The following is a 55,636-nucleotide window of genomic DNA, read 5'->3' as shown; positions in this document are numbered from 1 at the left end:
GGAGACCTCGACGTGCAGCGCGTTGTAGATGTCCGGCATCGCGTCGACGGGGAACTCCACGTCGACGACCGGGCCGATGACCCGCGCGACGCGGCCCGTCGCCGTGGCCGTCTGAGCAGTGGTGGTCATTAGTTGTCACTCCCCGCGGTCGCGTCGGCCAGGGCGCTGGCGCCACCGACGATCTCGCTGATTTCCTGGGTGATTTCGGCCTGGCGGGCCGCATTGGCAAGACGGGAGAGCGTCTCGATGAGCTCGCCCGCGTTGTCGGTGGCCGACTTCATCGCGCGCCGCGTGGCGGCGTGCTTGGAAGCGGCCGACTGAAGCAGCGCGTTGTAGATACGGCTTTCGACGTACCGGGGCAGCAGGGCGTCGAGGACGTCCTCCGCCGACGGCTCGAAGTCGTACAGCGGGAGGATCTCGCCCTTCGGCGCGGACTCCTCGGCCACCTCTTCGAGGCTGAGCGGCAGCAGACGGGCGTCGAGCGCCGTCTGCGTCATCATCGAGACGAACTCGGTGAAGACGATGTGGATCTCGTCCACGCCGCCCTCGGCCGTGTCCTTCTCGATGGCCTCGATCAGCGGCGCCGCGACCTTCTTGGCGTCCGCGTACGTCGGCTCGTCGGTGAAGCCCGTCCACGACTCCGCGACCGTGCGCTCACGGAAGTTGTAGTGGGCGACACCGCGCCGGCCGACGATGTATGTGTCGACCTGCTTGCCCTCGGCCTGAAGGCGTGCCGTCAGCTGCTCCGCGGCCTTGATGGCGTTGGAGTTGAAGGCACCGGCCAGACCGCGGTCGCTCGTCAGGAGCAGCACCGCGGACCGCACGACCGTGTCGGCCTGCGTGGTCAGCGGGTGCTTCGTGTTCGAGCCGGTACCGACCGCCGTGACCGCGCGGGTGAGCTCGGTCGCGTAGGGCGTGGAGGCCGCCACCTTGCGCTGCGCCTTGACGACGCGCGAGGCGGCGATCATCTCCATCGCCTTGGTGATCTTCTTGGTCGCGGTGACGGATCGGATGCGACGCTTGTAGACCCGGAGCTGGGCTCCCATGAGTCAGGTCCCTTCCTTACGTCACTTGGAGACGCTGACGGCCGCGTCCTCGCCGAGCAGCTTGCCGTCCGAGGTCTCGAACTGCTTCTTGAACTCCGCGACGGCGTCGTCGATCGCCTGGATGGTGTCGTCCGACATCTTCGCGCCCTCCTTGATGGAGGTCATGAGGCCCTGCTCCTTGCGGTGCAGGTACTCCAGCAGCTCCTTCTCGAAGCGGCGGATGTCGGCGACCGGGACCTCGTCCATCTTGCCGTTGGTGCCGGCCCAGATCGAGACGACCTGGTCCTCGGTGGCCATCGGCTGGTACTGGGCCTGCTTCAGCAGCTCGACCATGCGCGAACCGCGCTCCAGCTGCGCCTTCGACGCGGCGTCCAGGTCGGAACCGAAGGCGGCGAACGCCTCCAGCTCACGGAACTGGGCGAGGTCGACGCGCAGACGGCCGGAGACCTGGCGCATCGCCTTGTGCTGCGCGGAACCACCGACTCGGGAGACGGAGATACCGACGTTCAGCGCGGGGCGCTGACCGGCGTTGAACAGGTCCGACTCCAGGAAGCACTGGCCGTCGGTGATGGAGATGACGTTGGTCGGGATGAACGCCGAGACGTCGTTGGCCTTGGTCTCGACGATCGGCAGACCGGTCATCGAACCGGCACCCATGTCGTCGGAGAGCTTGGCGCAGCGCTCCAGGAGACGGGAGTGCAGGTAGAAGACGTCACCCGGGTAGGCCTCGCGGCCCGGCGGGCGGCGCAGCAGCAGGGAGACGGCACGGTAGGCGTCGGCCTGCTTCGACAGGTCGTCGAAGATGATCAGGACGTGCTTGCCCTCGTACATCCACTTCTGGCCGATGGCCGAGCCGGTGTACGGGGCGAGGTACTTGAAGCCGGCCGGGTCGGACGCCGGGGCCGCGACGATGGTCGTGTACTCCAGCGCGCCGTTCTCCTCCAGCGCGCGGCGGACCGACGCGATGGTGGAGCCCTTCTGGCCGATGGCGACGTAGATGCAGCGGACCTGCTTGTTCGGGTCGCCGGTGCGCCAGTTGTCGCGCTGGTTGATGATCGTGTCGACGGCCAGCGCGGTCTTGCCGGTCTGGCGGTCGCCGATGATCAGCTGACGCTGGCCACGGCCGATCGGGGTCATCGCGTCGACGGCCTTGTAGCCCGTCTCCATCGGCTCGTGCACCGACTTGCGCTGCATGACCGTGGGGGCCTGCAGTTCGAGGGCGCGGCGGCCGTCGGTCTCGATCTCGCCGAGGCCGTCGATCGGGTTGCCGAGCGGGTCGACGACGCGGCCGAGGTAGCCCTCGCCGACGGCCACGGAGAGCACCTCGCCGGTACGGGTGACCGGCTGACCCTCCTCGATGCCGCTGAACTCACCGAGGACGATGGCACCGATCTCGCGCTCCTCGAGGTTGAGGGCGAGGCCGAGGGTGCCGTCCTCGAACTTCAGCAGTTCGTTGGCCATGGCCGAGGGGAGGCCCTCGACCTTCGCGATGCCGTCGCCGGCAAGGGTGACCGTACCGACCTCCTCGCGCGAGGCCGCGTCCGGCTTGTACGACTGGACGAAGGTCTCCAGTGCGTCCCGGATCTCCTCCGGCCGGATCGTGAGCTCCGCCATCTGGGTTCCCTGCTCTCCTTGTTGGGCCCGAAGTTTCACTTGGGGGGATGGGGGACTCCCCCCAAAAAGAGGTGAATCCTCTGCACGGCCCAACCAGGGCCGTTATCAGTACGTTCTGGCTATGAAGTTGCTGCGGTGCTGCTAGCTCGCCATGCGGCGGGCGGCGTCCTCGATGCGGTCCGCGATGGAGCCGTTGATGACCTCGTCGCCGACCTGCACCCGGATCCCGCCGAGGACCTCGGGGTCCACGTCGAGGTTGAGGTGCATCGTGCGGCCGTAGAGCTTCGCCAGGGCGGCGCCCAGGCGCTGCTTCTGCGTGTCGCTCAGCGGAACCGCCGAGGTGACGACGGCCACGATGCGGTCCCGGCGCTCGGCGGCGAGCTTGGACAGGGAGTCCAGGCCCGCTTCCAGGCTACGACCACGCGGCGCGGTCACCAGACGCGTCACCAGCCGGCCGGTGGCCGCGTCGGCCCGGCCGCCGAGCAGGCTGCGCAGCAGCTCGCCCTTGGCCGAGACGGTGGCCTTCCGGTCCGTCAGCGCGGCGCGCAGCTCGGTGTTCGAGGAGACGATCCGCCCGAAGCGGAACAGCTCGTCCTCGACGTCGTCGAGCGTGCCGGCCTGCTGTGCGGCGGTGAGGTCGGCGGTGTCGGACAGCTCCTCCAGCGCGTCCACCAGGTCGCGCGACTGCGACCAGCGGGAGCGCACCATGCCGGCCACCAGGTCGGCGGCGGGGCCGCTGATCTGGGCGCCGAGCAGGCGCTGGGCCAGGTCGGCCTTGGCCTCGCCGGCCTGCGCCGGGTCGGTCAGGACCCGACGCAGCGACACCTCGCGGTCGAGCAGCGCGGTGACGGCCGCCAGCTCGTCGGCGAGCTGCGCCGCGTCCACGGACGTGTTGTCCGTCAGCGCGTCGAGACGCTCACGTGCGGCTGCCAGGGCCTCGCGGCTCGCTCCGTTCATCGCGTGGCCTCGGCCTTCTCCTCGAGCTCGTCGAGGAAGCGGTCGATGACGCGGCTCTGCCGGGCGTGGTCCTCGAGGGACTCACCGACGAGCTTGCCGGCCAGTTCGGTGGCGAGCTTGCCGACGTCCTGGCGCAGCGCGGACGCGGCGGCCTTGCGGTCGGCCTCGATCTGGGAGTGACCGGCGGTGATGATTTCCTCACGCTGCCGCTGGCCCTCGGCCCGCATCTCGGCGATGAGCGCGGCACCCTGCTCCTGCGCCTCCTGGCGCAGGCGCGCGGCTTCGTGCCGTGCCTCGGCGAGCTGGGCCTTGTACTGCTCAAGGACGCTCTGGGCCTCGGTCTGCGCGGCCTCGGCCTTCTCGATACCGCCCTCGATCTGCTCCCGACGCTCGTCCAGAACCTTGTTGATGTTCGGGAGGAGCTTCCAGGCAAGGAAGCCGAAGACGATGACGAAGGCGATGAGGCCGATGACGAGCTCGGGGATCGGCGGGACGAGGGGGTTCTCGGTCTCCCCCTCAGCCGCCAGGATGAGCAGCTGGCTCATGTCTTTGCCTTTCGTCTGGGTTGCTGGTCGTCAGCCTGAAGTGATCAGGAGCCGTAGACGAACGGCATAACCAGACCGATCAGGGCCAGCGCCTCACAGAAGGCGAAGCCGAGGATCTGGTTGGCGCGGATCAGACCGGCGGCCTCGGGCTGGCGGGCGAGGGCCTGGGTGCCGTTGCCGAAGATGATGCCGACACCGACGCCGGGGCCGATGGCGGCGAGACCGTAGCCGATGGAGCCGAGGGCCTTGAGGTCACCGGTGACAGCGGCGAGAGTCTGGGACATGCCAGTTCTTCCTTCTCTTTCAAGGACCGGTGGGGGTTGGCCACCGGACGTCTTCAGGGGCTGGTGAGTGGCGGGTGCTCAGTGGTGCTCGGCGAGCGCGCCCTGGATGAAGCTGCAGGTCAGGAGCACGAAGACGTACGCCTGAAGGGCCTGGACGAAGAGCTCGAAGGCCGTCATGACGATGACCATGATGAACGAGACGCCGGCGTAGGCGATGCCGATGCCGTTCAGCAGGTACCAGCTGGCGATCGTGAAGAGCAGCAGCAGGGTGTGGCCCGCGAACATGTTCGCGAAGAGTCGGACGGCGTGCGTGAACGGCCGGACGATCAGGTTGGAGAAGAACTCGATCGTCATCGACAGCGGGAGCACCGCGCCGAGCGACTTGTCGTAGCCGGTGAAGTTCTTGAAGGCGCCGACGAAGCCGTGCCGCTTGAAGGTCAGCCCGACCCAGATCACGTAGACGATGCCGGCGAGGACCGCCGGGTACGAGATGATCGACGTCACCGGGAACTGGGCGAGCGGGACGATCGACCAGAGGTTCATCATCCAGATGAAGAAGAACAGCGAGACGACGAGCGGTACGTACTTCTCGCCTTCCTTCTTGCCGATGGTCTCGTAGACGACACCGCGGCGGATGAAGTCGTACCCCGCCTCGGCGACCATCTGGAGCTTGCCCGGGACGACCTTCGGCTTGCGGAAGGCGGCCCAGAAGAAGCCGACGACGATGATCGAGCCGAGCAGGGCCAGCAGCATCGTCTTGTTGAAGTACACGTTGCTGTCGCCGTCGCCCCAAAGGGGCTCGAACAGGAACGAGTGCAGGCCGGGAGCCGGGAAGCCACAGCCGTCGAAGATGTGGCAGTCGGTCTCGAAGGCGAGCACCTGCGTCGGGTCAGCACTCACCGCGGGCTCCTTCAGCGTGGCGCATGGGTACGGCAACCTCGTTGTGTCGGCGCGGCGTACGGCCGCGGTTCGGCACGGGACTGGTGTTACGGATGGTGGGGCGGCTTGGGGGCATCTCGCCTCGCGATCGAACAGGCGTCAGCTCGGATGCCCGCGCCCGCGATGCCGCAGTTGGCACCGGACGATAGCAGGAGATCTCAGGCGTCTTTATCCCGGCCCTACCCCTCACGACGAGTGCCCCGATTTTTCGGGTTCGACGTAGAGGATCTTGGCCTTCATGTGCGCCCGCGTCTGGGCGGCGATCCAGGCCAGCGTGCCGGCGAGCAGCGTGAACGCGAAGGCCTTGGGGTTGAACAGCGTGGTGTGCTTGAACGCGGCCATGAAGATGAAGAGCAGCAGGATCTGCGCCGCGTAGAGCATCAGGCCCATCGCCTGGAACAGGTGCGGAAGCGATTTGGCGGTGCGCTGCAGAACGTAGAGACCGATGCCCATGAAGAGCATCACGATGACCGTCGCGACGACGGCCCCGATCGCACCCTTTCCGCCCGCGACCACGCCGCTGACGACGGCTGCGATCGCGCCGACGGCAGCCGTGGGCACAGCGGCCTGGGCCAGGATCCGGACGTCGTTGGACGGCATGGCGGCAACTCCGCTTTCAAAGGGGGCAGGGGTGTCGTCATGGACGAGCGTAGACCCCGTCGGAGGCGGTCGAGACCTCCCGCCGAGGGGCCGTCGCACACGGTCCATCGGCTCCATCCGGGGTTCTCGTGAACCGTATCACAAACTATTTGATGAGGTCTTTACCTGGTAGGTGTGCTCGCTGTCACACGTGAGAGTGAGAGTGCGCGTCTGAGCGAGAACCGTGCCGACTTGTCTGATATTGCGGTGCTTCGCTACCCCAATACTTGGCAATGCTCTCGTCAGATTCTTACCTTGTCGCTCTCACCTTTGAGGGAAGCGCGAACGGGGTCCGACGGCCGTAGCGCCGTTGACACCCGACACCCCGGCCGCCACCGGAGTGCGCGGCTCCGCCTCGACCGACGCGGCGGCCGGCACGGGCTCGGCGGCCCGCCTGCGCCGCCGGTAGCGCGGCGGCACGAACGCCTGGGCCCACAGCGGCGCACGCGGTGTGAAGCGCGGCAGCAGAAGCAGCACCAGTCCCACCGCGCTCAGGAACACCACGCCCAGCACGATCCACATGGACGCCGAGTTCACCGAGTACGCCAGCGCCCCGAAGGCGATCAGCGCCGACCAGAAGTACATGATCAGCACGGCGCGGATGTGCGAGTGACCGATCTCCAGCAGCCGGTGGTGCAGATGCCCGCGGTCGGCGGCGAACGGCGACTGGCCCCGCCAGGTGCGCCGCACGATGGCCAGGATCAGGTCGGCGGCCGGCACGGCGATGATCGTCAGCGGCAGCAGCAGCGGGATGTAGACGGGCACCGTCTGGTGCACCGTGTCCCGCTCCGAACCGGAGAACAGGTTCATCACGTCCGGATCGACCTGGCCCGTGACGGAGATCGCGCCCGCCGCCAGCACCAGACCGATCAGCATCGAGCCCGAGTCGCCCATGAAGATCCGCGCCGGGTGCATGTTGTGCGGCAGGAAGCCCAGGCACATGCCCATCAGGATCGCGGAGAACAGCGTCGCCGGGGCGGCCGCCTCGATGCCGTACGAGTACCAGATCCGGTAGGCGTACATGAAGAACGCCGCCGCGGCGATGCACACCATGCCGGCCGCAAGTCCGTCCAGGCCGTCGACGAAGTTCACCGCGTTGATGGTGATCACCACCAGGGCGACCGTCAGCAGCGTGCCCTGCCACTGGGTCAGCGCGACCGTGCCGACGCCCGGGATGGGCAGCCACAGGATCGTCAGACCCTGCATGACCATCACGCCCGCGGCGATCATCTGCGCGCCCAGCTTGATCAGGGCGTCGATCTCGAACTTGTCGTCCAGGACGCCGATCAGCCAGATCAGCGCGGCCCCGGAGAGCAGAGCACGCGGCTCGTTCGACTTCTCGAAGACCTCGTTGAGGTTCGTCAGATGGTCGGCGACCAGCAGGCCCGCGCACAGGCCGAAGAACATGGCGATACCGCCGAGCCGCGGAGTGGGTTCCCGGTGCACGTCACGTGCCCGGATCTCCGGCATCGCCCCGGCCACGATCGCGAACTTCCGTACCGGCCCTGTCAGCAGATACGTCACCGCGGCCGTGATGCAGAGCGTCAGCAGGTATTCACGCACGGGCTTCCCCACAGGTCTCGCTGGCCATCTCAGCCCCACACCCTAGCGACGGCCGCATATGGTTGGGGACTTCCGGGTAGCCACGATGGTTGCATGTACGGCTGTGCGTCCTGTCGTACGGGGGCGCGCCTACCCCGGTTCACCCTGGATACGGCGGAAATGCCGCCGTCAGTTCGCGCACGTCCTCGCGGGCCCGCTTGGCCTCGGTCTCCTCGCGCAGCACCGCCGCCATCAGCGCCGCGATCCGCGTCATCTCCGCCTCGCCCATGCCCTGGGTGGTGACCGCCGCGGTGCCCAGGCGCAGGCCGCGGGCGTCGGCGTGGGGCAGGGCGCAGCAGTCCAGCACGACCCCGGCGGCCGCCAGCCGGCCGCGTGCGGTGCGCCCGTCGACGCCGAGCGGGGCCGGGTCGACGGTGATCAGATGCGTGTCGGTGCCGCCCGTGGTGACGACCAGCCCCTCGGCGGCCAGAGCGTCCGCGAGAACCCTCGCATTGGCGACCACCTGATGGGCGTACACCCGGAACTCCGGTGTTGCCGCCTCGCCGAACGCGACCGCCTTCGCGGCGATGGTGTGCATCTGCGCGCCGCCCTGGGTGAACGGGAAGACCGCCCGGTCGACGCGCTCGGCCAGCTCGCCCCCGCACAGGATCATCCCGCCGCGGGGCCCGCGCAGCACCTTGTGGGTCGTCGCGCAGACGACATCGGCGTACGGCACCGGGCTGGGCGCCGCGCCGCCCGCGACCAGGCCGATGGGGTGGGCGGCGTCCGCGATGAGATACGCCCCGACCTCGTCGGCGACCTCGCGGAAGAACGCGTAGTCGATGTGCCGGGGGTAGGCGATCGAGCCGCACACGATCGCCTTCGGGCGGTGCGTGCGGGCCAGGGTGCGCACCTGCTCGTGGTCGATGAGGCCGGTCTCCGCGTCCACCCCGTAGGGGACGAAGTCGAACCAGCGGCCGGAGAAGTTCGCGGGCGAGCCGTGGGTGAGATGGCCGCCGTAGGACAGTCCGAGGGCCAGGACGGTGTCGCCGGGGCGCAGCAGGGCGGCGTAGGCGGCCAGGACGGCCGAGGAGCCGGAGTGGGGCTGCACATTGGCGTGCTCGGCCGCGAAGAGGGCCGTGGCGCGGTCGGCGGCGATGCGCTCGGCGACGTCGACGATCTCGCAGCCGCCGTGGTGGCGGGCGCCCGGATAGCCTTCCGCGTACTTGTTGGCGAGGGGTGAGCCGAGGGCCGCGAGGACGGCCTGCGAGGTGAAGTTCTCGGCCGCGATCAGCTGGAGCGTCCGGGCCTGCCGCACCCGCTCCCCGAGAAGGATCTCGGCGAGCTCGGGGTCCTGCCGTCGCAGGACGTCGGCCTCAAGGGCATGGCTGACCGTCATGGTGCACTCCGGGACGGGTCGACGCTGACGTACGTCCAATGTAGGCCGGTAAGGACCGGTCCGCCCCGGTTTCCGGCGTTCACCCCGTCCGGGCGGGCACTCCGGTCAGCGCGGTGACGACGGGGTCCAGCGCCTGGTGTATCTCCTCGCCGATGGAACGGAAGAACGTCAGGGGCGCCCCGTACGGGTCGTACACCTCGTCCGCCTCCGCGGTGGGCGCCAGCAGCCAGCCCCGCAGCGCCGCGGCGGCCCGCACCAGCGCACGCGCGCGCAGGACGACGCCCTCCTCCAGCGGCGGCAGCGTGGCCGGATCTATCGCCCGCACCAGCCGGGTGAACTCCTTCAGCGTGAAGGTGCGCAGGCCCGCCGAGTGCCCCATGGAGATCACCTGGGCGCGATGGTCCCGGGTGGCCGTGAGCACCAGGTCGGCCATGATGACGTGCTCGTCGAGCAGCTCACGGCCCACGAACCCGGTGGCGTCGGCCCCGAAGTCGGCCAGCACGGTCTCCGCGTGGGACTCCATGGGCGCGCCCTCGTGCCCCCAGGTGCCCGCGCTCTCCACGATCAGCCCGCCGCCGAGCACGCCGAGCCGCTCGGCCACGAAATGGCGGGTCAGCCGCTCGGTGATGGGCGAGCGGCACACATTGCCGGTGCTGACGTGGAGGATGCGGAAGCAGTCACGCGGAAGACCGACGAAGGTCGTCGTGATCTCCGCGGCACGTTCCCCGTTGCCTATGCCACGCCCCGGTTCAGGGGCTGTCAATTGGCCACCTCAAGGTCGGGTACGACCTTGCGCAGCTCGTCGGCCGAGATCGCCCCCTCGCGCAGCAGCACGGGGACCTCACGGCTGACGTCGACGATCGACGACGGGACGTTGCCGGGGGTCGGGCCGCCGTCGAGGTAGACGGAGACGGAGTCGCCGAGCATGCCCTGCGCCTCGTCGCAGTTCTCCGGCGCCGGGTGGCCGGTGAGGTTGGCGGAGGAGACCGCCATGGGGCCGACCTCGGTGAGCAGCTCGATGGCGACCGGGTGCAGCGGCATGCGCACGGCGACCGTGCCCCGGGTGTCCCCGAGGTCCCACTGGAGGGACGGCTGGTGCTTGGCGACCAGGGTCAGGGCGCCCGGCCAGAAGGCGTCGACCAGTTCCCAGGCCAGCTCGGAGAAGTCGGTGACCAGGCCGTGCAGCGTGTTGGGCGAGCCGATCAGGACGGGCGTGGGCATGTTGCGGCCCCGGCCCTTGGCGTCCAGCAGATCGCCGACCGCCTCCTTGGAGAAGGCGTCCGCGCCGATGCCGTAGACGGTGTCCGTGGGCAGCACCACGAGCTCGCCCCGGCGGACGGCGGACGCGGCCTCGCGCAGACCGGTCACTCGGTCGGTCGCGTCGTTGGTGTCGTATCGCCGAGCCATAACTAGCGGGCCTCCTCGTACACGTACTGCGGGAATGACGTCGGGGTGGTCACGGCAGCGCCTTGCGGGCGGTCGCGAAACGCGGCCGGTTGTTGAGGTCGGGGTGGTCGGCCGCGTCGGCCCAGCCCCGCTCCTCGGTGAAGATCCACGGCACCTGACCGCCCTGGGTGTCGGCGTGCTCGATGACGACGACACCGCCGGGGCGCAGCAGCCGGTGTGCGGTCCGCTCCAGACCGCGGATGAGGTCGAGACCGTCCTCGCCCGAGAACAGGGCGAGTTCGGGGTCGTAGTCCCGCGCCTCGGGAGCGACGTACTCCCATTCGGTGAGCGGGATGTACGGCGGGTTGGAGATGACCAGGTCGACCTGGCCGTCGAGGTCGGGGAAGGCGTCCAGGGCGTTGCCCTGGCGCAGGTCCACCCTGGATCCGGCCACGTTCTTGCGGGTCCACACCAGGGCGTCCTCGGACAGCTCCACGGCGTGCACGCGCGAGCGCGGGACCTCCTGGGCGAGGGCGAGCGCGATCGCGCCGGAGCCGGTGCACAGGTCGACGATGCACGGCTCCACGACGTCCATGGCGCGCACGGCGTCTATGGCCCAGCCGACGACCGACTCGGTCTCGGGGCGGGGCACGAAGACACCGGGGCCGACCTGGAGCTCCAGATAGCGGAAGTAGGCCCGCCCGGTGATGTGCTGGAGCGGCTCGCGCTGCTCGCGCCGGGCGATGACCTCCCAGTACCGGGCGTCGAAGTCGGAGTCCTTCACGGAGTGCAGCGCGCCCCGCTTCACGCCGTGCACGAACGCGGCGAGCTCCTCCGCGTCGTTGCGCGGCGAGGGCACGCCGGCGTCGGCCAGCCGCTGGGTGGCCTGGGCCACCTCGGCGAGCAGCAGACTCCGGGGGCTTGGGGGCCGTCCCCCAAATGATGGCTGCACGCAGTCCTCCGTCCGGTACTCGTACGTGCCTTACGCGGCTGCGAGCTTGGCGGCCGAGTCCGCGTCGACGCAGGCCTGGATCACCGCGTCGAGGTCGCCGTCCAGGACCTGGTCCAGGTTGTACGCCTTGAAGCCGACGCGGTGGTCCGAGATGCGGTTCTCCGGGAAGTTGTACGTGCGGATCTTCTCGGAGCGGTCGACGGTGCGGACCTGGCTGCGGCGGGCGTCGGCGGCCTCCCTCTCCGCCTCCTCCTGCGCCGCTGCGAGCAGCCTGGAGCGCAGGATACGCATCGCCTGCTCCTTGTTCTGCAGCTGGCTCTTCTCGTTCTGGCAGGAGGCGACGACTCCGGTCGGGAGGTGCGTGATGCGCACGGCGGAGTCGGTGGTGTTGACGGACTGGCCGCCGGGCCCGGAGGAGCGGTAGACGTCGATACGGAGGTCGTTCGGGTTGATCTCGACGTCGACCTCCTCCGCCTCGGGCGTGACGAGGACACCGGCGGCGGAGGTGTGGATCCGGCCCTGGGACTCGGTCGCCGGCACGCGCTGCACGCGGTGCACACCGCCCTCGTACTTCAGCCGCGCCCAGACGCCCTGCCCGGGCTCGGTGGCGCCCTGGCCGCCCTTGGTCTTCACCGCGACCTGGACGTCCTTGTAGCCGCCCAGCTCGGACTCGGTGGCGTCGATGATCTCGGTCTTCCAGCCGACGCGCTCGGCGTAGCGCAGATACATGCGCAGCAGGTCGCCGGCGAACAGCGCGGACTCGTCGCCGCCCGCGCCCGCCTTGATCTCCAGAATGACGTCCTTGTCGTCACTCGGGTCACGCGGGACGAGCAGCAGGCGGAGCTTCTCGGTGAGCTCCTCGCGCTGCTTCTCCAGCACCTTGACCTCGGCGGCGAAGTCGGGGTCGTCGGCGGCGAATTCCTTCGCCGTCTCGATGTCGTCGCCGGTCTGCTTCCAGGAGCGGTACGTGGCGACGATCGGGGTGAGCTCGGCGTAGCGCTTGTTCAGCTTGCGCGCGTTGGCCTGGTCGGCGTGCACCGACGGGTCGGCGAGCTTCGTCTCCAGGTCGGCGTGCTCACCGACGAGTTCCTCGACGGCCTCGAACATCTTGGGGCTCCTGTGTACTGCGGGTGACGGGAAGGGCGGGCGACCAAAAACGCCGGTCCAGGGCACACCCCTGGGCGGGGGCGCGACCGTGGACCGGCGAAAAGGGGCTCGCTACTTCTTGGAGCCGGCAGCCTTGCCGAAGCGGGCCTCGAAGCGGGCCACACGGCCACCGGTGTCGAGGATCTTCTGCTTGCCCGTGTAGAACGGGTGGCACTCGGAGCACACGTCGGCACGGATGGTGCCGGACTCGATGGTGCTGCGGGTGGTGAACGACGCGCCACAGGTGCAGCTGACCTGCGTCTCGACGTACTCGGGGTGGATCTCGCGCTTCAAGGTGTCTCCTAGTGTTCGGGAGGGCGCCGGGTCGCCGTCGCGGGCTGCGAGAGCGTGAACCGGAGCCGACGTACCAGTCTGCCAGGACTGGGGCCATCCCCCAAAACCGGGGGTGGCTGTCGTCTATTCCCGCCACCCCTCAGGGGGTGCTCACCACACCCTTGGCGGTACCGGTCGCCGTTCCCTCCGTCGCCGCCCTGGGGATCGGCCGGTCGTTCTTGAGGGCCGTCCAGACCTGCTGGGCCTTCGCCTCGGCCACCAGGACCCGGTTGGGGTCGGCCGGGTCGTACTGGACCGGCATCGTGACCATGGTCATGTTCGTGGCGCTGATGCTCTTCAGGCCGTTCGCGAAGGACATCAGGGACTTGACCGAGCCGAGGTCGGAGTCGGTCGTCACGGCCTTCGTGGCGGTGTCGGCGAGGTCCAGCAGCCGCTTGGGGTTGCCGAACAGGCCGACGTGCTTGACCTGGTCGAGCAGCGCCTTGACGAACGCCTGCTGGAGCTGGATGCGGCCGAGGTCGGAGCCGTCGCCCACGCCGTGCCGGGTGCGGACCAGACCGAGGGCCTGCTCGCCGTTGAGCGTGTGCGTGCCGGCCTTGAGGTCGAGGTGGCTGTCGGAGTCCTTGATGTCCTTCGTGGTCGTCACCCGGACACCGCCCAGCTCGTCGACCAGCTTCTCGAAGCCCGAGAAATCGACTTCCAGATAGTGGTCCATACGGATGCCGGTGATCGATTCGACCGTCTTCACCGCGCAGGCCGCGCCGCCCGTCGAATAGGCCGAGTTGAACATCACCCCGTGCGCCGCGTCGTGCGTGACGCCCTTGGCGTCGGTGCAGGACGGGCGGTCGACGAGGGTGTCGCGCGGGATCGAGACCACGCCGGCCCGCTGGTGGCCCTCGTAGACGTGGATGATCATCGCGGTGTCGGAGCGGGCGCTGCCGTCGTCCGTGCCGCCGCCGAGCTTCTTGTTGGTCCCGGAGCGGCTGTCCGAGCCCAGGACCAGGATGTTCTCGGAGCCGTTGTCGATCTTCGTCGGGCGGTCCGTGCCGAGCGCCTGGTCGATGTCGACGCTCTTGATGTTGCCGTTGAGCTTGAAGTAGACGTACCCGACGCCGGCGCCGCCGAGGGCGACGATGCCCGCCGCGGCACAGGCCACGATCAGCAGCCCCTTGCGTCTGCCACGGGGCTTACGGTGGCGCGGACCATCCGTGCTGCCGCTCCCACCCGGTATGCCGGGCTCCGGCGTGCTCTCGGCGGACATGTGCTCCTCTGTTCCGTGTCATCCCCACCATCGTCACTCCGCCAGGTCAGACGGCGAAACTCGGGACAGGGTTGCACAACGCTCTGTGCCCGGCCTGCGGCAGGCCGGGCACAGAGCGTCACCAGGTGGGCGGGTCGCACCCCGCTCACCTGCGAGGTCAGCCGAAGAGGTCGTACTGCTGGAAACCGGTTCCGAGCGAGACCCTTGTGGCAAAGGTCGCACTCGTGTTGGCTCCGGTGCCCTTCAGCAGATACAGGGCGCCGGCGGGCGTACGGGCCACCAGGTCGGCGTGGCTGTCGCTGTTGAGGTCGCCGACCGTCGCGAACGCGTTGTACGTGGTGTTCGTCCACGTGGCGACCTTGAGCGCGGGCTGCCACAGGGCCGTGCTGAGCACGCCCTTGCTCCGGTAGAGGTACACGGCGCCGGTGCTCTTGTTGCGGGCGAGCAGGTCGGCGTTGCCGTCGCCGTTGAAGTCGCCGTGGCCGCGGACCATGTTGAAGTTGTTGAAGCCGGCGCCGACCTTCAGCGGTGCGCCGAAGCTGCCGTCGCCCTTGCCCGGGTACAGCCACAGCACGCCGGTGGAGTCCACGGCGAGCAGGTCGGGCAGGTAGTCGCCGGTCGTGTCACCGGGGGCGACGATGGCGAGGCGGGTCTTCCAGTTGTCGCCGATGAGCTTGGTCGCCCACGTCTGGGTGGCCGGCACCCAGTGCTTCCAGAAGACGTCGCCGTCCGAGGCCCGGCGCAGCAGGAAGTCCTGCTCGCCGTCCCGGTCCAGGTCGGTCTGGAGGATGACGTTGTACGCGCTGAAGGAGCCCCAGGACACGCGCGCGGCGAGCGAGGTGCCCTTGGAGTCGATCTCGTAGCCCGTCTTCGTGGAGGCGTTGCGTACGAAGAGGTCGGCGAGGTGGTCGTAGCTGAGGTTGGTGTCCTCCACGCGCGGGTAGGTCGCGCCGACGTACGTCGAGACCTTGGTGAACACGCTGTACGAGCCGCTCTCGACGCAGTCCTTCATGCCCCAGGAGACGACACCCACGATCCGGGGCGCACCGGCCGCGTCGGTGACGACGAGCGGGCCGCCGGAGTCGCCGTTGCAGGCGGACGTGGTGCCCGTGTCGCTGCCCGACGCCGGGTCGCCCGCGCACACGTTGTGGCCCTTGATGAAGTCGGCTTGGTAGTAGCCCGCGCAGGTCGCGTCCGACTGGATCGGCAGCGTCGCCGTCTTCAGGACCTCGGAGATGTCCTGCGTGGTGGAGGAGGTGCGGCCCCAGCCGTAGAGCGTGGCCTTGGTGCCGGCGGCGTACGAGGCCGTGTCGGTGGCCGTCGTCATCCGGATCGGCGTGGCCTTGACCGGGTTGTCCAGGGTCAGCACCGCGATGTCGTTGTCGATCAGCGTGGGGCTGTACGACCCGTGGTTCCACTGGCGCAGGACGCCGGTGATGGTGCCGCCGTGCAGATCGGTGATGTTGCCGGCGCTGTCGACGGTCGGCAGCTGTGAGGTGCCGGTGACGACCATGCCGTGGACGGCCCAGCTGTAGTTCTTGCCGTACTCGTCCTTGAGGCAGTGCGCGGCGGTGAGGACCTTCGTCGGGGCCACGACCGAGCCGCCGCAGAAGAAGCTGACGTCGTCGCCCGTGGTGGAGGTGCCGCGGTTGTCGTAGTACCAGAGCTGGGCCATCCACGGGGCCGTGGTGATGGTCGTCTCGGTGCCACCGATGATCTTCGGGTCGACGGTCCTGGCACGGCTGGTGCTCGCGCTCAGGGACGTCTTCGTCGAACCCGGGTCGGCGGTCTTGCTGCTGGCCACGGCATGGCCGAGACCCTTCAGGAGCTCCTCGGACGACGGACCGCTGTGGCTGCGCGTCGGCAGCGTGTCAGCGGCCTGGGCCGACGAGTTCAGCAGCATCGCACCGGCGACAGCGGCGGCCAGCCCGGCCGCGGCGACGGGGAGCGCGATCCGCATCCGCCGTCTGTGCCGCCCGCCCCCGGACGTGGGTGTACCCACTCAAGTCCCCCCTAGGGATATGAATTTCAGCTCTGGGGATCAAGGTCGAAAAGTTGACCGAAGAGCGAGATCGTACCCCGCCCCCAAACCCAAAGAAGGGCCGCCCCCCTTGGAACGGGGGGCGGCCCTTGCGCTCCAAAGGGGCGCGGGGAACTGCGCGACCAGCCACAGACAACCGGCAGCCGACAGATCACCTCAGCTCATCGGCTCAACCAGCGGAGCGCTCAGTCTCCGTTGCCAGGCGTAGGCGTGGTCTTCTGAATCTGCATCAGGAACTCGACGTTCGACTTCGTCTGCTTCATCTTGTCCAGCAGCAGCTCGATGGCCTGCTGCTGGTCCAGCGCGTGCAGAACGCGCCGCAGCTTCCAGACGATGCCGAGCTCCTCGGCCCCGAGCAGGATCTCCTCCTTACGGGTACCGGACGCGTCCACGTCGACGGCCGGGAAGATCCGCTTGTCGGCGAGCTTCCGGTCGAGCTTGAGCTCCATGTTGCCGGTGCCCTTGAACTCCTCGAAGATCACCTCGTCCATGCGGGACCCGGTGTCCACCAGGGCGGTGGCGAGGATGGTCAGCGAGCCGCCGTCCTCGATGTTGCGGGCCGCACCGAAGAAGCGCTTCGGCGGGTACAGGGCGGTCGAGTCGACACCACCGGACAGGATGCGGCCGGAGGCGGGCGCGGCCAGGTTGTACGCACGGCCCAGACGCGTGATGGAGTCCAGCAGGACAACGACATCGTGGCCCAGCTCGACGAGCCGCTTGGCGCGCTCGATGGCGAGCTCGGCGACCGTGGTGTGGTCCTCGGCCGGACGGTCGAAGGTCGAGGAGATGACCTCGCCCTTGACCGACCGCTGCATGTCGGTGACCTCTTCCGGACGCTCGTCGACCAGGACGACCATCAGGTGGCACTCGGGGTTGTTGTGCGTGATCGCGTTGGCGATCGCCTGCATGATCATGGTCTTGCCGGTCTTCGGCGGGGCCACGATCAGACCGCGCTGGCCCTTACCGATCGGCGACACGAGGTCGATGATCCGGGTGGTGAGGACGCCGGGGTCCGTCTCCAGGCGGAGGCGGTCCTGCGGGTAGAGCGGGGTCAGCTTGTTGAACTCCGGGCGGCCGCGGCCGTGTTCGGGCGCCATGCCGTTGACGGAGTCCAGGCGGACGAGGGCGTTGAACTTCTCGCGCCGCTCGCCTTCCTTGGGCTGGCGGACCGCACCGGTGACGTGGTCGCCCTTGCGCAGGCCGTTCTTGCGGACCTGGGCGAGGGAGACGTACACGTCGTTCGGGCCCGGCAGGTAGCCGGAGGTGCGGATGAACGCGTAGTTGTCGAGGATGTCGAGGATGCCCGCGACGGGGATCAGGACGTCGTCCTCGGCGATCTGCGGCTCGCTGCCGCCGATCTCGTCACGGCCCCGGCGGCCACGGCGGTCGCGGTAGCGGCCGCGACGGCCACGGCGGCCGCCCTCGAAGTCGTCGTCGTCCTGCGGGCCGGCGTTGCGGTCCTGACGGCCGCCGCCCTGCTGCTGCCCCTGCTGCTGGCGCTGACCCTGCTGGTCGTCGCTCTTGCCACGGCGGTCGCGGTCACGGTCGCGGCCGCGCTCACGGCGGTCGCGGCGGCGGCCCTCGGCGTCGCCGTCGGCCTGCGGCTGCTGGCCCGGCGCCTCGGTCTTCGTCTCGGCCTTGGCCTCGGCGGTGATGGTCTCGGTGGCCGTGCCCGCGGGGGCGCCCGCCTCGGCGGTGGCGCGGCGACGGCCGCGACGCTCGGCGGGAGCGTCCGCGCCGGCCGGCTGGCCGGGGATCTCGATCTGCTGCTGGGCCACGGCCTTCTCGGCCGGCGCCTCGGCCGGGGCGGCCTCCGCCTTCTTCTCGGCGGCGTCCTCGCCCGTACGGCTCTTGGAGGTGGCCCGGCGCTTCGGCTTGGTCTCGGTGGCGGCGTCGGCGGCCTTCGCGGCCGGGGCTCCACCTCCGGCCTGCGCCTCCTTGATGACCTCGATCAGCTGGCTCTTGCGCATACGCGCGGTGCCCCTGATACCGAGGCCGGATGCGACCTGCTGCAGCTCGGCCAGCACCATGCCTTCGAGGCCGGTACCGCGGCGCCGCCGGGAGCCGGCACCGGTGGCAGGCGCGGAGGCGTCCGTGGCGGGCGCGGCAGCGGTCTCCTCGACACGTGCGCCCATCAGATCGGTGGTGTCGCTCACGAAGGGTCCTTCCCTGGAGCGGACGTCGGCCTGTCTGGCTCGGCGACCGGTTGTGCTGTCCGGATCCTGTCCTTGCTGTGCGGACGGAGCCGGGGCGGTGGTCCGCCAAAGCGGCGGAAGAGATTTCTGGTGATGGCGCTTCCCCGACGAGCCCTGGCACCCGGTGTCAGTGTCACGTGGCGTGGTCGCACCGATTCCGGAGCGTGCCCTGCGGACCGCTCAGCGTCGATGTACGGCGTACTGCCCAGGTACGACGTACGGAACGCAGTGCGGCTTGGGGAGCTCCCGGAAGAATGTCTGTCCCGGACGGGGACACGAGGCACCTCGCCATGGTGAGGTCGGGTGCAGACTTGAGGTTAACACTACCGGATCCAACAAACATTCCCCCTCTCGAAATCCGGCGACCGTGGCTTTTCCGATGTCGCCGGAGGTTCAGACGTCGCCGGAGGGGGCGAGCGGCAGCACGCTCGCTCCCTGCGGGTCCAGGCTGAGGCGGTTGGCCGCCCAGTCCTGGCCGGCCAGCTTCTCGACCTTGTCGGCCGTGTCGGCGTCGGCCAGCGCCATCACGGTGGGTCCGGCGCCGGAGATCACCGCGGGGATCCCGTCGGCGCGCAGCCGCTCCACCAGCGCGGCGCTCTCCGGCATGGCCGGGGCGCGGTACTCCTGGTGGAGGCGGTCCTCGGTGGCGGGCAGCAGCAGCTCGGGGCGCCTGGTCAGGGCCTCGACGAGCAGGGCGGCACGGCCCGCGTTGGCGGCGGCGTCGACGTGCGGCACGGTGCGCGGCAGCAGGCCGCGCGCGGTCTCGGTGAGGACCGGCTTCCCGGGCACGAAAACCACCGGAACGATGGAATCGGAGGGCTCCAGCCGGATCGCCCGGGCGGCGCCGGACTCCATCCAGGCGATGGTGAAGCCGCCGAGCAGACAGGGCGCCACGTTGTCGGGGTGGCCCTCGATCTCGGTGGCCAGTTCCAGCAGCGCGGCGTCGTCGAGCCTGGACTCGCCGCCTATGGTCACGGCGCGCGCGGCGACGATGCCGGCGCAGATGGCGGCGGAGGAGGAGCCCAGGCCGCGGCCGTGCGGAATGCGGTTGGCGCACACGATCTCCAGCCCGCGCGGCTGGCCGCCGAGGACGTCGAAGGCGGTGCGCAGGGAGCGTACGAGCAGGTGGCTCTCGTCGCGCGGCAGCGTCTCGCTGCCCTCCCCCGCGATGTCGATGTGCAGCCCGGAGTCGGCCACCCGGACGACGACGTCGTCGTAGAGCCCCAGCGCGAGGCCGAGGGCGTCGAAGCCCGGGCCGAGGTTGGCGCTGGTGGCGGGGACGCGCACCCGGACGGCGGCGGCGCGGAACGCTGGACCGGCCATCGCTCGTTGACTCTCCTTGAGCTGCGGAACTGTCGAACTGTCGAATGACATTCGATACGGACATTCGAGACGGGCATTCGATACGTGCGGAAAACCCGGGGCCGCCCCGAGACGGCGCTGTACTGCGGCACATGCGAACGAGGCATATGCGGCGGGCGGGTTCCTTACAGCCTATCGAAGGAAGGTTCTGTGGCGACATAGGGCGCACAGGAGGCGCACGATGCGTGTCGTAAGCCCCCCATGCACCCCTACGGGGGTTACCCCCCGTAGGGCGACGGCCGGCCGGTGTCTCGGACCAGGTCGGTGCCTCAGACCAGGCCGAGGCGCTCGGCCGCGGTGACCGCGTCGACCGGGACGGTGACCGGCTGCGGGGCGCCGGCGACGGCCCAGTCGGGGTCCTTCAGACCGTTGCCGGTGACCGTGCAGACGATGCGCTGGCCGGGGTCGACCTTGCCCTGCTCGGCGGCCTTGAGCAGACCGGCCACGGACGCGGCGGACGCGGGCTCCACGAAGACGCCCTCCTGCGCGGCCAACAGCCGGTAGGCGCGCAGGATCTCACGGTCCGTCACCTCGTCGATGGCACCGCCGGACTCGTCGCGCGCGGCGAGGGCGTACTGCCAGGAGGCGGGGTTGCCGATGCGGATCGCGGTGGCGATGGTCGACGGGTCCTTGACGACCTCGCCCCGCACGATGGGGGCACTGCCGGATGCCTGGAAACCCCACATCCGGGGGGTCCTGGTGGACACGCCGTCCTTGGCGTACTCCTGGTACCCCTTCCAGTACGCGGTGATGTTGCCCGCGTTGCCGACCGGCAGGACATGGATGTCGGGGGCGTCGCCGAGCATGTCCACGATCTCGAAGGCGGCCGTCTTCTGGCCCTCGATACGCACCGGGTTGACCGAATTGACCAGCGCCACCGGGTAGTTGTCGCTCAGGGCGCGGGCCAGCGTGAGGCAGTCGTCGAAGTTGCCGTCGACCTGGAGGATCTTCGCGCCGTGCACGAGGGCCTGGCCCATCTTGCCGAGCGCGATCTTGCCCTGCGGGACGAGCACGGCCGAGACCATGCCCGCGCGCACGGCGTAGGCGGCGGCGGAGGCGGAGGTGTTGCCGGTGGAGGCGCAGATGACGGCCTTCGCCCCCTCCTCCTTGGCCTTGCTGATGGCCATGGTCATGCCGCGGTCCTTGAAGGACCCGGTCGGGTTCGCGCCCTCCACCTTGAGGTGGACCTCGCAGCCCGTGCGCTCGGAGAGCACCTGCGCGGGCACGAGCGGCGTGCCGCCCTCGCGGAGCGTCACGACCGGCGTGGTGTCGGATACCGGCAGCCGGTCCCGGTACTCCTCGATGATTCCGCGCCACTGGTGGGTCATTGCTGGTTACTCTCCTTCAACCCGCATGATGCTGGCGACACCCCGCACGGTGTCGAGCTTGCGCAGTGCCTCGACGGTCCCGTTGAGGGCGGCGTCGGAGGCCCGGTGCGTGACGACGACGAGAGAGGCCTCGCCGTCCTTGCCCTGCTGCCGAACGGTATCGATGGACACCCCGTGCTCGGCGAACACGGTGGCGACCTGGGCGAGAACGCCCGGTTTGTCGGCGACGTCCAGGCTGATGTGGTACCGCGTGACGACATCGCCCATGGGCGAGACGGGCAGCGCGGCGTACGCCGACTCCCCGGGCCCGGTGGTGTTGTCGAGCCGGTTGCGGCAGACCGCGACGAGGTCGCCGAGCACCGCGGAGGCGGTGGGGGAACCGCCGGCGCCGGGGCCGTAGAACATCAGCTGTCCGGCGGCGTCCGACTCGACGAAGACCGCGTTGTACGCCCCGCGCACGGAGGCGAGCGGGTGCGTGAGGGGGATCATCGCGGGGTGCACGCGCGCGGTGACGGACTGGCCGTCCTCGGCCCGCTCGCAGATGGCGAGCAGCTTGATGGTGCAGCCCATCTCCTTGGCGGAGGCGAAGTCGGCCGCGGTCACCTCGGTCATGCCCTCGCGGTAGACGTCGTCGAGGCGCACGCGCGTGTGGAAGGCGATCCCGGCGAGGATGGCGGCCTTGGCGGCGGCGTCGAAGCCCTCGACGTCGGCGGTGGGGTCGGCCTCGGCGTACCCGAGGGCGGTGGCCTCGTCGAGGGCCTCCTGGTAGCCCGCCCCCGTGGAGTCCATCTTGTCGAGGATGAAGTTGGTCGTCCCGTTGACGATGCCCATCACCCGGTTGATCTTGTCGCCGGCGAGGGACTCGCGCAGCGGGCGGATCAGCGGGATGGCGCCGGCGACGGCGGCCTCGTAGTAGAGGTCCTTGCCGTGCTCCTCGGCGGCGGCGTGCAGGGCGGCGCCGTCCTGGGCGAGCAGCGCCTTGTTGGCGGAGACGACGGAGGCACCGTGCTCGAAAGCGGTGGTGATGAGGGTCCGGGCGGGCTCGATGCCCCCGATGACCTCGACCACGACGTCGATGTCGCCGCGTTTGACGAGGGCGGTGGCGTCGGTGGTGACGAGCGCGGGGTCGATGCCCTCCCGCACCCGGGACGGCCGCCGTACGGCGACCCCGGCCAGCTCCACCGGGGCCCCGATCCTCGCGGCGAGGTCGTCGGCGTGCGTCGTCATGATGCGCGCCACCTCTGAGCCGACCACTCCACAGCCCAGCAGCGCCACCTTCAGCGGACGCGTACGCATCATCCGACCTCGTTTCCTCATACCGTCTAGGTTCGACCAGTCTCACTCACCGGACGGGCGTTTCTGTCCTATGTCCGGATCGTGAGACATCTATTTCATTTGTACGGGGGCGGTGGACGGGAGATCTTCCGCCCCGTCCGACGCGGCTTATCCGACGTCGAGACGCAGGAGGTCCTCCTCCGTCTCACGGCGGACGATGACCCGGGACTCGCCGTCGCGCACGGCGACGACGGGCGGCCGGAGCACATGGTTGTAGTTGCTCGCCATGGACCGGCAGTACGCCCCGGTCGCCGGTACGGCGATGAGGTCACCCGGTGCCAGGTCGGCCGGCAGAAACGCGTCCCGTACGACGATGTCGCCGCTCTCGCAGTGCTTTCCGACGACCCGGGCGAGCATGGGCTCGGCGTCGGAGGCGCGGGAGACCAGGGCGACGCTGTACTCGGCGTCGTAGAGGGCCGTCCGGATGTTGTCGGACATGCCGCCGTCGACGGAGACGTACGTCCGCAGCCCGTCGAGGGGCTTGATGGTGCCGACCTCGTAGAGGGTGAAGGCGGTCGGGCCGACGATGGCGCGCCCGGGCTCGACCGAGATGCGCGGCGTCCGCAGCTTGGCGGCCTCGCACTCACGGGTGACGATCTCGGTGAGCGCCTTGGCGATCTCGTGCGGCTCGCGGGGGTCGTCGTCGCTGGTGTACGCGATGCCGAGCCCGCCGCCGAGGTCGATCTCCGGCAGCTCCACGCCGTGCTCGTCACGGATGTCGCGCAGCAGCCCGACGACACGATGGGCGGCGACCTCGAACCCGGACGTGTCGAAGATCTGCGATCCGATGTGGCTGTGGATCCCGATGAGGTCGAGCGAGTCGAGCTGGAGCGCCCGGCGGACCGCCTCCGCCGCCTGCCCGCCGGCCAGCGGGATGCCGAACTTCTGGTCCTCGTGGGCGGTGGCGATGAACTCGTGCGTGTGGGCCTCGACGCCGACGGTGATACGGATCTGGACCTTCTGGACCGTGCCCAGGGACCGGGCGATGTGGGCGACACGGACGATCTCCTGGAAGGAGTCGAGCACGATCCGCCCGACACCGGCCTCGATGGCCCGCTGGATCTCGTCCGTGGACTTGTTGTTGCCGTGGAAGGCGATGCGATCGGCGGGCATGCCGGCGGAGAGCGCGGTGGCGAGCTCACCGCCGGAGCAGACGTCGAGGTTGAGCCCCTCCTCGTCGAGCCAGCGCACGACGGCCCGCGAGAGGAAGGCCTTCCCGGCGTAGAAGACGTCGGCGTCGGCCCCGAACGCCGTACGCCAGGCGCGGGCGCGGGCGCGGAAGTCGGTCTCGTCGAGGATGTAGGCGGGGGTGCCGTGCTGCTCGGCGAGGGTCTTCACGTCGATACCGCCGACGGTGAGCACGCCGTCGGCGTCACGGCCGACGGTCTGCGCCCACACCTTGGCGTCGAGGGCGTTGAGGTCGGTCGGCGGGGCGGCGTAGTGCCCCTCGGGGAGCACGTCGGCGTGACGGGGCCCGGCGGGGTGTGCGGAACGGCTCATGACTTCTGGGCTCTCTGTGGGCTTCTCCGGGCCGGGGTCGTTCGGTGCCGGCTCAGAGGTGATCGGGTGCGTCGATACCGAGCAGGGACAGGCCGCCGGCCAGCACCGCCCCGACGGCTTCGGCGAGCGCGAGCCGGGCACGGTGGGCGGCCGAGGGTTTCTCCGCACCTCGGGGCAGGACGGCGGGGAGGAAGGGGAGGGTGGCGTCGGCGAGGGCGAGGAGGTGGCGGGTGAGGCGGGAGGGGGCGGCGGGGTTCGCGATGAGGGCGGCCGATGCAGCCGGTGCGTCCGCGCCGCGGGGGTGGGTGGCGGCGGAGGCGAGGAGGCGGGGGTGGTCGGCGAGCAGGGTGAGGAGGTGGGCGGCGTCGGTATCGGTGTCGAAGGTGACGTCGGTGAATGGGGGGGTGATCTGGGCGTCGAAGCCGAGGTCGGCGGCGTTGCGGCTGACGGCCCGGATGCGGGCGTGGGCGTAGCGGACGCGGAAGAGGGGGTTGCTCTCGCGCTGGACCAGGTGGTCGGCGGTGATCCGGGGCCGGTCGTGCGGGGCGGGGTGGAGCAGGGCCCAGCGGGCGGCGTCGGGGCCGAGCGGAGCGGGGTCCTCCGGCGCGGGAACGGGCCGTAGATTCGCGGGCTCACCGTGATCGATCTCGACGCGTCCGCCCTGGGTGCCGATGATGCGGGCCAGGGCGTCGGCGAGGACTTCGGCGCGGAGGTCGTAGGGGACGCGCAGCTCGATGACGTGACCGGCGAGGGTGTCGGAGTGCCCGTAGCGGGGCCCTTCCTCAAGGACCCGCCGGACGAGTCCGGCCCCGACGGCCGCCCGATCGAGGCTGATGTTGAGGAACCCGGGCCCGGTGATCTCGACGCCGGTGATGCCGTGGGCGCGGGCGAGATGGGACTGCAGCAGCTCCGCGACCCGGAGGGGAGCCTGTCCGGCGGGCCGGGCGAGCTGCAGGGCGACATTGGTGGCGTAGTCCCCGCACCCCCCGGGCCCGGGCGGCGCGACGGCGACCCGAGCGGGCAGATCCACAGACAGCTCCCCGGCATCGACGGCACACCGAACGGCATGCAGCACGGTACGAGAGAGCTCGACGGGGGTCACGGGACAAGCGTAGGGGAGGAGGGGGGTGGGTATGCGAGCCGGTTTGGGGAGGGTCCGGGATGTGGACGGGGGCGGCCGAGGCTGGGACATCGCCCCGGGGACAGTGATCGTTGCCGAAGAGGGCGACCGTCCGCTGGGCCCGTGACGATCCCCGGAGTCAGTGATCCTTCGATCCTTCGATTCTTCGGCTCTCAGCCGCCGGCCTGCCCGGCCCGCTCCCCTTCCCCCAGGACGGATTGCCCGCGCTGCCGGGGCTTCCGCTCCAGCAAATTGCGTACGAGGCTGACGAGTTGAGCGGGCTCGAAAGGCTTGGCGAGGAAGGCGTCGACGCCGACCTCAAGGCCGGTGTCGATCTCGTACTGGGTGCAGGCACTGACGATGGCGAGAGGAAGATCACGGGTGCGGGGGTCGGCGCGGAGCCGGGCGGCGGTACGCAAGCCGTCGAGCCGGGGCATGACGACGTCGAGGGTGACGAGATCCGGCCGCACGTGATGGACGACGTCCAGGCACTCGGCACCATCGGCCGCGGTCACGACCTCGAGACCCTCCAGCTCAAGGTTGACCCTGATCAGCTGGCGGATGACCTTGTTGTCGTCCACAACAAGCACCCGCCCCGACGCGCCTGGCACAACTCGAGAGTAGGTCGGGACCGGCCACCGCGTCCGGGTTTTCCCCACTTCCACCCCGTGCGGGCGACACCCCTCCCGTCACGCCCCGGAAACCCGTTCATGACCACACCGACAGAGCTGGTAGTGTTCTACCCGTCGCCGCGAGCAACAAGCTCCACACCGACACGCCCCCGTAGCTCAGGGGATAGAGCAACGGCCTCCGGAGCCGTGTGCGCAGGTTCGAATCCTGCCGGGGGCACTCGCCTAGGAACAGCAAGAATCAAGCGCTGACCAGGGCGGATGCCGACAGAAGAGGGCGGGAGTCAGTCTCACTGACTCCCGCCCTCTCTCGTTGTCTCTCACTGTTCGCGACACACCTCCGACACACCGGAGCACGCAGCTGGTGCCTCCCCGCGTCAAGGTTGAAAGCTGGTGGACGCTGAACCAACCAGGACACGCAGGGGCCAAACCCGTAAACCTCTCGCATCGGTCCGATCGCTCTGCCACGATCCCCACAAGGCATCCAACGACGCTGCACGAGGCGAGGATTGCGGATGGGGAAGCGCCCCCTTCTTGACACCCCGGATCAAGTCACTCGATCCGCTTCAGACTTCTACGCGCAGCACCTCATGAACATAATGACGTACGGCATCGGTGAAATGCTACTCAAAGCACACGAAGTCTTCGTCACGACGACAGGGAAAGTTCTCTCAACCGACAGCAGGGAGCCTCGCGAGGTTTTCCCTGAGGCCTTTGAGCAACTCGACCACCTAAAACAACACATCGAGGATACGCGGCCCGCCCGACTGGAAATGGCACTCTCTCGAACCGTCGACAATTTCCTGTCTTACGTCTCCGATATCCTGACGCAAGCGATCATCACCCGGCCAGACCTGCTCAAAACTCAAGAGCAAGTCACTCTTGAAGAGGTCTTGGATCACGCATCGCTAGAAGACTTCGTGCGCTGGGCTGCTGAGAGACGTGTAAACCAGCTTTCCTTCAAGGGGCTGGCCGACATCGCGCAATACATCGAGAAGCGCCTCGGGATGAAGCTCCACTCAACGGATGCGGATTGGAAGTCCCTCAAGGAATCCGTCGCCGCCAGGAACATCATCGTTCATCGCCGCGCGATCGTCGATGAACGCTTCCTGTGGGTCGTGGGGGGAACTTCCGCCAATGTCGGAGAAAAATTCTTGGTACCTCTAGAAATGCTGGCCGAAACAATGAAATGCACCATGCGCATTGTTCGAGACTTCGACATGCGCGTCGCAGTCAAGTTTGATATCCCACTTCTGCAATCTCGCGATCAGGATTGGCACCATAAGCTGCACGGACCGGGCTTCGAAGACGCCCCCGAGCATTGACCTGAGCAGGCCTTGGAGCGAGCCCCGGGAGGACTCGCTCCAACTTTTCACACCGTTCCATCGCCCTCATCTGACAGGGCTCTTTCGATTTTGAGGTTTGCAGCCTCCTCATGTCCGTCGATGCAACCGTGATACCGGCGGTGGATCACCTCCGGAGAGTTGCCGACCCGCCGGGCCACCTCAGCGATCGGCACCCCAGCGTTTAGCCACCGCGTGATGCACGCGTGCCGCAGGTCGTAGGGGCGCCCGGCCAACGGCGAGTCGATGCGCTCCGGCGGGAGGGCGTACGCCCGCGCTTCCTCCCACACCCGCCAATAGGTGGAAGAGCCGACCACTCCCCCGCGCTCGTTGCCGAACACGCGCCCTTCCTTGGCGGTCCCGAACTCCTTCAGGTGGGCCCGGAGGATGGCGACCAGGACCGGTGGGATGGGGACCGGCCGGTCGGTGGACGCCTCGCGCGCCTTCAGGCCCCGGCGGTCGTGGCGCTCCCCAGAGTCGGTCCACTGCTTGCCGGAGACGGGGCGTGTCTCCCGCAGCGTTAGCGTGCCCCAGCCCTTCTCTGGCAAGTAGCAGTCCGATAGCCGCAGCCCGACCGCCTCAGCGGGCCGGAGACCCGCGTAGTACAGGACCGCGTAGAAGGCCACCAGGCGCCGCCCGCGGCAGCGATCCCACGACCCGACGTAGGAGACAGCCGTGAGCAACTGCCGGGCCTGTACGGCGTTCACGAGGACGCGCCGGTCGACCACGTCGTTCGAGCCGACATGCTTCAGGCGGGCGCGGTGGAGCGGGTTCTCCGGGAGCTCACCCGCGACCACCGCGTGTTCGAGGGCGGTGTTCAAGGCCCGGCGGCGCCGCTTGTACGTGTCGCCAGCCGCCGGCGTACCGTCCAGCTTGTAGCTGAGGCGGTACAGCACGTCTTCGAACACCTCGGGGTCGGCCAGGTCACCCAACGGCCGGTCTGCCGTCGTGATCCAGTCGTACGCAGCCTTGAGTGCGTCTGGCGGTTCCTCCCCCGCGTTTGCAGGTACGACTCCCCACCTGAAGGCCAGTCGAAGGGTCTCGTCGTCGGGAACGCCGTCCCCGCGCTTGACCATGGCGAGTGTCACGGCCGCAAGGCCGTCCGCCATGCCCTCACGGGTCTTGGCCGCGCCAGTGCGCCACCGCCCGGCCACGTACTTCCGGCAGAACTCGAACCAGCGCAGGGGAGGTGCAGCCACCGCCGTTTGGGCAGCTTCGGCAGCAGCACGCACCTCGGACTCGGGCAGTCCAGATTCGATCTCGAACGGCTCACCACGCCGGTTCATGGCGTACCACAGCTCATTGCGTCGGCTTTCGGCGAGCGGGTACGTGGTGAACGTGTCGCCGAACCCCTGGCCTGCGACGACCCACCGAAGGCGCCATGGGCGGGACTTGCGGCCGGTCTTGGTGATGCTCCAGAGCTTGACGTCGAAGGTGAAACCCGGCCGGGCCGACCCACGCGGGCGCCCGGCCGGAGTGTCGTTCTCGGTGCTCACGCAGCGTCCTCCCGCTCCGCAAGCCAACGCTCGTACTCGGATCGACGAATGCGGATGTCCCCGTTCGGCAGCTTGATCGAGCGGGGGGCTTTCCCGAGTTGGCGCCACCGGTAGAAGGTCGCCGGCGCGACCTTGAGGTCTGCGAGAACCTCTTTGATGGTCATCTTCTCGTCCCGCACACGGGCGCTCATGCCGCCGTCCTCTCTTCTGTTTTGATCAGCCAGTCAGGGCTCTGCGTCTTCCTGGGAATCCGCAACATCCGCCACGCTGCAACATCGCAGGTCAGCGGCCTGGATCTGTTGCGGATGCCGGTTGTGTTGCGGATAGGTGCCGCCGCACGGGAGTGCGGCGGCACCGTGGGAGCGGGTGCGGTCAGCCGACGATGCGCAGCGGGCGTGTGTCGGCTTCCGCGGACATGTGGCGGCTCTCGTCGGGGGTTTCCGCCACGGATTCACTCGCGTTGAGCTGCGGTGTTGCGGCTGTTGCGGCTGTTGCGGACTTCTCGGGGGGAGGGGGGCAGTAGCGGGCCCAGGCGTCGGCCAGGTCGTCGGCGTAGTAGCCCTTCGGGGTGCCGCTGCCCACCCGGATGCCCCTGGGCCGGATGGGGGTGTTGTCGGGGCGGACGTACTGGCTCAGCAGCTTGGACAGACCGCGGGACGTGAGCGGTTTGCCGTCGTCGTTCAGGTCGGCCCAGGGGGCGTCGTCGAGCCCGTGGAGGACTTCGAGGATGGCGGCGGTGGGCATGCGGTCGGCGCCGCAGAACACCTTGTCGCGCAGGTCGGTCAGCAGACGGACACCGAGGGAGGCTTCGTCGCCTTCCAGGGCGGCCTTGATGAGTTCGACGCACGCCGCGCGGGCGCGCTCGGGCCAGTGGCCCCCTGCCGCGTCGGCCACCGCAAGGAGCGGCTCCCACACATCGGCGGGGCGGTCAGTGACACCGTCGGGCATCTCGGGCCACGCTTGGGCGACCTGGTCGTGCACGGTGGTGGCCCAGTCAGCGAGCCGGTCGCGCAGGGCATGGCCCTGCTTTTCGTGGACGCGCCGGCGGTAGGGCTCGGCTTTCTCGTTGGGCGCCTTCTTGCGCATGCGGATGATGACCGAGCGGGTCAGGATCGTGTCCGGCAGCGAGCCGAGACCGGCCATGGCGACCGCGCAGAACGAGGAGAACCACTCGGTGCTCTGGTTCGAGCCGTCCCCGACGCAGCGCAGTGACTTGGCGCCACGCCGGTAGCCAGAGTTCAGGAACCCTCGGACCTCTTCGTTGCCGCCGGCTTTGGGGCCGAAGACGGTGTCGATCTCGTCGAAGAGCAGAGTCGGTGTTCCTCCGTCGGCTTCCACAAGTCGGAAGAGCGCGTTGGCAGAGGCGTTGACGGTGGTAGCCGCACGCGGGGTCAGGGTCTCCACGATCTCCAGGGCCCGGGACTTGCCCGAGCCCGGTTCAGGGCTCAGGAACGCCAGGCGGGCGGTGCCGTCGAACGCGTCGATCAGGTGGGCGTGGGCGTCCCACAGGGTCACGGCGACGTAGGCCGCTTCGGTCGGGAAGACGTTGAAGCGGCGGTGGAAGGCTTCCACCTCGTCCAGCAGTGCGGCGCCGTCGATGTCGGCGGATGTGGTCATGCGGCGGTCCTCCCTTCGGAGAGCGAAGCCGGGGCCGCAGTGCAGAAGTGCCTGTGGGCGTCGTAGTCGGCGACCAGGTCGGCCACGGCGTCCGGGCCGATGGCGGTGCCGGTCTGGCCGCAGGGGCAGGCGTAGGCGGCGGTTGGGGTGTCGCCGTAGCGCTTGGACCAGCGGGCGCCGTCGTAGTGGTGGCGGTAGACCGGCGGGGCGTAGATGCGGATCCCGGGCCGGTCCGGTGTCGGGTCGTCGGCGTCGTGGTGGTGGTGGACGGGCCAGCGCGGGTCAGAACGAAGGGCTGAACGGACGGCCTGTCGGCCGTCGTCCTTCGTGCCACGGCCGTTGCCGGGGCCGGGCGCAGACAGGCGCGGTTGTCCCAGAGCGGGTGACGTGGGCTTTTCAGTCCGGGGGCGGGGGGTCATGCCGCGTCCCGGGGGCGGGCGGTGCGGATGGACCAGTCAAGGGCGCTGCGGATCGTGGCCCGGCACTCGCCGGCGGACAGCCCGGCCGCCTCACCGGCCGCCTGAAACGCCTCCTCCACCACGTCCCGGGCGATCTCGCCCCAGGCAATGAAGCGTCCCAGTGCGCGGGCGCCCGCCAGCAGCCGGGCGTTCCGGCCTCCCTCTCGCGTAGCCGCGACGGCCGCGGTCTCGCGTTCCAGCGCCACTGTGGCGCGGCGGGTGGCCTGCCCCGGCATGAGGAGCGGGGCAAGCGAGGCAGCAGGGGCGCGCTGGGGTTGGAGTTCGCGCAGAAGCCAGGCGGGGAGATCCGCCACGGGCTCATCGTCGGCGACCTCGTAGCAGCCCTGCGGTGTGGTGCTGCCCGCGGCGACGATGTTGCCGCCCCATGCGCGGGTGTCGACGTGCGGGGCTACGGTCCCGGCGGTGTTGTGCAGGCGGACGCCGGGCGGGGCGGTGAAGTACAGGTGCATGCCGCCGGAGGGCGTCCGCACCGTGTAGGTGGTCGGCCAGGGCTGTCCGGCGCGCTCGCAGAGCGCCAGGAAGTTCGTCGCGCCGTCAGGCGCGTCCGAACTGCCCTTCTTGTTCTGCTCTTTGGGTACGTCCAGGTCGACGACGGCCAGACCGGACGGTCCGGTAGCGATACCGATGTTGAACGCGTCCACCGACCACGCCTCGTAGATGCGGTCGGGGTCGGTGGTGGCGCGCTGTTCCCACTTCAGGTGTCCGTTGGCGCACCCGTCCGTGCGCAGGCAGCGGCGTTCGCCGTGCAGGGCGGAGGCTTTGCCGCCGGGCAGGAGCGGGTGGACGTGCCAGCCGCGGGCGGCGGCGGCCAGTGCTGCGGACAGCAGCGCGTTCGGGGCGTGGTGGGGCATGCTGGAGATCTCCAGTTTCTGTTGGAAGCGACTGGAAGGCCGGGGCGGGCGCGGTTCTTTGGCGAGAGGGCGCCCGCCCCGGGCGGGGCTAGAACGGTGGTTCGTTGCCCGGCTCTGCGGGGTTGCCCGCGGTGTTCCACGGCTCGCCGGTCGGGGCGGCGCCGCCTGTGCGCTTGCCGTCGATCGTGACCGTGGTGAAGCGCAGGGACGCGCCGATCTCGTCGACCTCGACGGCGAGCATCGAGCGGTTCTCGCCCTCCGGGGTCTGCCAGTCGTGCTGGCGGATCCGCCCGGACAGCACCACCCGCGAGCCCTTGGTCAGCGACTCGGTGACGTGTTCGGCCAGGGTGCGCCAGGCGGCGCAGCGGAAGAACGTGGACGTGCCGTCCTTCCACTGGTTCGCCTCGCGGTCGAACGTGCGCGGGGTGGACGCGACGGTGAAGCGCGCCAGGGCCTGGCCCGAGGCGGTGAACTTCAGTTCCGGGTCGGCGGTCAGGTTGCCGATGATGGTGATCGGGGTCTCTCCGAACGACATGTGATCACTCGCTCTCGCGTGTGGTGGGCCGGTGGTTGGCGTTGAAGTACAGGCGGGTTCGCTTGCCGTCGCGGGTGGGGTACTGGCGTGCCGGGCCGGCGTCGAACACAGCGGCCAGGGCCCGGCTGACGCGGTCGGCGTCGTCGGGCTCGCAGATGACGCGGATCTCGAACACGGCTCTCGCTGTTCGGGTCAGCCCTTGGGGCGGGCGAGTTTGAGGGTGATTCCGCCGGCGCCGATGGGTCCGGCGGCTCCGGCGATGACGGTCGCGGTGTGGGCGGCGACGTCCAGCAGCCAGCACAGGGCGGCGACGACGCCCCACGCGCCGACGGTGACCGCACCGGCGACGGCGAACGGGATCAGGACGCGCCGCCAGGGGAAGCCGGCCGCGGTGGTGTCGTGGACGACGATGACGACGGGCTGTCCGGTGGCCTGTGCGCGGCGGTAGGCGTCTGCGGGGATGTGCGGGGCTATTCCGGGCGGTTCGCTGTGGTGCATGTGGTGCTCCCTTCCGGCGGTCGGTGGGCGTGGAAGGCGCCCGCGCGGAGGGTTCCGGCGGGCGCCTGATGGTCACGGTGTGTGGTTGTAGTGGCTACCGGCTAGTGGCTACTGGCAAGCCCAAACATGCTGCTAGGGGCCCCTGGTGGCCAGTAGAGGGCCGTTCTAGTGGCTAGTAGCAAGTTGGCGGTAGCCAGTAGTCGATAGCCGTCTGTGAGCGGTTTAGGCGTGGTCGGGGTGGACGTAGACCGAGTGCGGTCCGTTATCCCGGTAGACCAACTCGCCCCGCGCGGCGGCGGCCTTGAGCGCGTCGCGCACGGCTTGCCGGCTGCGGCCGACTCGGTCGGCGACGGCAGACGGTTTCATGCCGACCGCTCCGGCGTCGGCGATCGCGGCGATGGCGTCCGCGAGCCACTCCGGCCCACCCTCCGGGCCCGCCCCCGGTTCGGGGTCCGGGTCGGTGGGCTGGTCGTTGCGGAGGGCGGACAGGTTCAGCCCGGGGCGTTGCGGCCGGTCCCGCTCGGGGCGGGTGCGGTCGGGTTCTGCGGTGGTGCCGAAGTGTTCGTCGATCTCGCGCATGAACGCATCCGCCAGCCGGTCCACGTCCGATCCGGCCTGGGACGGTGCGGTCGGCTGGTCGCGCAGGGCGCTGAGGTTGAGTCCGCGCCGCGGCTCGCTCTCTGCCTCGCCGGTGGGCAGGGTGGGGGTGGGCCGGGGGTCGTGCATCCAGGCGATCCGGTCGGCGTCCCAGCGCCGCGCGTACGCCTCTCCGGCCGCTTCCGCGGAGACCGGGTCGAGGGCGGGGTGACGTTCAGAAGTGGCGGCGACGATCTCTCGGATCTGACTGGGCAGGATGCGCCAGCACTTGAACAGCGCCGCCGGGGACTCGGGGGTTCCCATGAACCCGGCACCTTTGTACGGGGCCTGATCGACCTTCAGACCGCGAGCGCCGGGGAAGAGCTTGCTCAGGTCCATGCCCTCCTTCTCCCCGCCGGTCAGCGCGACGCGTACCTTGGCTTCGCGGCGGATCATGAGGTTGCCCAGCACGGAGCCGGTGGAGCCGAGCGCGGTGAGCACGGTGCGCACGCCCATGGCGCGCAGCATCCGGATCACTTCCAGGATCTTCGCGGCGAGCTTCTTCAGATCCTTGTCGGTGCTGGTCAGGATCTCCGCGCCCTCGTCGATGACCAGCATGATCTGGGGGATCGACGGCCCGATCGGCAACAGGTCCGTGTCGTGCTGCGCCATGAGTCCCTGGTAGGCGACCTTGCGGCGCCTGCCGATCCGCAGGACCGCGTCCAGCATGACGTGCGCCTCGTCGACCGTGCCCGCAAGCCAGTCGATCCCCGGCCGCAACGGCCGCTCGCCGGGCGCGGGCTGGTGACTGAGGGCGGGCAGCACCCAGGACAGGCCGGCCGACCCGGCGTTCAGGTCGATCACGAACGTCAGCACGTCGGTGGCGCGGGCGAACCCGGCCAGGATGACGTGGACCATGTTCGTCTTGCCTGACCCGGTGGGGCCGACGACCAGCGCGCACTGCTCACGCAGGTAGGTCTGGATCTGCTCCGCGTTCGAGCGGTAGCCCCACGGGATCCCCGTCAGCAGCGACAACGGGCTGTAGTCCGAGGGGTAGGGGGTCTCGGTCTCCAGGGCGTTGACGGTTGCCACGTCGATCAGGGTGCGGCCCTGGTGGACGCCGGGCCCGGCGGTGGCGGTGCAGCCGTGCGGCAGGTGCGCGTCCGCCGACAGGGCCGCCGCGCGGGCGGCGATCTGGTCGTACGTCGTCGCGCCCGGCAGTTCGGCGTCGATGGTGAAGCCGGTCCCGGTGGCCCAGTGCTCGACCGCGAGGACGCGCACCTTCACCCCGCACACGCGCTGGATGCGATCGACCCACTCTTCCGCGATCGCCCGCCGCTCAGCCGAGAGCTCCGCGGCGACGGCGCGCTCTTCGGCGTGCAGGCCCTCCAGTTCGCGAGCTTCCTCGTAGAGGTTCGTCGACCGGGTGGCGGTGCCCATTCCGACGCCGATGACGGCGAGGGAGCCGAGCGCCTGCCAGGTGAGCGGCCCGTGGGTGATGGCCCACGTCGTCCACCCGGCGCCGACCAGCCACGATGCGGCCCGCGCGCCGATCGTGCGCCCCGCGTTGCGCACCCGCAGGCCGGCGATGGTGTGGCCGACGGCTCCGGCCGCGCCGACGGCGAGCGCCCAGCCCGGGGGCATGGACGTTGCAGCGCCGGTGGTGGCGACGGCGAACGCGCCGGTGGTGGCGGACAGGGCGCCGGTCACGGGTCCGTGACCGGCCGCCCAGTCCCACACCGGGCCACCGCCCACCTGAGGGTTCTGCTTAGGCTTGCTGCTGTTGTTGCTGGTCATGGTGGCCTCGGTGGTGGTCATGGCTAGACGTTCCAGCCCTTCTCGGCCTCGGTGCCGTTGCGGGGGTCCTCGTGGCGGGCAATGTCGTGCTCGTGGACCCGTCGGAAAAGCGGCGCGAGGGTCTCGGCGTCGTCGACGGCGTTGAGCAGGAGCTGGTGCAGGTCGTCGAACCCGGTCGCGACGTCCTTCTCGAAGGCGAACTCCTCGTCGGCGCGTTCGGCCAGGATGCGGAAGGTATTGGCGATCGACTGCATGGCCGTGGGCAGGTTGTCGATCATCGCCAGGACTTCCATGTTCCCGTCGGGCGTGTACTCCCGGGCGGCGCTTTCCATCTCCGCCGCGGCCTCTTCGAACTTGAAACCGGACACGTGCATGACCTCCTGTGCTGCGGTGGGAGCGGCCGGGATGAGGTGTGCGGGACGCTCGACGCGGTCCCCGATCTGCTGCGGGTCACCGTCGGCCGCGGCCTCGTCAGCGGTGCGCTGCTCGCGGATCGCCTCGTCCCGGGCGGCGCGCTGTTCGGCGCCGGACTGCACCAGACGCCGGTACAAGCGGCGGCCGGGGTGGATCAGCCACGACCAGCCGAGCTTGCGCCCCAGCGGAGTGGTCAGGCAGCCCAGCACTCCGGCGGCGCCGCCGGCGAGCGCGGCGAGCATGCGGCGGCCGTGGAAGCGGGCTGCGGACTTGAACAGGTTCCGGCGGGCCTTGCGTCGGGCGGGCGCCTTGCGGACCTGAGCCCGTTTGGCATCGACCTGCGCCGCCGTGCTCCGGTCACGCCCGGTACGGGCCTTGTTGACCAGGGCACGGGTACCGGAAGCGGCCTTGCCCCCGGCCCACCCCGCCGCCCGCCGCAACAGCCCCTTCGAGCCCGCCGCCTTGCCCGTGCGGGCCGCGGCGCGGGCGTCACGGCGGGCGTCGGCGACCGCGCGGCGGGCCGCCGTGGTCTGCCGACGCGCGGCGGCACGCGTCGGCGCGTGCGCCTTGCTGTCCCGGCGCAGCGCGCGTACTTCCCCGAGACGGCCCGCACCGGGCCGGCCGTCCGACGAACGTCCGCCGACCCTGGTCTTGGCAGCGTCCCGCGTGACGGCCGGACGTGACGCGTGACGGCCGCCGTGACGCCCCGCACCGCCCCCACCGGAATGGCGCAGGCCAGCCGCATTCTTGCCCCCGCCGGAGACGGTCGCGGCCCCCTTGCGGCCATTCGAAGTACCGCCGCTACTGCGGAGCAGAGAGGCAGTGCGGGGCGACGCCCCGGATTCTGCCTTGCGGCGCCGCGTCGTGCTGCTGCGGCGGGAGCGGACGGCGGCCGCGGTACCCACCACGGCGGCGCCGCCCGCGGCCACCGCCAGCGCGACCGGCCCGCCGCCCACCAGAGCGAGCGTGCTGGCCGCGCCGACAGCGCCGTTCGCGCCGGACAGGGCGAGCGGCAGTACTGGAATTCCGCCCGGCGTGTGCGCCAACTCCCGTGCAGACGCGGCGGAAACGGGGGCCGTCTCGCGCGGCGGGCTGACCGGGGGTGGTGGGGTGGCAGTCGGCGAGGCTACCGGTTCGATGCTGGTCTCGGTCATGCTGAGAACCACTCCTTTGAGGAGAGCAGGGCCCGGGCGCGACGCTTTGGACGGCTTGCGCGTCCGGGCCCTGCGCTGTGAAAACGTGCTGGTCAGAGCCGGTTGGGCTCCAGGGAGTAGAAGAGGACGGTGAAGCCGCTCCACCCCACCTGCCGCGTGACGTGCTCGCGGATCACCTGATAGACCTGCGCCCGGGAGTCCCCGGGCGCGACCTGAACGGTGTTGGAGATGGTGGCCTGATCACCGTTCCTGAGCTGGGCGGTGAGGACGAAGAAGTACTCGATCCGCTCGTCGGCGTTCGCGCGGGCCGAGACAGCCACGGCGTAACTCCTCTGTATTCGGCGGGTTGAGTTCGAGGTGTGAAGCTGCCGGGTCTGCACGCCGGGTCTGCGAGAGCGCCGCTCGCCGGGGCTCACCGGGTCTGCTTCACTGGTGCGGTCGACTGCCTTCCGGCAGTCGCAACGACGGCCAGCCCAATTGCCGTGGGCTGGCCGTCATTGGTGATGCCGGACGATCGGTCAGGCTTCCGATTCCTCATGGGACATCAGCGAGCCCCACGCGCGGCGCACCCGCTGTTCCCCGCCCACGAACCCGCCGTCGCGGAACGCGGTGACGGCCTGACGGTAGGACAGCGGCGGGTCGTCGGAGTAGCGCAGGTGCCGCAGGACGACGACAAGCTGAGCATCGGTCAGCGGCTCACCCGGCACGGGTGCCGGTACGCCCGCCACGGCGGCGATCTCCTCCAGCGTCACGGGCGGCGTCACACCCGTGACGCCCTGCGCGGGACCGGCCTCCAGTACGGGCGTGACCTGCGTGTCTTCACCCGTCACGGCCGTGACGCCTTCACCGCCGGGCCCCTCGGCGACGACGGGCTGCGGAGCTGGCGCGACGCCGTGGGCGGGGGCCGTGACGGGCAGGGCGAACATGCCCGCAAGGGCCGCGTCCGCGCCGGCCGTCATCCGCTCACGCTGGACGTCGACCAGGTGCACCCCCAGCAGAGCGTCACCCGCCCCGACCTTCTGCGCGAGCTTCCACGACTGAAGCTCCGACTTGTTGCGGACCTTCTCCTCGGGATGGTTCGCGGCGCGGGCGCGGTGGTAGGCGAGGCGCTGCATGACAGCGGCGCTGCGGCGCTGCGCCTCGGCATCTACGCCGGTGCTGTAGACGACGATCCGGCGGGCCAACAGCCCCAGCCCCTCCGCGGACACGGACATAGCCATCGGGGTGAAGGCGAACACGACCGCGTCCCGGGCAGACTGCGCGACCGCGGCGCCGGTCAGGGACGCCAGAGCGGGCAGCGTCCACAGACCCACTCGCACGGCCGCCGGGGAGGACTGCCCCAGCATGGTCAGCCCCACCAGCGTCAGCGCCAGAACGAGCGTGGCACCTTCACCAGCCGCGACCACACCCAGCGCGGTGGCCGACCGGTGGAACACGGACGTGATGTTGGAGTAGGTGCCCCAAGCGCCCACGCCGCCGAACGCGACCATGGGCACCGCGGCGGCACTCAGAACGATGATCTGCCCCTTACTCAGGGACCGTTCCAACGGGTGATCCATCACTGTTTCCCTTCCGGGAGTCGGCGCCCGACCAGTGCCGGTCAGGCGGCTTGCTGGTCGTCGGGATAGGCGCACGGCACACAGACCCCGAGCGAGACGGGGATGACGTATCCGGCGTCGTTGCGGCACTGCGGGCAGGTACGGCGAGCCCGCATCGCACACGCCAGCGCTCGGCGCTTCGCCGGCGTCATCGGCCGCACCGGCAGGGCCTTGTCCAGCCGGTACAGGTAGGCGACCAGCGGCCCGCGCCGATGACGTGGCCGCAGGACCTGCGCCGCGACCGGTTGCCCACCCGGGCGCAGGCCACGGGCCCGTAACTGCCGCCTGGTCGCCAACCCCTCCGGCGCACACCGCCACGGATACGTGGGGATGCCGTGCCGGGCGCCGGTCGGATCGAAGCACTTGCCCAGCACCGCCATCAGGCCGGAGCCCCGACCGGCGCCGCAGCGTGCACATCGCCGTAGCCGGTCAACTCCAGCACCGCACCGGCGTAGCCGACGGACGCCTTCAGCACTCGCGTACGGCCGCCGCTCTGCTCGCGGTACACCACGGCGTCGGGCGGGATGCTCAGCGCGTCCCGCCACGCCTCGAAGCCGGCCAGATCGTCGTGGAACCTAAGGCCCAACTGGTTCGGAAAGATGGTCGACACGTCGATCTCCGGCGCGGGCAGGTGCCCGAAGTCCACGGTCAGCAGCCGCAGCACGCGCAGCGGCACGGCCAGGCCCTCCAGCGTCAGCGCCTCGCTCATGCCGCAGCCCCCCGACGTACCGGACGGCGGCGGGCGGGGCGGGCGAGCGGGACGACGTTGAACAGGTCCGGGTGCTCGTCGACCACCCGCGCCGCCAGGCGGACCAGGTCGTCGGGCAGGCTCTGGTACTCGGGGTCGGCGAGGATGTCACGGGCCGCGTCCAGCCGCGCCGCGCGCTCCTCCTCCGACTCACCCTCCTCCCCCAGCCACAACTCAACCGGGGTGCCCAGCGCCAGTTCCGCGAACTCCGCCGGGGTCAGGGCCTCACGGCCGGCAACAATGCACTTCATTGGGCATGCTCCTCTCAAGCGGAAACGGCCCGAAGAACAGCGGCCCGGGGTCCAAACACCAGGGCCGCGGCCGTTGGAGCGGGTGGATCCGGCTCCCCGCGCCCCGCCCGTACGACCACCGCACACCGTGCGGGCCGGACGGGCGAGGGAGGCAACCGGCCGCAGCGCTAGCCGCTGCGACGGCGGGTTGAAGAGGTGGACCGGACTGGTCACGAGCGCGGAATCCGCTCACCAACCGGGATGTCGCACTGGCGCCGCCGGCCGGTCCACCACGGCGGCACCCATCGCTTTCGTTTGACGCACGAGAGGCCTCCAAATCAGCGAAAAGACAGGGATGTTGCTGCAAGGGGGACCGCGTCCCCACCCTCCGGCCGTTGCTCGCGGTCGCCGGGCCACCTCGCCAGTCGGGCCGAAGCCCTGTCCTCTGGCCTTCAGCGGGATTGCAGCGTCCCCGCCTTCTGCGCATGCGGCATGTAGCCGCCCTCCAGCCGAGTTGTTGCGCTCAGCCGTTGCAGTACCTGTTTTACAGGTACTGCATGAGGGTCCGTCAAGTACGTCGACGGAACCTCTTGGTTTCGCGCCGGGACTTCCTGGCGCACATTCAGAATCGCGGCAGGTCAGGGGAGTTGGTCACCCCGCACGTAGACAGCTCGGGGCCATCTGGCTACGGTCAAGAAGTCCAAGAAGTCCCTACGGGGGTGCAGATGTCGAACGAGCGTTTACGGTCCGCCCTCCTCGCCCGTGGCATGACCGTGCAGAGCCTCGCCGAAGAAATCGGCGTCATCCCGAAGACGGTCGAGCGCTGGATCACGCAGGGCAAAGTGCCGTATCGGCGTCACCAGTACGCGACGGCGGCCGTGCTCAAGGTCGACGTGACGGCGCTGTGGGATGACGCCCGCGCTGTCGACAGCGCGACGGATCTGACCAAAGCGGAGATCGTTGCCGTCTACCCGCATCGGCACACGGTGCCTACCGGTCTCTGGCGTGACCTCTACGCGCGAGCGGAGAACAACCTAGACGTTCTCGTCTACTCCGGTCTGTTCTTGTCCGAGGATCCCTTGTTCCACGATCTCCTGAAGAAGAAGGTGGAAGGGACCACGCAGGTACGCATCCTGCTCGGAGACCCCAACTGTGAAGCCGTCCGGCAACGTGGCATTGATGAGGGTCACCGGATCATGGACGGCAAGATCCGGAACGCGTTGGTGAACTACCGTCCCCTCTTCGAGAGTCACCCCGAGATCGGCTTCAGACTCCACGCGACGACGCTCTACAACTCCATATACCGGTCCGATGACGAGATGCTCGTCAACCCGCACGTCTACGGCATCGGCGCCTACATGGCACCCGTCTTCCACCTGCGCCGGATGCCAGGCGGCGGCCTCTTCGACACCTATGCGAATAGCATCGAACAGACCTGGGGAGGCGCCCGCCAGGTCACGGACCGCGACACCACAGGAGCCTGAGCATGGGACGCATCGACTACCTGCACGACCCCGACGCCCCGCCGGCCAACTCGGTGGTGCCGTCCGTCGTCGCGTTCGTACAGAACGAGGCGGGACAGGTGCTGATGATCCAGCGCTCCGACAATGGGCGCTGGGCACTGCCCGGCGGCGGCCACGACGTCGGCGAATCCATCAGTGACACCGTGGTGCGCGAAGTCTGGGAAGAGACCGGGATCAAGGCGGAAGTCGTCGACGTGTCCGGGCTCTACACGGACCCCGGACATGTGATGCAGTACGACGACGGCGAGGTGCGCCAGCAGTTCAGCATCTGTTTCCGTGCACGGCCGGTCGGCGGTGAGCTCCGTACGAGCAACGAGACGACTCAGGTCCGCTGGGTCGACCCAGCGGACCTGAGGACGTTGGATGTGCACCCCACAATGCGGCTCCGGATCGAGCACGCCATGGACCGGACGCGGCCGGCGCCCTACATCGGCTGACGCTTGGCGGCGGCGACGCGTTCGAGGACGCGAGACGTGCACGCCAGAATCTCGGGTTCGGCCCGGCGGATGAACTGCCCGATCAGGCTGTCCGGCCCGTACCGTCCGGTGATCTCGTTGATCCGGTCGATCGGGTTCGTGGGCGTGCCGTCCGGCGTGGTGTTCATGTCGCAGTAGCAGAGCGCATCGTTCAGGTGCGCGCTCTCGCGGGGGAACTCGCCTTCCAACTCCTCACGCAAGCCGCGTGCTTCCGCTTCCATCCAAGCGCAGGAGTGGTGAGCGACCAGGTTGACGACCCGTTCGTCGGCGCCGGCTACGTCCCTGAGGTAGCGCGCGCCGTCCAGCGGGTGAAAGCCCGTCTTGGCTAGGTCCGGCGCGTAGCCGATGTCATGCAGGAGCGCCGCAGCCTCCACTAGGTCTGCATCCTGGTCAAGAATGAGCCCGATCGTGCGCGCCCTCTCGGCGACCCCCAGGCAGTGCTTCCAACGTCGCGGCAGGGGCTCCGCCAGCAACGTTTCGGCGAGCGGATAGGCCCACTGTGTAAGTCCAGTCAAGGTCGGGAGTGCCCTTCTTGGGTCGGCAACGCTCGTACAAACCGGAACTTCCCTTGGCCTCCCTCGGACAACACTCCGGCTGCTGTGAGTTTGTCCAGAGCCTTGGCCACAGTCGGACGCGAGACGCCGAATCTTGCACTCAGAGAGGAGGCGCTGGGGAAGATTGAACCCACCTCAAGACCATCGGCGGCGATGACATCACTGATTCGTTCATGCAGCGGCCTGCGGTCGACCTGGTCACCCGGTCGAATAACGCGCCATCGGCCGCCCGGTACCGGCTCCGCCACACCGTCGACTTGCAGAACCCTGAAGGCGCGCAGGACCACGCCGCGGGAGATGCCATGATCACGCATGAGTTCTGCGACCGTCGGCAGCTCCTTCATATGCGGGTTGGAGAGGACCTGGGTTACCAATGCATCCGCGATCCTGAGGAAGGTCCCGCGGGGACTGGGGTGCAGTTCGTCGCTGCGGGCCGCGGCGGCTTCACTCGGTCCCTTGGGGATGGCCCCCCCTGCACCCGCGTCAAGTCTGTCCCGGAAGTCGGTGTAGCCACTGCAACCGACCAGCTGCGCGAAGCGCATCAATGAGGATGGGCTGACGCCGATGCGCTTGGCGAGACCTGTGAGGGACAGGCGGCGGCACTCGGCAGCGTTTTCGAGCAGGTACTGAGCTATGTGCTGCTGTGACGACGTGAGGCGAGGATCATCGATGTACGCACCGAGCCAGGCTGCAAGGGAGTCTTCCGTCCCCGCTGCGGTGGTGTCCTGGCTCTTCGCCGCATCTGCCAGGGAGACCCGGTGGGGGCTGGACTGCTGCGACACTTACTCATCCTCTCTGCTCGCCCGAGGTCAGCCTTAAGGGTCGCATGCTTGGCGACCGCTGCGGAGGGGTGAGGGGCCTGGACACATAGTCCTTGGCAGACATGGTTGCGGCCTCGATGGCCCGACGTGCCAGCGCCGTTGTGTCGACATGCTCAGCGTGAGGCCGTGGCTCCCTTCTTGCCGCGGCTCGCCGGGACACGGAAGCCGACGTGCTCCAGGGGCCTCGGGCGCCAACCCGATTCTTCGACGACTTCCCGGAGGGCTGTCTCTGCCCGCTCCTCTATCCCTCGTCGAAGACGTCGCTGGGAAGCTCCCAGCGGCCATAGTCGCACTTTCTCTGTTTTGCACCCTGCCTATGGTGGCTAGCTCGTCACAGGGCCGTACTGCCAACCATGTTTCTCGGCCTTGTCGCGCAAGGTACTGGCTCGCCTCTGCTGGGCACCCTTGCTCTGCACTGCCTTGAAATCGATGTAGGCGTGAGCCGGGGGCCGTACGGATCCATCGTCCACCTGGGAATCGTCGACGGCTCTTAGAGAGACCTCGTGCACTTCTGCGACATCCACGTAATAGACGCCAACCGAGGAGTGCCCCATTACCTCAGTGTGATGGCGGTATGACTCTTCGGGGGTGACCAGTGAAGATCTTGTTACGGATACTTCTCCAGTGTCTTTGGGAGTCGGCCTGAAGAGCTGACTGCTGACCCGCCCGTCGTGAACCCAGCTGGGATTCACTTGACGCCAAAGTTTTTCTTCCTGGTTCGTTATTTTGGACTCACCAGGCCGAAGGCTAGAGTCATCAGTCGGCATATTGAGTGATCCCCCCGGTCGCAAAATCCGTGATCTCTTCTAGCTGTCGCCAGTGGAATTGCTTAGCGGCCTCTTGGTCGTCATCTTTCGAAAAAGCATAAGCCTCCACCTTGTCGTCAGGCAGGACGATCACTGTGACCTCCCCCCGAGTGAAGGGCCATTCAAGCTGCACCCCTCCCTCTTCGGTGGGGTAGATATAGGGGCGTTCAACCTGGGCATCGAGGAATTCAAGCAAGAGGGACTCGACTTCGCGTAGTACTTTGCGACTCACCTCCTTCCCCACGCCATCAAGCCAGCCCTTCTCCAGCGCCTGCAATGTCACCAAACGCTCGGACCATTCGGCCGGCAGGACCGGTTCGATGGAGAGGACGTCTTGGATCTCGATGGTCTCGCCGTCAATTGACTGGATGGCGACAACGTTTATAGCGACTGTGGGCGCCATTGTTGAGCGATCTAGATATTGCCTGAGATCTGCAACGATGTCATCCGAAGAGAAACGGCCTGGAACCGACCTTCCGCCGGTTAGGCGAAAGGTGAAAGTTCCCTTTTCTGCATCAACGCCCACCACTTGACCCGAGGTGAGCGTCTCAATCTCAAACCTCTCTAGGCGGGCCTGCTCATGAATCAAGCGACGGACCGGCTGCGAGTAAATCGCAGCGGATGGTTTCCCGCTATCGAATTCGATGAACTCGCCATCTTGCAGACTTCGCCCGAATCGAGAGAATTCACGGAGGGCGTGAGGCGGGAAAGTGCGGGGAATCCCTGAGCCGGACTGAATTGATCGCAACGTGTCCTGGATCAGGATGCGCGCTTCGTCAAAAATGCCCGCATCGGTGTCGTCGAACAGAGCATCAGAATCGGCTGTAGCCCTCTCAAGAACAGGAACGACGCTTCCTGCGCGAATGCCGGAAAGCCGAAGGGAGAAAGAAGACGCAAAGCCTCGCGGTACGCGCTGGCGTGTGGCGTGCCGCTGCTTGTACAGGCCGCGCGCAACGTCGACGACTAGGCGCTCGTACCTCGCGAACTCAGCCAGAACCTCTACGGGTAGGCCGTGTTGCTCGTATCGGCCACCTCGCAGGCGCCAAGATCCAAAAGTGCGACTTTCCGTCCCCATGCCCCCACCCTACTGAGACGGCATCCATGCTCATGATGGCCACTCCATATGGAACAAGTTTCCTCCCAAGTGGTTCTTGATGCAATCGAACAGCAGCCGTAGCTTCACGGAGCGTGCCTGCTGCTCAGCCGAGTGGGGGAGGACCCTACGGGAGATTGATCGTCTCCGCGGCAGCCGAAGCGCTCCGTTGCTCTGCAGTGAGGGGGTTCTGGCCCACCCGGCGGACCTCGATGAGCGCGCGGAGCTCCTTCGGCGTAGGCCAGGGCGCACGACGGTGGATCATTCGATGACAGTTCGCGCAGATGAGCGCAAGGTCGCTGAGTGCGGTTCGGCCCTCGCCGGCCTCATGCAGCGGGACTACGTGGTGGCACTCGATGTAGCCGCCACCCCGCTCGCCGTAGACCTCCTCGAAGTCGAACCCACACGCCTCGCAACTCAGCCGCCCGCCCTGTCGAAGGACCGCAGCGATCTTCTTCTTGCGCAGTGCCTTGTTCCGCTCGCGGCTCCGGTGCCGACGCATCAGCAGCCGCCCTTCGGGCGCGCTGTAGTCGTCCAGTTCTTCTTCCTCGTCTAGAGGCAGGCCCTGGAGATCGCCAGTAGCGATGCCCCGCCGGATGAGCTGAGCCACCTCGCTCATCTCTGCAGGCTTGGCAAGGAAGTCGTTCAGCACCTCGATATCGAGGGCTCCACCGTTGGTGGGCTTGCCTTGGTAGTCCGGGTGCCGCGTGGCGATGTCGAACGTCTTCCGGGCCACTCCGTTAGGGTTCCGGAACTTTTCGTTGCGGTCGGTCTCGGCGTGGATCGGCATTAGTTGCAAGAGGTCGGACAACTCGATCACACGCTGATCGTTCGCATCGAGCCCCTTCCAGCCGTTGGCCATCACGAGATGACAGGCCAGGATGATCTCGTCGCGGGCCCAGTCGGGGTTCTTGACGGTCTTGACCTTGAATCCCGCCCGCCTGAGCCAGGCAGCTGCATGGTCCTTGCCGCCACTGAACTCCGCTGGCAGTAGTGCCCGGCCGTGATCCCACTTGTGTGCCACGCCGGCGATGGCCTTGGAGTCGTACCAGCTTCCCTCGTGTACGAGGACATACGAGAGGGACTCCTTGAAGCCGTACTTGGCGAGGAACTCCGTCCGGCCCAACTGGTCGTACTCAGCGATGGCCCTAAGTACGGCGTCCCGCGTGATCGCACCTATGCCCATGGCTGAAGGTTACGGTCAGGGACTGACAGTGGTGCCTCGATGACGGCGCTCTGTGCGACACACCTCCGACACGTTGAGCATCACATGACGGCTCCGGACCTGCTCCCGCGCAGATCAGAACCATTGTGAGGCGCGAACAGCGCAATCACTCCGGAGCCGTGTGCGCAGGTTCGAATCCTGCCGGGGGCACCTTGGATCAGGTGCCCAAAGACCCCGTCATCAGCGGAGACGCTGAGGGTGGGGTCTTCGCGTATGTGCCGGCGTCTGCGGCCCGGAACGGCCGTACGTCCGAGGGCGAGGTACCAGTCAGCCCGCGTCCGGCCACTCTTCCGGAGGCGAAGGCGGCTTGGGGTCGTCCCGTCGCTCGGCCTGCCGCGCGTTCTCCCCGCGCAGGCTCGTCAACCACGGCCACAGGTCCGGCAGCGGCTGCGCCGGGCAGGCTAGACGGTGCTCGATTCGGCACCGCTGGAACTGATCCGGCGGACACACCCCGTAGACCGTCACGCGTCCATCGGACAGCTCGATCCACCGGTGCTCCGCCGGGACCGTATGAGCCAGCGGATGCATGTCTGGCTCCAGCAGCACCCAGTCCTGTTCGAGCGTCGCCACCCGGTCCTGTAACAGCCCGCAATGCGGGCAGCGGGACTGCCCGCCGCCTAATCGCCTCGGCTTCTCCTGTAAGACCCCCATACCGTGAGGGTCGCCAGCCCGGCAGCCCAGGCGTAGAGCGCGAACCGGACTGAACCCCTGGGACCACCGCCAGCCAGCGGGACGAAAGACGACGCGGCAGGTGCAGCCGGCAACTAACGGCCAACAGCACACGGCCGAGATATGAACTCGATCTCGAGCGGTCTCTCCGGGGCTCCCCCCGCCCCTTCGCACCGCGCACTCGCCCCGACGGCGATCGAAGGAGGACCATAGGAGGCGAGTAGGCAAGGGAGGCCCACCATGAAGACCGGAGCCTCGGATTTCGACCGTTATCTGTACTCTCACACGCCCTCCCAGGCCGAGGGCGAGCGGGATGAATCGGGTGAGAGTGCGGCCATGGAGCAGCACCCCGACGTTCCCAGGACCGAGCCGTCCCAGGCGGAGGGCGAGCGGATGGACAACACCAGGACCGTTTGACCATCGACAGACGATCGATCAGCGGCTCGGGGCAGGCTGTGGGCCGCATGATGCCTCACAAGGATGGGAATGTGAGTAGGAGGCGTTATGTGGCTCGGGGGGTGCCGGGGGGTTATCGGGTGTGGGACAACCGGGGGCGGCGGTGGTGGGGGGATCTTTATGAGGTGTGTCCTGATGATCTGGTCGTCGAGCTGAACGGGGCGGCGGATCCCGCGCGGATCACTGCGTTGATGAAGCGTTATCGGGCGATGAAGAGGTAGGGCGCGTGGTGGAGGGGTTCAGGGATGACAGGGCCTTCGTGAATGTGTGGGCTGCCGTGGCCGCTTCCTGGGGGGTCATGGTCAGGGGTGGCATCAGGACGACCGTGTCGGGGGTGTAGTGGATCAGCAGGCCCTGGCGGCGGCACTCCGTTTCCAGTCGGCGTCGGTCCCGCATCGAGAGGGGGCTGCCCTCGGGGTCCACCAGGTCGATCGCCACGTAGGCGCCCACGGCTCGGACGCCGGCGAACGTGGGGGCGGCGTCGAGGAGTTCGGTGAGGTGCGTGGTGAGGAGGCGGCCGAGTGTTCGGCCGTTGGCTATCAGGTCCTCGGATCTGTACGCGCGGATCGCGGCGAGTGCCGCGGCGCAGGCCACCGGGTGGCCGTCCGTCGTCGACGCGTGCGTGAACACCGTGCTGGTGGTGTCGAAGGCCTGGTAGATGTCCTCCGTCGCCAGGGTCGCGCCCAGTGCCGCGTAGCCGGCTGTTATGCCCTTCGCCAGGCACATGATGTCCGGTGAGACTCCGGAGATGTCGGCCGCGAACATCTCGCCCATCCGGCCGAATCCCGTGAATGCCTCGTCGAAGATGAGGAGGATGTTGTTCTTTGTGCAGTACTCGCGTGCGGCTCTGAGGTAGGGGGTGGGGAGGGGGATTCCGTTTCGGCCCTTCACCGGTTCGAGAATCATCGCCGCTATGCGGTCCGGGCCCAACGCGTCCAATTGGGCCGCGAGTTCGGCGCCTGAGGTCGAGTCGGTCGGCTCCGGGAGGTGGTGGAAGCCGTCCGGCATGGGGCCGTGGAGCCAGTGCATGATCCGTTGTCCGCTCGCCGCCATGGCCGCCATCGGGCTGCCGTGGTAGCTGTCGCGCAGACCCACGACGAGGCGTTTGTCCCGATGGCCTCTGTTCCGGTGGTACGAACGGGCCATCAGAATCGCGCTCTCGACCGCCGCGCCCCCGGTGTGGCAGAACCGCACGCGGCTGAGGCCTGCGGGGGCGATCTCGGTGAGTTCCCGGGCCAGTTCGACGACCACGGGGGCCGGCAGTTCCCAGCGCACCATGCACACGTAGGGCAACTCGCGCGCCTGGCGGCACATCGCGTCCACGACGTCGGTCCTGCCGTAGCCGAGCATCATGTTGCCCACCCCGGCGCGGGCGTCGAGGGCGCGGTGTCCCGAAGCGTCGATCAGCCAGGACCCCTCGCCCCTGACCCAGAACTCCTCGGGTCCGCTCTGGTCGAGGATCGTCGACGTGGGCACGGTCCCGTGCCAGAGAGGGTATTTCTCACGATCCCAGGTACTCGGCGTCATGGCCTCGTCTCCCCCTGTCCGCGCTACTTCGCGGGTGCCTGAACCACGCCGCACGTGAAGGTGTATCCGCCGGTGCCCTGGATGATCAGTCCGTATTCGCCGGGGTTGAGGCTGCTCTCGATATCCACCAGGTTCGCGAGGAAGTCCCCGGCGCCGAGGCAGCCGGTGGTGCACTCCAGATAGCGCGGATTTCCGCCGATCACCTCACCGATGGCGGGCTTGAACATGCCCTCGCGCATCGTCCGGGTGAGGCGTGGCAGCGCGACGACGCTGATGTCCTCGGATTCTATCTGCGCCGTACGCAGGGCCTTGCGGACCAGTTCGTGCATCTTGGGAACGCCGATCTTGACCATACGCGCCGCCGCGCCGGATTCCCTGAACACCTTGTTGGCACGCCCGAGGGAAATCGGAATGCCGTGCCCCAGCGGAACGGGGGTGAACTCGTCGTCACCGCGCATCTGGACTTCCCACTCGGAGTCCGTCACCATCTCCAGCGCGCGAAGGTGGAGAAGGTCGCCGCCCTCTCCGGTCCGGCCGAGCAGGACCGCGGTCGCCGAGTCCGAGTAGGCCGCGTCGTCGTCGCTGGCCCACCGGTCGAACACCGGCGGACAGAACCGGTCCGCCGACGTGATGAGAACCGTGCCCGCGTCGGGCGTCGCGAGCAGCCACTTCGCCGCGAGTTGCAGGGCTACGGCGCCACCGTTGCAGAGCTGCTGGACGTTGATGGGGAGCGCGTCGTCGAGACCGGCCTGATGAGCGATGTAGTGCGCCGGCGACCACATGTCGAAGCCCTGGTGGTAGCTGAAGGAGTGCACCACGGAGTCCACCGTGGACGGGGCGACGCCGCTGGTCTCCAGAGTGGTTCCCGCGGCGAGCACGGCCATCCGGGGTGGCGCTAGATCGGCCGGGGCGACATGCAGTTCCGACACACCGATGCGCTCGAAGTCCGCTGAGCTGAGCTCACCGTCAGCGGGGCCTTCCTTGGCCGGCGGAAGCCAGAGGGTCGCCGCCTTAACACTCAGCCCGGTCGCTGTCACTGTGTCCTTGCCCTTCTCTCGTCTTCGTTCGGGATCCGTTGTGACAGGAGCGCCCTTCGGTCCACCTTGCCCGAGCCCGTCAGGGGGAAGCTGTCGCGCACGTGGATCTCGCCGGGCAGCATGTAGCTGGGGACTTTGGAGACCAGGTGGTCGTGGCACGCCTGGGGCGTGCACTCCTCGCTCGCCGGTACCACGAAGGCCACCACGACCTTCTCTCCGGACTCGTTCTCGCTGGTGGTGACGTAGCTCTGTTTGACGTACGGCACCTCGTTCATGAAGTGCGTGATCTCTCCGAGCTCGATCCGGAAACCATTGACCTTGACCTGGTCGTCCAGCCGTCCCTGGAAGACCACGTTTCCGTCCTCGCGGAAGAAGCCGCGGTCCCCGGTGTGATAGAGCCGTACCTTTTCGCCGTCGATGTCATAGTCGACGTACTTCTGTTTCGTCAGCTCGGGCATTCCCAGATAGCCCGGCGAAAGGCCCGGTCCCGCCAGGCACACTTCTCCGGCCTCGCCGGGGGCGCACAGCGCGCCGTCGCGGAGGATGTAGAGGGATGTGTTCTGGATGGGCAGTCCGATGGGCAGCGCGGAGTCGCCCTGGACGGAGGCGCGGACGGGATAGTAGGTGGCGAAGACCGAGCACTCGGTGGGCCCGTAGACGCTGACGACCTTGTCGTTCCCGTAGTGGTTCCGGGCTTTCTCGATGTGCCTGAGGGAATGTGCCTCGCCGCCGGTGAGGATCGTCCTGACCGTGTCCAGGGTGGCGGGCGCCTCGTCCACGATCACGTTGAAGAGCGCCGTCGTCACGAAGACCGCCGTGACGTCGTTCTGCCGTACGAGCCGCTTCAGTTCCGACAGCCGGATGTAATCCGACGGGTAGAGCACGCATGTCCCGCCGTGCAGCAGTGTTCCCCAGATCTCGAATACGGCGGCGTCGAAGAATATCGACGCCAGTTGCGGGATGACCGCGTTCTCGTCGAGGTCGACGAAGCGGGAATGGAACACCAGGCGGACAACGCCCTCGTGCCGGATCGGCACGCCCTTGGGGGACCCTGTCGATCCCGAGGTGAAGACGATGTAGGCGATGGAGTCCTGCTGGACCCGGAGGGACGGGTTCTTCTCGTCGGCGTCCAGTGCGGCCAGGTCGACGGGTACGACCCGCAGGTGCTGGAAGCGGGCCGTCATCTCCTCGGCCGCGTCGGTCAGCAGGGCCGTGCAGTCCGCCTTGCCGAAGATCCCGCGCAGGCGTTCGTCCGGCCATGTGCGGTCGAACGGGAGGTAGGTGGCGCCGCACTTGATGATCGCCAGCATGGCGACGATCATCTCCGGCGAGCGCTTGACGCTCAGTCCCACCACGTGGCCGGGGTGCACGCCGGCCGCGCGGAGCCGCGCGCTCAGGCTGTTCGCCAGCCCGTTGAGCTCGCGGTACGTGAGCTTGCGCTCTCGGTGGACGACGGCGACGGCGTCGGGACGACGGTCGGCGGCGCGCTCGAAGAGCTCTTTCAGGCTCTCCGCCGGATAGGGAGCCTCCGTCCTGTTGATTTTCCGATGAACAGACAGAGCCTCTTCTGAAAGGGCGATCTTATCCATTCGGATTCCCCAGATTCCCCAGACGTGTGTTGACGATTCTCGTTACGTGCTCTGGGTGGCTGTCCACGAAGAAATGTCCGCCGGAAACCTCGACCAGCTCGCAGTGGCGGCTGGTGAACCGCTGCCAGCCGCGCATGCTCGCCCAGCTGTCGACCGCGTCGTCCGGGCTGTACAGGGCGGTGATGGGAACGTCCACGCCGGTCGCGTGGCGGTCGTCCCATATTTCCGCGAGCCGGATCTCGCTGCGCACCGTCGGCAGGAGCAGGCGCAGCAGCCTCTCCTCCTCGAAGAGCTCCGCCGGGGTGCCGCCCATCTTCGCCACCGCGTCCCGGAAATCACGTTCCGTCATCTGATGCATATAGGGGCGCGCTTGCGGCACGTCGGGGCTCCGGCAGCCGGAGACGAACAGCCGGCGCGTCGTCCCCGGGTACTCGGCCGCGGCCCGGTGGGACAGCTCGTACGCCAGCCGCCCCCCGAAGCTGTGGCCGTAGAAGGCGTGGCGGCGGTTCAAGTACGGCGACAACGCCTCGAAGACATCGTCGATCAGGGGCTGCCACCGGTCGTAGCGCGCTTCCTTGAGACGGCGTCCCCGGCCGGGCAGGATCACGCACACCAGCTCGATGTCGTCCGCGATCCCGCCGCACCAGCCACGGAACGTCTCGGGGCTCCCGCCCGCGTAGGGAAAGCAGAACAACGTGGTGGCGGGCTCTGTCGCCGCCGCCTTGAGGGTCATCACCCACTTGTCGTTCGTCGCCGCCACGCCGGCCCTGCTAGTCCGACACCGTGTCAGCGGCCTTGGCGTTCCGCTGGATGCTGGCCACGATGTCCGTCATCCGGCTCTCGCTGAACAGCTCGTCGGCGGGAAGCGAGTCGTCGCCGAACTCTCGTTCCGCCCGCTCGATCAGCTTCACCGCGGTGAGCGAGGTGCCTCCGGCCTCGAAGAAGTCGTCCTCGGCGCCCGCCACCCGCAGGCCGAGCTGCTTGCACTCGTCGATGACCCAGGCCAGCAGGGTTTCCGGTGCCATGCGATTGTCCGTGCCGCTCATTTATCGGCTCTCCTCGTGCTTGGGATCGCTAGTGCTTGGGGAATCGGAATCCGTTGACGGTGGTCTCGACGAAGCGGTTGTGGCCGTAGCGGTCCTCGCCGGACACCATCACACAGCCGAACTTTTCGAGGCTGGCCCGTGCGCCGAATTCCTGGAGTTCGTCGGAGTACGGGTAGACCCGGACCTGGGTCGGCAGGTAACGCGAGGCGAAGCCGAGGCGCATCCGATCGGTTTCGGTGTTCGGGTGGGATGCGTGCATGAGCGTCGACCAGAAGAGAATGAACTGGCCCTGGCGCATGACCTGGGAGACGGCCTTGGACTCGTCGGGAGTCCAGTCCGGGTCCTTCTGCAGCTGCCGGTAGTCGTAGCCGAAGAGGCCGCGCTTGACGCCGTCCTTCTCCATCTGGTTGATGATGTCCGGGTTGTATTCCATGATCTTTGATTCGTCGTAGTTCATCGACGTGTGCGTGCCCGGGATGAACTGGAGGCAGCCGTTCTTGACCGTCGCCTCCGTGAAGGCGGTCCAGGCCGTGATGGTGCCTCCGAACTCCGCGTCCTCCGGCCACACGATGTGCGGGTGCTTCGAGCCGTCGACGCTGGAGAAGTTGTCCGCCTGGTGCCAGTCCGTGCCCTCGTCACCGGGGTACTTCGGGAAGAGTTCGGTACGCCAGCAGAGGGTGTCGGGGCCGAGGATGCTCGACACCCGGTCCACGATCTCCGGCCGGGTGATGTGCTCGGCGAGGAAGTCGACGTCGATATGACGGTCGTAACCGGCCGCCAGATTCGTGTTCCCGGATTCCGTCCGGCCCTCGCTGTAAATGGCCGTCTTGGTCCTGAGCAGCTTCGGCCTGATCTCCTTGAGATAGCCTTCCATCTCATCTTCGGTGTAGAGATCGAATGGACCGATGTAGCCGTCGCGAGCGAATTGCTCCAGCTCTTCGGGGCTCAGCGCGAACGTTTTCGTACGGGCCATGATTTCTCCTCGATCCTTCACTCGCTCGTAGCCGCCACTCAAAGCCGTATGAGGATCTGTGTCCGGCCGCCGGCGGCCCGGTGGCCAAGGCACCGGAAAATAAGGCGAAGAAGCGAGAAAAGACGCTACCCGGGCATACCCTTGTGCAGAACCCCTATCCTGGGGACCGGACCCCTATCCTGCGGCCGGCACCCCTATCGGGTCGTACGACCAGTTGCACGGCTCACGCACATCTTTCATCGAGGCCGCACAAACAGACATACGGGGTTCCATGGCCGTGCCATCCACACGATGAGGCGGCCCCCGAAATGCGGTGGCCCCCGACCCCGTCGCGGCCTACCGTGGCCCGATGGCGACTCAGGTGATCATCCTCAACGGCGGTTCGAGTTCGGGGAAGTCCGGGATCGTGCGGTGTCTCCAGGACGTGCTGCCGGATCCGTGGCTGGCGTTCGGGGTCGACGCGTTCGTCGACGCCCTGCCCGCGAGGATGCGGGGCTCGAACGAGGGGATCGTGTTCGCGCCGGACGGCGGAGTCGGCGTCGGCGCGGACTTCCGGGCGTTGGAGGCGGCCTGGCTGCAGGGCGTCGCGGCGACGGTCAGGGCCGGGGCACGAGTGATCGTCGACGATGTGTTCCTCGGCGGGCCGGAGTCCCAGGGGCGGTGGCGGGAGGCGCTGGACGGTCTGGGCGTGCTGTGGGTCGGCGTCCGGTGCGAGAGCGCGGTCGCGGCGGGCCGGGAGATCGCGCGGGGCGACCGGGTCCGGGGGATGGCGGCGCCGCAGGCGGACCTGGTGCACAAGGGGGTGCACTACGACGTGGAGGTGGACACGACCCGCGCCGAGTCCCTGGCCTGCGCCCACGCGATCGCCGCCCGGGTCGACTGACTGCCGCAGCCGAACCGGCCTGCCCGAATGACCACGCCAGCGATCACGCCAGTGATCACGCGAGCGATCACGCCGTGCGTTTGCGGGACGCGGTCTTCTTCGCCGCCGTCTTCTTCGCCGTCCCGCTCGTCTTCTTCGCCGCCGCCTTCGAGGTGCTCTTCGTCGCCGTCGTCTTCTTCGCCGCCGCCTTCGTCGTCTTCGCCGTCGACTTCCTCGCGGCGGCGGACGGTGCCTTCTTCGCGGCCGACGTGGACTTCTTGCCGCCGGTCCCCTTCGGCGCCGCGCCGGCCGTCTTGCGGCCGGAGAGGCGTCTGACCTCGGCCTCCTGCTCGGCGCCGGGTTCCTCGCCCCGGGACTCCTTCGCCGCCCGGACGCTCTTCTCCAGGGCCGCCATCAGGTCCAGCACCTTGCCTTCGGACGGCGGGCCCGGGGCCTCCGGCGGGGTCTCGCCGGCCGCCTTCGCCGCGACGACCTCCTCCACCGCCTCCCGGTACTCGTCGTGCAGGTCCTCCAGTTCCACCTCGCCGAGGGTGTCCATCAGGGCGTCCGCGAGGTCGAGTTCCTTGTCGCGGACGGTGACGGAGGTGTCCGGGGCGACGCCCTCCGGCGCGCGGACCTCGTCCGGCCACAGCAGACCGTGCATGGCGATCGCGTCGCCGACCACGCGCAGCATGCCCAGCCGCTCGCGCCCACGCAGCGCGTACTTGGCGATCGCCACCTTGTTGCTGCGCTTCAGGGCCTCCCTCAGGAGGGTGTACGGCTTGGCCGCGGGCGCGCCGCCCGCCTGGAGGTAGTACGCGGCGTCCATCTGGAGCGGGTCGATGCGGTCGGCCGGCACGAAGGCCACGATCTCGATCGTCTTCGCCGTGGGGATCGGCAGGTGGGACAGGTCCTCGTCGGTGATCGGCACGATCGTGCCGTCCGCGTCCTCGTAGCCCTTGCCGATCTCCGACCCGGTGACCTCGCGGTCCTCCAGCTCGCAGAACTTGCGGTAGCGGATGCGGCCGCCGTCCTCGGTGTGGATCTGGCGGAAGGAGATCGAGTGGCTCTCCGTGGCGTTCACCAGCTTGATCGGGATGCTGACGAGGCCGAAGGAGATGGCGCCGTTCCATATGGATCGCACAGTCAGCAGCCTCCGGGAGACATGGGGCGATATGTACTGGTTTCGTGTGATTCTCATCGTATGACGCCGATCACAGAGGTGGAGGGGCGACGGCTCGCGCTGAGCAATCTGGAGAAAGTGCTGTACCCGGCGACCGGCTTCACCAAGGGCGAGGTGCTGCACTACTACGCGACGATCGCCGACGTCCTGCTGCCGCATCTACGGGACCGGGCCGTCTCCTTCCTGCGCTACCCGGACGGCCCCGACGGGCAGGTGTTCTTCACCAAGAACGTGCCGCCGGGCACCCCCGAGTGGGTCGCGACGGCGGAGGTGCCGCGCTCGGAGGGGCCGGCGCGGATGGTGCTGGTGCAGGACCTGGCGAGCCTGATGTGGGCGGCGAACCTCGTCACCGAGTTCCACACCCACCAGTGGACGGTCCAGGACCCCCGAACGGCCGACCGGCTGGTCCTCGACCTCGATCCCGGCCCGCCCGCCACGGTCGTGCAGTGCTGCGAGGTCGCGCTCTGGCTGCGCGAGCGGCTCGCGGCGGACGGCATCGAGGCGTACGCGAAGACCTCGGGGGCGAAGGGGCTGCATCTACTGGCGGCGGTGCGCGGGGCCTCGTCCGAACGGGTGAGTGACTACGCCAAGCAGCTCGCCGTGGAGGCCGAGCGGGCGATGCCGCGGCTGGCCCTGCACCGGATGACGCGCAGCCTGCGGCCGGGCAAGGTCTTCGTCGACTGGAGCCAGAACGCGGCCCGCAAGACCACGGCCACGCCCTACACCCTGCGGGCCCGCCCGGAGCCCAGCGTCTCGGCGCCGGTCACCTGGACCGAGGTCGAGGAGTGCGGGTCGCCCGAGCGGCTGGCCTTTCGGGCGGACGACGTACCGCCCCGGCTTCAGGACTACGGCGATGTGCTGGCGCCGCTGTTCGACGCCGACCGCGCCGGGACGCTGCCGTGACACCGGCGACGCCGACCGCGCCCGGACGCCGGCCTGACACCGG

Annotated in this window: 58 protein-coding genes, 1 tRNA gene and 1 pseudogene (1 of these 60 cut by a window edge); 8 read left to right on the top strand and 52 right to left on the bottom strand. The window is 68.7% G+C overall.

Annotation, left to right across the window (positions count from 1 at the left end; genetic code table 11):
• The 24 genes from atpD to ACZ5NW_RS17845 form a co-directional block, all read right to left on the bottom strand.
• A protein-coding gene (atpD, locus tag ACZ5NW_RS17960; protein ID WP_468744790.1) for a F0F1 ATP synthase subunit beta crosses the window boundary here: on the bottom strand, positions 1-129 show its start. 1,308 nt of this gene lie to the left of the window's left edge; 129 of the gene's 1,437 nt are visible here — the first part of the coding sequence; the start codon lies at positions 127-129; its stop codon lies off the left edge, out of view.
• Positions 129-1,046 (bottom strand): F0F1 ATP synthase subunit gamma, encoded by a 918-nt coding sequence (locus ACZ5NW_RS17955; protein ID WP_468744789.1) that lies wholly within the window; start codon positions 1,044-1,046, stop codon positions 129-131. The genes atpD and ACZ5NW_RS17955 overlap by 1 nt, the downstream gene beginning before the upstream one ends.
• Before the next feature lie 21 nt (positions 1,047-1,067).
• On the bottom strand, positions 1,068-2,660 hold the full coding sequence (gene atpA, locus ACZ5NW_RS17950; RefSeq protein WP_468744788.1) for a F0F1 ATP synthase subunit alpha: 1,593 nt from the start codon (positions 2,658-2,660) through the stop codon (positions 1,068-1,070).
• A gap of 141 nt (positions 2,661-2,801) precedes the next feature.
• Entirely contained in the window at positions 2,802-3,617 is an 816-nt protein-coding gene (locus ACZ5NW_RS17945) for a F0F1 ATP synthase subunit delta (RefSeq protein WP_468744787.1), read from the bottom strand.
• Positions 3,614-4,162 (bottom strand): F0F1 ATP synthase subunit B, encoded by a 549-nt coding sequence (locus ACZ5NW_RS17940; protein WP_468744786.1) that lies wholly within the window; start codon positions 4,160-4,162, stop codon positions 3,614-3,616. Before ACZ5NW_RS17940 ends, ACZ5NW_RS17945 begins: the two co-directional genes overlap by 4 nt.
• Positions 4,163-4,206: 44 nt before the next feature.
• Positions 4,207-4,446 carry an ATP synthase subunit c family protein gene (locus tag ACZ5NW_RS17935; RefSeq protein ID WP_005311859.1) on the bottom strand — a complete coding sequence of 80 codons (240 nt, stop codon included), beginning with the start codon at positions 4,444-4,446 and terminating at the stop codon, positions 4,207-4,209.
• Positions 4,447-4,524: 78 nt separating this feature from the next.
• On the bottom strand, positions 4,525-5,361 hold the full coding sequence (atpB, locus tag ACZ5NW_RS17930; RefSeq protein ID WP_468745098.1) for a F0F1 ATP synthase subunit A: 837 nt from the start codon (positions 5,359-5,361) through the stop codon (positions 4,525-4,527).
• Between the two features lie 210 nt (positions 5,362-5,571).
• Positions 5,572-5,985, bottom strand: a complete 414-nt coding sequence (locus ACZ5NW_RS17925; RefSeq protein ID WP_468744785.1) for a hypothetical protein — start codon at positions 5,983-5,985, stop codon at positions 5,572-5,574.
• 303 nt (positions 5,986-6,288) lie between these two features.
• On the bottom strand, positions 6,289-7,587 hold the full coding sequence (locus tag ACZ5NW_RS17920; RefSeq protein ID WP_468744784.1) for an MraY family glycosyltransferase: 1,299 nt from the start codon (positions 7,585-7,587) through the stop codon (positions 6,289-6,291).
• Between the two features lie 139 nt (positions 7,588-7,726).
• The gene (locus ACZ5NW_RS17915; RefSeq protein WP_468744783.1) at positions 7,727-8,965 is read right to left on the bottom strand and encodes a serine hydroxymethyltransferase; all 1,239 of its coding nucleotides are present in this window, start codon (positions 8,963-8,965) and stop codon (positions 7,727-7,729) included.
• A 79-nt stretch (positions 8,966-9,044) separates the two neighbouring features.
• Positions 9,045-9,728, bottom strand: a complete 684-nt coding sequence (locus tag ACZ5NW_RS17910; RefSeq protein ID WP_468744782.1) for an arsenate reductase/protein-tyrosine-phosphatase family protein — start codon at positions 9,726-9,728, stop codon at positions 9,045-9,047.
• Entirely contained in the window at positions 9,725-10,372 is a 648-nt protein-coding gene (locus ACZ5NW_RS17905) for an L-threonylcarbamoyladenylate synthase (RefSeq protein ID WP_468744781.1), read from the bottom strand. Before ACZ5NW_RS17905 ends, ACZ5NW_RS17910 begins: the two co-directional genes overlap by 4 nt.
• Before the next feature lie 49 nt (positions 10,373-10,421).
• Positions 10,422-11,261 (bottom strand): peptide chain release factor N(5)-glutamine methyltransferase, encoded by an 840-nt coding sequence (gene prmC / locus ACZ5NW_RS17900; RefSeq protein ID WP_468745097.1) that lies wholly within the window; start codon positions 11,259-11,261, stop codon positions 10,422-10,424.
• A gap of 72 nt (positions 11,262-11,333) precedes the next feature.
• On the bottom strand, positions 11,334-12,410 hold the full coding sequence (gene prfA, locus ACZ5NW_RS17895; RefSeq protein ID WP_468744780.1) for a peptide chain release factor 1: 1,077 nt from the start codon (positions 12,408-12,410) through the stop codon (positions 11,334-11,336).
• Between the two features lie 111 nt (positions 12,411-12,521).
• Positions 12,522-12,743 (bottom strand): 50S ribosomal protein L31, encoded by a 222-nt coding sequence (gene rpmE, locus ACZ5NW_RS17890; protein WP_468744779.1) that lies wholly within the window; start codon positions 12,741-12,743, stop codon positions 12,522-12,524.
• Between the two features lie 139 nt (positions 12,744-12,882).
• Positions 12,883-14,004: an LCP family protein gene (locus ACZ5NW_RS17885; protein WP_468744778.1), complete on the bottom strand. Its 1,122-nt coding sequence runs from the start codon at positions 14,002-14,004 to the stop codon at positions 12,883-12,885.
• A 157-nt stretch (positions 14,005-14,161) separates the two neighbouring features.
• Complete coding sequence (locus ACZ5NW_RS17880) at positions 14,162-15,964, bottom strand: trypsin-like serine protease (RefSeq protein ID WP_468744777.1); 1,803 nt, start codon at positions 15,962-15,964, stop codon at positions 14,162-14,164.
• A 266-nt stretch (positions 15,965-16,230) separates the two neighbouring features.
• On the bottom strand, positions 16,231-18,201 hold the full coding sequence (gene rho, locus ACZ5NW_RS17875; protein WP_468744776.1) for a transcription termination factor Rho: 1,971 nt from the start codon (positions 18,199-18,201) through the stop codon (positions 16,231-16,233).
• A gap of 432 nt (positions 18,202-18,633) precedes the next feature.
• Positions 18,634-19,563, bottom strand: coding sequence for a homoserine kinase (gene thrB, locus ACZ5NW_RS17870; protein WP_468744775.1), 930 nt, complete (start codon positions 19,561-19,563; stop codon positions 18,634-18,636).
• 308 nt (positions 19,564-19,871) lie between these two features.
• Positions 19,872-20,930 (bottom strand): threonine synthase, encoded by a 1,059-nt coding sequence (thrC, locus tag ACZ5NW_RS17865; RefSeq protein WP_468744774.1) that lies wholly within the window; start codon positions 20,928-20,930, stop codon positions 19,872-19,874.
• A gap of 6 nt (positions 20,931-20,936) precedes the next feature.
• A complete protein-coding gene (locus ACZ5NW_RS17860) occupies positions 20,937-22,229 on the bottom strand; it encodes a homoserine dehydrogenase (protein ID WP_468744773.1) in 1,293 nt (430 codons plus the stop codon).
• A gap of 144 nt (positions 22,230-22,373) precedes the next feature.
• The gene (gene lysA / locus ACZ5NW_RS17855) at positions 22,374-23,765 is read right to left on the bottom strand and encodes a diaminopimelate decarboxylase (protein WP_468744772.1); all 1,392 of its coding nucleotides are present in this window, start codon (positions 23,763-23,765) and stop codon (positions 22,374-22,376) included.
• Between the two features lie 52 nt (positions 23,766-23,817).
• Positions 23,818-24,867 carry an ArgS-related anticodon-binding protein NrtL gene (nrtL, locus tag ACZ5NW_RS17850; RefSeq protein WP_468744771.1) on the bottom strand — a complete coding sequence of 350 codons (1,050 nt, stop codon included), beginning with the start codon at positions 24,865-24,867 and terminating at the stop codon, positions 23,818-23,820.
• A 191-nt stretch (positions 24,868-25,058) separates the two neighbouring features.
• Positions 25,059-25,544 (bottom strand): response regulator, encoded by a 486-nt coding sequence (locus ACZ5NW_RS17845; RefSeq protein WP_468744770.1) that lies wholly within the window; start codon positions 25,542-25,544, stop codon positions 25,059-25,061.
• Positions 25,545-25,662: 118 nt separating this feature from the next.
• Here ACZ5NW_RS17845 and ACZ5NW_RS17840 point away from each other — a divergent pair.
• A tRNA-Arg gene (locus ACZ5NW_RS17840) sits at positions 25,663-25,734 on the top strand.
• 379 nt (positions 25,735-26,113) lie between these two features.
• A complete protein-coding gene (locus ACZ5NW_RS17835; RefSeq protein WP_468744769.1) occupies positions 26,114-26,839 on the top strand; it encodes a hypothetical protein in 726 nt (241 codons plus the stop codon).
• A 47-nt stretch (positions 26,840-26,886) separates the two neighbouring features.
• On the opposite strand, the gene ACZ5NW_RS17830 is transcribed toward ACZ5NW_RS17835, so the two are convergent.
• The 15 genes from ACZ5NW_RS17830 to ACZ5NW_RS17760 all read right to left on the bottom strand — a co-directional run bounded on the left by ACZ5NW_RS17830 (position 26,887) and on the right by ACZ5NW_RS17760 (position 38,871).
• A complete protein-coding gene (locus ACZ5NW_RS17830; RefSeq protein WP_468744768.1) occupies positions 26,887-28,353 on the bottom strand; it encodes a tyrosine-type recombinase/integrase in 1,467 nt (488 codons plus the stop codon).
• Complete coding sequence (locus ACZ5NW_RS17825; RefSeq protein ID WP_468744767.1) at positions 28,350-28,544, bottom strand: helix-turn-helix transcriptional regulator; 195 nt, start codon at positions 28,542-28,544, stop codon at positions 28,350-28,352. Before ACZ5NW_RS17825 ends, ACZ5NW_RS17830 begins: the two co-directional genes overlap by 4 nt.
• Positions 28,545-28,725: 181 nt before the next feature.
• Positions 28,726-29,970 carry a DUF3631 domain-containing protein gene (locus ACZ5NW_RS17820; RefSeq protein ID WP_468744766.1) on the bottom strand — a complete coding sequence of 415 codons (1,245 nt, stop codon included), beginning with the start codon at positions 29,968-29,970 and terminating at the stop codon, positions 28,726-28,728.
• Positions 29,967-30,389, bottom strand: a complete 423-nt coding sequence (locus ACZ5NW_RS17815; RefSeq protein ID WP_468744765.1) for a hypothetical protein — start codon at positions 30,387-30,389, stop codon at positions 29,967-29,969. Before ACZ5NW_RS17815 ends, ACZ5NW_RS17820 begins: the two co-directional genes overlap by 4 nt.
• Positions 30,386-31,300, bottom strand: coding sequence for a bifunctional DNA primase/polymerase (locus ACZ5NW_RS17810; RefSeq protein WP_468744764.1), 915 nt, complete (start codon positions 31,298-31,300; stop codon positions 30,386-30,388). Before ACZ5NW_RS17810 ends, ACZ5NW_RS17815 begins: the two co-directional genes overlap by 4 nt.
• An 88-nt stretch (positions 31,301-31,388) precedes the next feature.
• Positions 31,389-31,835: a single-stranded DNA-binding protein gene (ssb, locus tag ACZ5NW_RS17805; RefSeq protein ID WP_468744763.1), complete on the bottom strand. Its 447-nt coding sequence runs from the start codon at positions 31,833-31,835 to the stop codon at positions 31,389-31,391.
• A gap of 4 nt (positions 31,836-31,839) precedes the next feature.
• Positions 31,840-32,010: a hypothetical protein gene (locus ACZ5NW_RS17800; protein ID WP_468744762.1), complete on the bottom strand. Its 171-nt coding sequence runs from the start codon at positions 32,008-32,010 to the stop codon at positions 31,840-31,842.
• A gap of 17 nt (positions 32,011-32,027) precedes the next feature.
• Entirely contained in the window at positions 32,028-32,333 is a 306-nt protein-coding gene (locus ACZ5NW_RS17795) for a hypothetical protein (protein WP_468744761.1), read from the bottom strand.
• A 222-nt stretch (positions 32,334-32,555) separates the two neighbouring features.
• On the bottom strand, positions 32,556-34,706 hold the full coding sequence (locus tag ACZ5NW_RS17790; RefSeq protein ID WP_468745096.1) for a hypothetical protein: 2,151 nt from the start codon (positions 34,704-34,706) through the stop codon (positions 32,556-32,558).
• 23 nt (positions 34,707-34,729) lie between these two features.
• A complete protein-coding gene (locus tag ACZ5NW_RS17785; protein WP_468744760.1) occupies positions 34,730-36,274 on the bottom strand; it encodes a hypothetical protein in 1,545 nt (514 codons plus the stop codon).
• A 92-nt stretch (positions 36,275-36,366) separates the two neighbouring features.
• Complete coding sequence (locus ACZ5NW_RS17780) at positions 36,367-36,594, bottom strand: hypothetical protein (protein WP_468744759.1); 228 nt, start codon at positions 36,592-36,594, stop codon at positions 36,367-36,369.
• 198 nt (positions 36,595-36,792) lie between these two features.
• Complete coding sequence (locus ACZ5NW_RS17775) at positions 36,793-37,833, bottom strand: hypothetical protein (RefSeq protein WP_468744758.1); 1,041 nt, start codon at positions 37,831-37,833, stop codon at positions 36,793-36,795.
• A gap of 41 nt (positions 37,834-37,874) precedes the next feature.
• Entirely contained in the window at positions 37,875-38,252 is a 378-nt protein-coding gene (locus ACZ5NW_RS17770) for an RRQRL motif-containing zinc-binding protein (RefSeq protein WP_468744757.1), read from the bottom strand.
• Positions 38,252-38,581 (bottom strand): hypothetical protein, encoded by a 330-nt coding sequence (locus ACZ5NW_RS17765; RefSeq protein WP_468744756.1) that lies wholly within the window; start codon positions 38,579-38,581, stop codon positions 38,252-38,254. Before ACZ5NW_RS17765 ends, ACZ5NW_RS17770 begins: the two co-directional genes overlap by 1 nt.
• On the bottom strand, positions 38,578-38,871 hold the full coding sequence (locus ACZ5NW_RS17760; RefSeq protein ID WP_468744755.1) for a hypothetical protein: 294 nt from the start codon (positions 38,869-38,871) through the stop codon (positions 38,578-38,580). Before ACZ5NW_RS17760 ends, ACZ5NW_RS17765 begins: the two co-directional genes overlap by 4 nt.
• 704 nt (positions 38,872-39,575) lie before the next feature.
• On the opposite strand from ACZ5NW_RS17760, the gene ACZ5NW_RS17755 reads away from it, so the two are divergent.
• A complete protein-coding gene (locus ACZ5NW_RS17755; RefSeq protein WP_468745095.1) occupies positions 39,576-40,334 on the top strand; it encodes a helix-turn-helix domain-containing protein in 759 nt (252 codons plus the stop codon).
• A gap of 2 nt (positions 40,335-40,336) precedes the next feature.
• Entirely contained in the window at positions 40,337-40,810 is a 474-nt protein-coding gene (locus ACZ5NW_RS17750; protein WP_468744754.1) for an NUDIX domain-containing protein, read from the top strand.
• Here ACZ5NW_RS17750 and ACZ5NW_RS17745 read toward each other — a convergent pair.
• The 6 genes and pseudogenes from ACZ5NW_RS17745 to ACZ5NW_RS17720 all read right to left on the bottom strand — a co-directional run bounded on the left by ACZ5NW_RS17745 (position 40,798) and on the right by ACZ5NW_RS17720 (position 45,999).
• Positions 40,798-41,364 (bottom strand): HD domain-containing protein, encoded by a 567-nt coding sequence (locus ACZ5NW_RS17745; RefSeq protein WP_468744753.1) that lies wholly within the window; start codon positions 41,362-41,364, stop codon positions 40,798-40,800. The two genes, ACZ5NW_RS17750 and ACZ5NW_RS17745, sit on opposite strands and share 13 nt — an antisense overlap.
• Positions 41,361-42,185 carry a MurR/RpiR family transcriptional regulator gene (locus ACZ5NW_RS17740; protein WP_468744752.1) on the bottom strand — a complete coding sequence of 275 codons (825 nt, stop codon included), beginning with the start codon at positions 42,183-42,185 and terminating at the stop codon, positions 41,361-41,363. Before ACZ5NW_RS17740 ends, ACZ5NW_RS17745 begins: the two co-directional genes overlap by 4 nt.
• 206 nt (positions 42,186-42,391) lie before the next feature.
• Positions 42,392-42,501, bottom strand: a pseudogene (locus ACZ5NW_RS17735) (ADP-ribose pyrophosphatase); the annotation flags it as partial.
• Positions 42,502-42,980: 479 nt separating this feature from the next.
• Positions 42,981-44,105, bottom strand: coding sequence for a hypothetical protein (locus ACZ5NW_RS17730; RefSeq protein ID WP_468744751.1), 1,125 nt, complete (start codon positions 44,103-44,105; stop codon positions 42,981-42,983).
• Between the two features lie 145 nt (positions 44,106-44,250).
• Positions 44,251-45,309 (bottom strand): HNH endonuclease, encoded by a 1,059-nt coding sequence (locus ACZ5NW_RS17725; protein WP_468744750.1) that lies wholly within the window; start codon positions 45,307-45,309, stop codon positions 44,251-44,253.
• 306 nt (positions 45,310-45,615) lie between these two features.
• The gene (locus ACZ5NW_RS17720) at positions 45,616-45,999 is read right to left on the bottom strand and encodes a DUF6083 domain-containing protein (protein WP_468744749.1); all 384 of its coding nucleotides are present in this window, start codon (positions 45,997-45,999) and stop codon (positions 45,616-45,618) included.
• A gap of 258 nt (positions 46,000-46,257) precedes the next feature.
• On the opposite strand from ACZ5NW_RS17720, the gene ACZ5NW_RS17715 reads away from it, so the two are divergent.
• Complete coding sequence (locus ACZ5NW_RS17715; RefSeq protein ID WP_468744748.1) at positions 46,258-46,434, top strand: hypothetical protein; 177 nt, start codon at positions 46,258-46,260, stop codon at positions 46,432-46,434.
• A 71-nt stretch (positions 46,435-46,505) separates the two neighbouring features.
• The gene (locus ACZ5NW_RS17710) at positions 46,506-46,694 is read left to right on the top strand and encodes a hypothetical protein (protein ID WP_468745094.1); all 189 of its coding nucleotides are present in this window, start codon (positions 46,506-46,508) and stop codon (positions 46,692-46,694) included.
• Here ACZ5NW_RS17710 and ACZ5NW_RS17705 read toward each other — a convergent pair.
• From ACZ5NW_RS17705 to ACZ5NW_RS17680, 6 genes are all read right to left on the bottom strand, one after another.
• On the bottom strand, positions 46,654-48,000 hold the full coding sequence (locus ACZ5NW_RS17705; protein ID WP_468744747.1) for an aminotransferase family protein: 1,347 nt from the start codon (positions 47,998-48,000) through the stop codon (positions 46,654-46,656). The two genes, ACZ5NW_RS17710 and ACZ5NW_RS17705, sit on opposite strands and share 41 nt — an antisense overlap.
• Before the next feature lie 23 nt (positions 48,001-48,023).
• Complete coding sequence (locus tag ACZ5NW_RS17700) at positions 48,024-48,884, bottom strand: beta-ketoacyl-[acyl-carrier-protein] synthase family protein (protein ID WP_468744746.1); 861 nt, start codon at positions 48,882-48,884, stop codon at positions 48,024-48,026.
• 149 nt (positions 48,885-49,033) lie between these two features.
• Positions 49,034-50,626 carry an amino acid adenylation domain-containing protein gene (locus ACZ5NW_RS17695; protein ID WP_468744745.1) on the bottom strand — a complete coding sequence of 531 codons (1,593 nt, stop codon included), beginning with the start codon at positions 50,624-50,626 and terminating at the stop codon, positions 49,034-49,036.
• Complete coding sequence (locus ACZ5NW_RS17690; RefSeq protein WP_468744744.1) at positions 50,619-51,386, bottom strand: thioesterase II family protein; 768 nt, start codon at positions 51,384-51,386, stop codon at positions 50,619-50,621. Before ACZ5NW_RS17690 ends, ACZ5NW_RS17695 begins: the two co-directional genes overlap by 8 nt.
• Positions 51,387-51,396: 10 nt before the next feature.
• On the bottom strand, positions 51,397-51,651 hold the full coding sequence (locus tag ACZ5NW_RS17685) for a phosphopantetheine-binding protein (RefSeq protein ID WP_468744743.1): 255 nt from the start codon (positions 51,649-51,651) through the stop codon (positions 51,397-51,399).
• Between the two features lie 49 nt (positions 51,652-51,700).
• A complete protein-coding gene (locus ACZ5NW_RS17680; protein WP_468744742.1) occupies positions 51,701-52,645 on the bottom strand; it encodes a chlorinating enzyme in 945 nt (314 codons plus the stop codon).
• A 349-nt stretch (positions 52,646-52,994) separates the two neighbouring features.
• On the opposite strand from ACZ5NW_RS17680, the gene cpt reads away from it, so the two are divergent.
• Positions 52,995-53,528 (top strand): chloramphenicol phosphotransferase CPT, encoded by a 534-nt coding sequence (cpt, locus tag ACZ5NW_RS17675; protein ID WP_468744741.1) that lies wholly within the window; start codon positions 52,995-52,997, stop codon positions 53,526-53,528.
• A gap of 67 nt (positions 53,529-53,595) precedes the next feature.
• Here the strand turns inward: cpt and ku are convergent, their stop codons facing one another.
• Entirely contained in the window at positions 53,596-54,651 is a 1,056-nt protein-coding gene (gene ku, locus ACZ5NW_RS17670) for a non-homologous end joining protein Ku (RefSeq protein WP_468744740.1), read from the bottom strand.
• Between the two features lie 60 nt (positions 54,652-54,711).
• Between ku and ligD the strand changes: the two genes are divergently transcribed.
• Positions 54,712-55,593: a non-homologous end-joining DNA ligase gene (gene ligD, locus ACZ5NW_RS17665; RefSeq protein ID WP_468744739.1), complete on the top strand. Its 882-nt coding sequence runs from the start codon at positions 54,712-54,714 to the stop codon at positions 55,591-55,593.
• The last annotated feature ends 43 nt before the right edge of the window (positions 55,594-55,636 follow it).

The organism is Streptomyces sp. NPDC032126 (genome assembly GCF_055580085.1).
Note: the sequence above shows the minus strand (reverse complement) of the source record. Positions and strands in the feature narration are given on the sequence as shown.

Coding starts and splice junctions, on each gene's coding strand:
- ACZ5NW_RS17955 (WP_468744789.1), bottom strand. CDS start 1,046: ATGGGAGCCCAGCTCCGGGTCTACAAGCGTCGCATCCGATCCGTCACC.
- atpA (WP_468744788.1), bottom strand. CDS start 2,660: ATGGCGGAGCTCACGATCCGGCCGGAGGAGATCCGGGACGCACTGGAG.
- ACZ5NW_RS17945 (WP_468744787.1), bottom strand. CDS start 3,617: ATGAACGGAGCGAGCCGCGAGGCCCTGGCAGCCGCACGTGAGCGTCTC.
- ACZ5NW_RS17940 (WP_468744786.1), bottom strand. CDS start 4,162: ATGAGCCAGCTGCTCATCCTGGCGGCTGAGGGGGAGACCGAGAACCCC.
- ACZ5NW_RS17935 (WP_005311859.1), bottom strand. CDS start 4,446: ATGTCCCAGACTCTCGCCGCTGTCACCGGTGACCTCAAGGCCCTCGGC.
- ACZ5NW_RS17925 (WP_468744785.1), bottom strand. CDS start 5,985: ATGCCGTCCAACGACGTCCGGATCCTGGCCCAGGCCGCTGTGCCCACG.
- ACZ5NW_RS17915 (WP_468744783.1), bottom strand. CDS start 8,965: ATGACGGTCAGCCATGCCCTTGAGGCCGACGTCCTGCGACGGCAGGAC.
- ACZ5NW_RS17905 (WP_468744781.1), bottom strand. CDS start 10,372: ATGGCTCGGCGATACGACACCAACGACGCGACCGACCGAGTGACCGGT.
- prfA (WP_468744780.1), bottom strand. CDS start 12,410: ATGTTCGAGGCCGTCGAGGAACTCGTCGGTGAGCACGCCGACCTGGAG.
- ACZ5NW_RS17885 (WP_468744778.1), bottom strand. CDS start 14,004: ATGTCCGCCGAGAGCACGCCGGAGCCCGGCATACCGGGTGGGAGCGGC.
- ACZ5NW_RS17880 (WP_468744777.1), bottom strand. CDS start 15,964: ATGCGGATCGCGCTCCCCGTCGCCGCGGCCGGGCTGGCCGCCGCTGTC.
- thrB (WP_468744775.1), bottom strand. CDS start 19,563: ATGGCCGGTCCAGCGTTCCGCGCCGCCGCCGTCCGGGTGCGCGTCCCC.
- thrC (WP_468744774.1), bottom strand. CDS start 20,930: ATGACCCACCAGTGGCGCGGAATCATCGAGGAGTACCGGGACCGGCTG.
- ACZ5NW_RS17860 (WP_468744773.1), bottom strand. CDS start 22,229: ATGATGCGTACGCGTCCGCTGAAGGTGGCGCTGCTGGGCTGTGGAGTG.
- lysA (WP_468744772.1), bottom strand. CDS start 23,765: ATGAGCCGTTCCGCACACCCCGCCGGGCCCCGTCACGCCGACGTGCTC.
- ACZ5NW_RS17835 (WP_468744769.1), top strand. CDS start 26,114: ATGACGTACGGCATCGGTGAAATGCTACTCAAAGCACACGAAGTCTTC.
- ACZ5NW_RS17825 (WP_468744767.1), bottom strand. CDS start 28,544: ATGAGCGCCCGTGTGCGGGACGAGAAGATGACCATCAAAGAGGTTCTC.
- ACZ5NW_RS17820 (WP_468744766.1), bottom strand. CDS start 29,970: ATGACCACATCCGCCGACATCGACGGCGCCGCACTGCTGGACGAGGTG.
- ACZ5NW_RS17815 (WP_468744765.1), bottom strand. CDS start 30,389: ATGACCCCCCGCCCCCGGACTGAAAAGCCCACGTCACCCGCTCTGGGA.
- ACZ5NW_RS17810 (WP_468744764.1), bottom strand. CDS start 31,300: ATGCCCCACCACGCCCCGAACGCGCTGCTGTCCGCAGCACTGGCCGCC.
- ssb (WP_468744763.1), bottom strand. CDS start 31,835: ATGTCGTTCGGAGAGACCCCGATCACCATCATCGGCAACCTGACCGCC.
- ACZ5NW_RS17795 (WP_468744761.1), bottom strand. CDS start 32,333: ATGCACCACAGCGAACCGCCCGGAATAGCCCCGCACATCCCCGCAGAC.
- ACZ5NW_RS17790 (WP_468745096.1), bottom strand. CDS start 34,706: ATGACCAGCAACAACAGCAGCAAGCCTAAGCAGAACCCTCAGGTGGGC.
- ACZ5NW_RS17785 (WP_468744760.1), bottom strand. CDS start 36,274: ATGACCGAGACCAGCATCGAACCGGTAGCCTCGCCGACTGCCACCCCA.
- ACZ5NW_RS17775 (WP_468744758.1), bottom strand. CDS start 37,833: ATGGATCACCCGTTGGAACGGTCCCTGAGTAAGGGGCAGATCATCGTT.
- ACZ5NW_RS17770 (WP_468744757.1), bottom strand. CDS start 38,252: ATGGCGGTGCTGGGCAAGTGCTTCGATCCGACCGGCGCCCGGCACGGC.
- ACZ5NW_RS17765 (WP_468744756.1), bottom strand. CDS start 38,581: ATGAGCGAGGCGCTGACGCTGGAGGGCCTGGCCGTGCCGCTGCGCGTG.
- ACZ5NW_RS17760 (WP_468744755.1), bottom strand. CDS start 38,871: ATGAAGTGCATTGTTGCCGGCCGTGAGGCCCTGACCCCGGCGGAGTTC.
- ACZ5NW_RS17755 (WP_468745095.1), top strand. CDS start 39,576: ATGTCGAACGAGCGTTTACGGTCCGCCCTCCTCGCCCGTGGCATGACC.
- ACZ5NW_RS17750 (WP_468744754.1), top strand. CDS start 40,337: ATGGGACGCATCGACTACCTGCACGACCCCGACGCCCCGCCGGCCAAC.
- ACZ5NW_RS17730 (WP_468744751.1), bottom strand. CDS start 44,105: ATGGGGACGGAAAGTCGCACTTTTGGATCTTGGCGCCTGCGAGGTGGC.
- ACZ5NW_RS17725 (WP_468744750.1), bottom strand. CDS start 45,309: ATGGGCATAGGTGCGATCACGCGGGACGCCGTACTTAGGGCCATCGCT.
- ACZ5NW_RS17720 (WP_468744749.1), bottom strand. CDS start 45,999: ATGGGGGTCTTACAGGAGAAGCCGAGGCGATTAGGCGGCGGGCAGTCC.
- ACZ5NW_RS17715 (WP_468744748.1), top strand. CDS start 46,258: ATGAAGACCGGAGCCTCGGATTTCGACCGTTATCTGTACTCTCACACG.
- ACZ5NW_RS17705 (WP_468744747.1), bottom strand. CDS start 48,000: ATGACGCCGAGTACCTGGGATCGTGAGAAATACCCTCTCTGGCACGGG.
- ACZ5NW_RS17700 (WP_468744746.1), bottom strand. CDS start 48,884: ATGGCCGTGCTCGCCGCGGGAACCACTCTGGAGACCAGCGGCGTCGCC.
- ACZ5NW_RS17695 (WP_468744745.1), bottom strand. CDS start 50,626: ATGGATAAGATCGCCCTTTCAGAAGAGGCTCTGTCTGTTCATCGGAAA.
- ACZ5NW_RS17685 (WP_468744743.1), bottom strand. CDS start 51,651: ATGGCACCGGAAACCCTGCTGGCCTGGGTCATCGACGAGTGCAAGCAG.
- ACZ5NW_RS17680 (WP_468744742.1), bottom strand. CDS start 52,645: ATGGCCCGTACGAAAACGTTCGCGCTGAGCCCCGAAGAGCTGGAGCAA.
- cpt (WP_468744741.1), top strand. CDS start 52,995: ATGGCGACTCAGGTGATCATCCTCAACGGCGGTTCGAGTTCGGGGAAG.
- ligD (WP_468744739.1), top strand. CDS start 54,712: ATGACGCCGATCACAGAGGTGGAGGGGCGACGGCTCGCGCTGAGCAAT.